The organism is Rhodococcus sp. ARC_M6 (genome assembly GCF_022810305.1).
Taxonomy (GTDB): domain Bacteria; phylum Actinomycetota; class Actinomycetes; order Mycobacteriales; family Mycobacteriaceae; genus Rhodococcus_F.
Genome location: NZ_JALGQH010000016.1, coordinates 57,099 through 114,400, shown reverse-complemented (window position 1 = coordinate 114,400; position 57,302 = coordinate 57,099). Strand labels below are relative to the sequence as shown.

51 protein-coding genes and 4 pseudogenes (2 of these 55 cut by a window edge) are annotated in these 57,302 nt (G+C 61.6%); 26 read left to right on the top strand and 29 right to left on the bottom strand.

The window, feature by feature from the left end:
* Positions 1-253: the 3' end of an Abi family protein gene (locus tag MTX36_RS17680; protein ID WP_243620995.1), read on the top strand. It extends 752 nt beyond the left edge of the window; 253 of the gene's 1,005 nt are visible here — the last part of the coding sequence; its start codon lies beyond the left edge, outside the window; its stop codon occupies positions 251-253.
* Between the two features lie 597 nt (positions 254-850).
* Here the strand turns inward: MTX36_RS17680 and MTX36_RS17675 are convergent.
* The 5 genes and pseudogenes from MTX36_RS17675 to MTX36_RS17655 all read right to left on the bottom strand — a co-directional run bounded on the left by MTX36_RS17675 (position 851) and on the right by MTX36_RS17655 (position 3,299).
* Positions 851-1,285 (bottom strand): hypothetical protein, encoded by a 435-nt coding sequence (locus MTX36_RS17675; protein ID WP_243620994.1) that lies wholly within the window; start codon positions 1,283-1,285, stop codon positions 851-853.
* Positions 1,286-1,329: 44 nt separating this feature from the next.
* Positions 1,330-1,809 (bottom strand): hypothetical protein, encoded by a 480-nt coding sequence (locus MTX36_RS17670; RefSeq protein WP_243620993.1) that lies wholly within the window; start codon positions 1,807-1,809, stop codon positions 1,330-1,332.
* 3 nt (positions 1,810-1,812) lie between these two features.
* Positions 1,813-1,860 (bottom strand): annotated as a pseudogene (locus tag MTX36_RS30570) (hypothetical protein); the annotation flags it as partial.
* A 308-nt stretch (positions 1,861-2,168) separates the two neighbouring features.
* Complete coding sequence (locus tag MTX36_RS17660; protein WP_243620991.1) at positions 2,169-2,708, bottom strand: hypothetical protein; 540 nt, start codon at positions 2,706-2,708, stop codon at positions 2,169-2,171.
* 51 nt (positions 2,709-2,759) lie between these two features.
* A complete protein-coding gene (locus MTX36_RS17655; protein WP_243620990.1) occupies positions 2,760-3,299 on the bottom strand; it encodes a hypothetical protein in 540 nt (179 codons plus the stop codon).
* A 666-nt stretch (positions 3,300-3,965) separates the two neighbouring features.
* On the opposite strand from MTX36_RS17655, the gene MTX36_RS17650 reads away from it, so the two are divergent.
* The 6 genes from MTX36_RS17650 to MTX36_RS17625 all read left to right on the top strand — a co-directional run bounded on the left by MTX36_RS17650 (position 3,966) and on the right by MTX36_RS17625 (position 9,886).
* Positions 3,966-4,358 (top strand): hypothetical protein, encoded by a 393-nt coding sequence (locus MTX36_RS17650; protein ID WP_243620989.1) that lies wholly within the window; start codon positions 3,966-3,968, stop codon positions 4,356-4,358.
* Between the two features lie 102 nt (positions 4,359-4,460).
* On the top strand, positions 4,461-5,576 hold the full coding sequence (locus MTX36_RS17645; RefSeq protein WP_243620988.1) for a PLP-dependent cysteine synthase family protein: 1,116 nt from the start codon (positions 4,461-4,463) through the stop codon (positions 5,574-5,576).
* Positions 5,573-6,862 (top strand): MFS transporter, encoded by a 1,290-nt coding sequence (locus MTX36_RS17640; protein WP_243620987.1) that lies wholly within the window; start codon positions 5,573-5,575, stop codon positions 6,860-6,862. The genes MTX36_RS17645 and MTX36_RS17640 overlap by 4 nt, the downstream gene beginning before the upstream one ends.
* Positions 6,863-7,065: 203 nt before the next feature.
* On the top strand, positions 7,066-7,758 hold the full coding sequence (locus tag MTX36_RS17635) for a TVP38/TMEM64 family protein (RefSeq protein WP_243621013.1): 693 nt from the start codon (positions 7,066-7,068) through the stop codon (positions 7,756-7,758).
* Positions 7,759-8,361: 603 nt separating this feature from the next.
* On the top strand, positions 8,362-8,997 hold the full coding sequence (locus MTX36_RS17630; RefSeq protein WP_279394740.1) for a DUF1326 domain-containing protein: 636 nt from the start codon (positions 8,362-8,364) through the stop codon (positions 8,995-8,997).
* 52 nt (positions 8,998-9,049) lie between these two features.
* Positions 9,050-9,886: a DUF2182 domain-containing protein gene (locus tag MTX36_RS17625; RefSeq protein ID WP_243620985.1), complete on the top strand. Its 837-nt coding sequence runs from the start codon at positions 9,050-9,052 to the stop codon at positions 9,884-9,886.
* A gap of 627 nt (positions 9,887-10,513) precedes the next feature.
* Here the strand turns inward: MTX36_RS17625 and MTX36_RS17620 are convergent.
* Both MTX36_RS17620 and MTX36_RS17615 read right to left on the bottom strand, forming a co-directional pair.
* A complete protein-coding gene (locus MTX36_RS17620) occupies positions 10,514-11,101 on the bottom strand; it encodes a helix-turn-helix domain-containing protein (protein WP_243620984.1) in 588 nt (195 codons plus the stop codon).
* Between the two features lie 739 nt (positions 11,102-11,840).
* The gene (locus tag MTX36_RS17615; protein ID WP_308198233.1) at positions 11,841-12,167 is read right to left on the bottom strand and encodes a metal-sensitive transcriptional regulator; all 327 of its coding nucleotides are present in this window, start codon (positions 12,165-12,167) and stop codon (positions 11,841-11,843) included.
* Positions 12,168-12,685: 518 nt separating this feature from the next.
* Between MTX36_RS17615 and MTX36_RS17610 the strand changes: the two genes are divergently transcribed.
* The 6 genes from MTX36_RS17610 to MTX36_RS17585 all read left to right on the top strand — a co-directional run bounded on the left by MTX36_RS17610 (position 12,686) and on the right by MTX36_RS17585 (position 19,524).
* Positions 12,686-13,528: a F510_1955 family glycosylhydrolase gene (locus tag MTX36_RS17610; protein WP_243620983.1), complete on the top strand. Its 843-nt coding sequence runs from the start codon at positions 12,686-12,688 to the stop codon at positions 13,526-13,528.
* 7 nt (positions 13,529-13,535) lie between these two features.
* A complete protein-coding gene (locus MTX36_RS17605) occupies positions 13,536-15,455 on the top strand; it encodes a copper resistance CopC/CopD family protein (RefSeq protein WP_243620982.1) in 1,920 nt (639 codons plus the stop codon).
* Between the two features lie 386 nt (positions 15,456-15,841).
* On the top strand, positions 15,842-16,489 hold the full coding sequence (locus tag MTX36_RS17600; RefSeq protein ID WP_243620981.1) for a DUF305 domain-containing protein: 648 nt from the start codon (positions 15,842-15,844) through the stop codon (positions 16,487-16,489).
* 147 nt (positions 16,490-16,636) lie between these two features.
* On the top strand, positions 16,637-17,866 hold the full coding sequence (locus MTX36_RS17595) for an Ig-like domain-containing protein (RefSeq protein WP_243620980.1): 1,230 nt from the start codon (positions 16,637-16,639) through the stop codon (positions 17,864-17,866).
* A gap of 357 nt (positions 17,867-18,223) precedes the next feature.
* Positions 18,224-18,583, top strand: coding sequence for a BlaI/MecI/CopY family transcriptional regulator (locus MTX36_RS17590; RefSeq protein ID WP_054781129.1), 360 nt, complete (start codon positions 18,224-18,226; stop codon positions 18,581-18,583).
* Positions 18,580-19,524, top strand: coding sequence for a M56 family metallopeptidase (locus MTX36_RS17585; RefSeq protein ID WP_243620979.1), 945 nt, complete (start codon positions 18,580-18,582; stop codon positions 19,522-19,524). The genes MTX36_RS17590 and MTX36_RS17585 overlap by 4 nt, the downstream gene beginning before the upstream one ends.
* A 258-nt stretch (positions 19,525-19,782) precedes the next feature.
* Here the strand turns inward: MTX36_RS17585 and MTX36_RS17580 are convergent, their stop codons facing one another.
* The 3 genes from MTX36_RS17580 to MTX36_RS17570 all read right to left on the bottom strand — a co-directional run bounded on the left by MTX36_RS17580 (position 19,783) and on the right by MTX36_RS17570 (position 23,262).
* Positions 19,783-21,042, bottom strand: a complete 1,260-nt coding sequence (locus tag MTX36_RS17580) for a prolipoprotein diacylglyceryl transferase family protein (RefSeq protein ID WP_243620978.1) — start codon at positions 21,040-21,042, stop codon at positions 19,783-19,785.
* Positions 21,043-21,349: 307 nt separating this feature from the next.
* Positions 21,350-22,498 (bottom strand): cell wall metabolism sensor histidine kinase WalK, encoded by a 1,149-nt coding sequence (locus tag MTX36_RS17575; protein ID WP_243620977.1) that lies wholly within the window; start codon positions 22,496-22,498, stop codon positions 21,350-21,352.
* Positions 22,495-23,262 carry a response regulator transcription factor gene (locus MTX36_RS17570; RefSeq protein WP_054781135.1) on the bottom strand — a complete coding sequence of 256 codons (768 nt, stop codon included), beginning with the start codon at positions 23,260-23,262 and terminating at the stop codon, positions 22,495-22,497. The genes MTX36_RS17575 and MTX36_RS17570 overlap by 4 nt, the downstream gene beginning before the upstream one ends.
* Before the next feature lie 132 nt (positions 23,263-23,394).
* Between MTX36_RS17570 and MTX36_RS17565 the strand changes: the two genes are divergently transcribed.
* The 6 genes from MTX36_RS17565 to MTX36_RS17540 all read left to right on the top strand — a co-directional run bounded on the left by MTX36_RS17565 (position 23,395) and on the right by MTX36_RS17540 (position 32,067).
* Positions 23,395-23,664: an SHOCT domain-containing protein gene (locus MTX36_RS17565; protein WP_243620976.1), complete on the top strand. Its 270-nt coding sequence runs from the start codon at positions 23,395-23,397 to the stop codon at positions 23,662-23,664.
* Between the two features lie 82 nt (positions 23,665-23,746).
* Complete coding sequence (locus tag MTX36_RS17560) at positions 23,747-25,330, top strand: multicopper oxidase family protein (protein ID WP_243620975.1); 1,584 nt, start codon at positions 23,747-23,749, stop codon at positions 25,328-25,330.
* Between the two features lie 539 nt (positions 25,331-25,869).
* Positions 25,870-26,211, top strand: coding sequence for a heavy-metal-associated domain-containing protein (locus MTX36_RS17555; RefSeq protein ID WP_243620974.1), 342 nt, complete (start codon positions 25,870-25,872; stop codon positions 26,209-26,211).
* A 50-nt stretch (positions 26,212-26,261) separates the two neighbouring features.
* Positions 26,262-28,565 (top strand): cation-translocating P-type ATPase, encoded by a 2,304-nt coding sequence (locus MTX36_RS17550; RefSeq protein WP_243620973.1) that lies wholly within the window; start codon positions 26,262-26,264, stop codon positions 28,563-28,565.
* Positions 28,566-28,833: 268 nt separating this feature from the next.
* Positions 28,834-31,305 (top strand): cation-translocating P-type ATPase, encoded by a 2,472-nt coding sequence (locus MTX36_RS17545; RefSeq protein ID WP_243620972.1) that lies wholly within the window; start codon positions 28,834-28,836, stop codon positions 31,303-31,305.
* A 36-nt stretch (positions 31,306-31,341) separates the two neighbouring features.
* Positions 31,342-32,067: a DUF305 domain-containing protein gene (locus tag MTX36_RS17540; RefSeq protein WP_243620971.1), complete on the top strand. Its 726-nt coding sequence runs from the start codon at positions 31,342-31,344 to the stop codon at positions 32,065-32,067.
* Positions 32,068-32,353: 286 nt separating this feature from the next.
* On the opposite strand, the gene MTX36_RS17535 is transcribed toward MTX36_RS17540, so the two are convergent.
* The 4 genes and pseudogenes from MTX36_RS17535 to MTX36_RS17520 all read right to left on the bottom strand — a co-directional run.
* The gene (locus MTX36_RS17535; protein ID WP_243621014.1) at positions 32,354-32,527 is read right to left on the bottom strand and encodes a hypothetical protein; all 174 of its coding nucleotides are present in this window, start codon (positions 32,525-32,527) and stop codon (positions 32,354-32,356) included.
* A gap of 355 nt (positions 32,528-32,882) precedes the next feature.
* Positions 32,883-33,860, bottom strand: coding sequence for a c-type cytochrome biogenesis protein CcsB (ccsB, locus tag MTX36_RS17530; RefSeq protein ID WP_243620970.1), 978 nt, complete (start codon positions 33,858-33,860; stop codon positions 32,883-32,885).
* Positions 33,847-34,563 (bottom strand): annotated as a pseudogene (locus MTX36_RS17525) (cytochrome c biogenesis protein ResB); the annotation flags it as partial. The pseudogene MTX36_RS17525 and the gene ccsB, both read right to left, overlap by 14 nt.
* Positions 34,553-35,158: pseudogene (locus MTX36_RS17520) on the bottom strand (TlpA disulfide reductase family protein); the annotation flags it as partial. The pseudogenes MTX36_RS17525 and MTX36_RS17520, both read right to left, overlap by 11 nt.
* A gap of 164 nt (positions 35,159-35,322) precedes the next feature.
* Here MTX36_RS17520 and MTX36_RS17515 point away from each other — a divergent pair.
* The gene (locus MTX36_RS17515) at positions 35,323-35,568 is read left to right on the top strand and encodes a hypothetical protein (RefSeq protein WP_243620969.1); all 246 of its coding nucleotides are present in this window, start codon (positions 35,323-35,325) and stop codon (positions 35,566-35,568) included.
* 138 nt (positions 35,569-35,706) lie between these two features.
* On the opposite strand, the gene MTX36_RS17510 is transcribed toward MTX36_RS17515, so the two are convergent.
* From MTX36_RS17510 to lnt, 3 genes are all read right to left on the bottom strand, one after another.
* The gene (locus tag MTX36_RS17510) at positions 35,707-36,348 is read right to left on the bottom strand and encodes a TlpA disulfide reductase family protein (protein ID WP_243620968.1); all 642 of its coding nucleotides are present in this window, start codon (positions 36,346-36,348) and stop codon (positions 35,707-35,709) included.
* Positions 36,349-36,474: 126 nt separating this feature from the next.
* Entirely contained in the window at positions 36,475-37,329 is an 855-nt protein-coding gene (locus MTX36_RS17505) for a M23 family metallopeptidase (RefSeq protein ID WP_243620967.1), read from the bottom strand.
* A 122-nt stretch (positions 37,330-37,451) separates the two neighbouring features.
* Positions 37,452-38,945 (bottom strand): apolipoprotein N-acyltransferase, encoded by a 1,494-nt coding sequence (lnt, locus tag MTX36_RS17500; protein ID WP_243620966.1) that lies wholly within the window; start codon positions 38,943-38,945, stop codon positions 37,452-37,454.
* A 627-nt stretch (positions 38,946-39,572) separates the two neighbouring features.
* Between lnt and MTX36_RS17495 the strand changes: the two genes are divergently transcribed.
* Positions 39,573-41,357, top strand: coding sequence for an N-acetylmuramoyl-L-alanine amidase (locus MTX36_RS17495; RefSeq protein WP_243620965.1), 1,785 nt, complete (start codon positions 39,573-39,575; stop codon positions 41,355-41,357).
* Positions 41,358-41,531: 174 nt separating this feature from the next.
* On the opposite strand, the gene MTX36_RS17490 is transcribed toward MTX36_RS17495, so the two are convergent.
* A complete protein-coding gene (locus MTX36_RS17490) occupies positions 41,532-42,008 on the bottom strand; it encodes a hypothetical protein (protein WP_243620964.1) in 477 nt (158 codons plus the stop codon).
* 509 nt (positions 42,009-42,517) lie between these two features.
* Here MTX36_RS17490 and MTX36_RS17485 point away from each other — a divergent pair.
* A complete protein-coding gene (locus tag MTX36_RS17485) occupies positions 42,518-43,516 on the top strand; it encodes a DMT family transporter (RefSeq protein ID WP_243620963.1) in 999 nt (332 codons plus the stop codon).
* Between the two features lie 186 nt (positions 43,517-43,702).
* Here MTX36_RS17485 and MTX36_RS17480 read toward each other — a convergent pair whose 3' ends face one another.
* The 4 genes from MTX36_RS17480 to MTX36_RS17465 form a co-directional block, all read right to left on the bottom strand.
* Positions 43,703-44,260, bottom strand: a complete 558-nt coding sequence (locus MTX36_RS17480) for a hypothetical protein (protein ID WP_243620962.1) — start codon at positions 44,258-44,260, stop codon at positions 43,703-43,705.
* A gap of 80 nt (positions 44,261-44,340) precedes the next feature.
* Complete coding sequence (gene ctaD, locus MTX36_RS17475; protein ID WP_243620961.1) at positions 44,341-46,059, bottom strand: cytochrome c oxidase subunit I; 1,719 nt, start codon at positions 46,057-46,059, stop codon at positions 44,341-44,343.
* Positions 46,060-46,509: 450 nt separating this feature from the next.
* The gene (locus tag MTX36_RS17470) at positions 46,510-46,920 is read right to left on the bottom strand and encodes a rhodanese-like domain-containing protein (protein WP_243620960.1); all 411 of its coding nucleotides are present in this window, start codon (positions 46,918-46,920) and stop codon (positions 46,510-46,512) included.
* Positions 46,921-47,370: 450 nt separating this feature from the next.
* Positions 47,371-48,978: an NlpC/P60 family protein gene (locus MTX36_RS17465; RefSeq protein ID WP_243620959.1), complete on the bottom strand. Its 1,608-nt coding sequence runs from the start codon at positions 48,976-48,978 to the stop codon at positions 47,371-47,373.
* A gap of 811 nt (positions 48,979-49,789) precedes the next feature.
* On the opposite strand from MTX36_RS17465, the pseudogene MTX36_RS17460 reads away from it, so the two are divergent.
* Both MTX36_RS17460 and MTX36_RS17455 read left to right on the top strand, forming a co-directional pair.
* Positions 49,790-50,158, top strand: a pseudogene (locus MTX36_RS17460) (heavy metal translocating P-type ATPase); the annotation flags it as partial.
* 80 nt (positions 50,159-50,238) lie between these two features.
* Positions 50,239-50,415 carry a hypothetical protein gene (locus tag MTX36_RS17455; RefSeq protein WP_243620958.1) on the top strand — a complete coding sequence of 59 codons (177 nt, stop codon included), beginning with the start codon at positions 50,239-50,241 and terminating at the stop codon, positions 50,413-50,415.
* 340 nt (positions 50,416-50,755) lie between these two features.
* On the opposite strand, the gene MTX36_RS17450 is transcribed toward MTX36_RS17455, so the two are convergent.
* The 3 genes from MTX36_RS17450 to MTX36_RS17440 all read right to left on the bottom strand — a co-directional run bounded on the left by MTX36_RS17450 (position 50,756) and on the right by MTX36_RS17440 (position 54,712).
* The gene (locus tag MTX36_RS17450; protein ID WP_243620957.1) at positions 50,756-51,952 is read right to left on the bottom strand and encodes an MFS transporter; all 1,197 of its coding nucleotides are present in this window, start codon (positions 51,950-51,952) and stop codon (positions 50,756-50,758) included.
* Positions 51,949-52,527, bottom strand: coding sequence for a Chromate resistance protein ChrB (locus MTX36_RS17445; RefSeq protein WP_308198232.1), 579 nt, complete (start codon positions 52,525-52,527; stop codon positions 51,949-51,951). Before MTX36_RS17445 ends, MTX36_RS17450 begins: the two co-directional genes overlap by 4 nt.
* A 199-nt stretch (positions 52,528-52,726) precedes the next feature.
* Positions 52,727-54,712, bottom strand: coding sequence for a heavy metal translocating P-type ATPase (locus tag MTX36_RS17440; RefSeq protein WP_243620955.1), 1,986 nt, complete (start codon positions 54,710-54,712; stop codon positions 52,727-52,729).
* 98 nt (positions 54,713-54,810) lie between these two features.
* Here MTX36_RS17440 and MTX36_RS17435 point away from each other — a divergent pair, with 98 nt between their 5' ends.
* Positions 54,811-55,167, top strand: a complete 357-nt coding sequence (locus tag MTX36_RS17435; RefSeq protein WP_243620954.1) for a helix-turn-helix transcriptional regulator — start codon at positions 54,811-54,813, stop codon at positions 55,165-55,167.
* A 72-nt stretch (positions 55,168-55,239) separates the two neighbouring features.
* On the opposite strand, the gene MTX36_RS17430 is transcribed toward MTX36_RS17435, so the two are convergent.
* Positions 55,240-55,935 (bottom strand): cell wall metabolism sensor histidine kinase WalK, encoded by a 696-nt coding sequence (locus MTX36_RS17430; RefSeq protein ID WP_243620953.1) that lies wholly within the window; start codon positions 55,933-55,935, stop codon positions 55,240-55,242.
* A 12-nt stretch (positions 55,936-55,947) separates the two neighbouring features.
* On the opposite strand from MTX36_RS17430, the gene MTX36_RS17425 reads away from it, so the two are divergent.
* On the top strand, positions 55,948-56,172 hold the full coding sequence (locus MTX36_RS17425) for a hypothetical protein (protein ID WP_243620952.1): 225 nt from the start codon (positions 55,948-55,950) through the stop codon (positions 56,170-56,172).
* A gap of 161 nt (positions 56,173-56,333) precedes the next feature.
* Here MTX36_RS17425 and MTX36_RS17420 read toward each other — a convergent pair whose 3' ends face one another.
* The 3 genes in view from MTX36_RS17420 to MTX36_RS17410 are tightly spaced (each overlapping or abutting the next) and all read right to left on the bottom strand, a layout consistent with a single transcriptional unit that may run on beyond the window.
* Entirely contained in the window at positions 56,334-56,675 is a 342-nt protein-coding gene (locus MTX36_RS17420; RefSeq protein WP_243620951.1) for a DUF3703 domain-containing protein, read from the bottom strand.
* Complete coding sequence (gene lspA / locus MTX36_RS17415) at positions 56,672-57,181, bottom strand: signal peptidase II (RefSeq protein ID WP_279394738.1); 510 nt, start codon at positions 57,179-57,181, stop codon at positions 56,672-56,674. Before lspA ends, MTX36_RS17420 begins: the two co-directional genes overlap by 4 nt.
* Positions 57,178-57,302, bottom strand: partial view of a cation-translocating P-type ATPase gene (locus MTX36_RS17410; RefSeq protein ID WP_243620949.1) — the final stretch only. It continues 1,825 nt past the right edge of the window; 125 of the gene's 1,950 nt are visible here — the last part of the coding sequence; its start codon lies beyond the right edge, outside the window — the gene reads right to left on this strand; it ends in the stop codon at positions 57,178-57,180. The genes lspA and MTX36_RS17410 overlap by 4 nt, the downstream gene beginning before the upstream one ends.

The window sequence follows — 57,302 nt, the reverse complement described above, 5'->3', positions numbered from 1 at the left end:
CTACCCGGCGATCCCGAACTCACCTACGGTCTCCTGGTTAGACGGTGCGGACGCTCTACCGGAGCGGTCGAGGAAGCGCCTCTACCCTGTGCTGGTGTCGCTGCAATCCGTGCTCGACTCCGTGTCCCCACGCAGCAGTTGGGCCCGGCGGCTCCACGAGCTGCTCACCACCCGCCCACCGATGAACCTGGCCGGGATGGGTGTCCCGCAGGGTTGGGCCGGCGACGACTTCTGGAGCCGACACATCAGCTAAGGCCGGGCATCACACATTGCCGCCCGGTTGCGGAAGTCCACTCGTTCGCAGTTGCCGGGTGCACATATTGCCCACCAAACGATCAACCAAAGTTACTGAAACACAACAATATTCAAAACACCCGAAAATCAGCTTCCGTGCGCCCTCCGCACACCTGCCGGCGGCAGTAAGCGTTTCGCGTTATGCCCGCGCCCGCATCAATGTCGCGGCACAGTTCTTGACCTGGCTCACCGAACATGATCTCGGCCTGTCCGGCACCCACCAAGCTGATGTCGATCGCTCGCTCGGCGACGGGACAACCACCCGGCAGTGGCTGCGGGACTTCCTACTCTGTGCGAACTCCCAACACCTCGCCGCCGACCTGCACGTACCCGGCCTCGGACGTGAAGGGTTGCCGCAACACCTCTCGGGATTCTCTGCACTAGTCAAGACGAGAGCGGCGTCTAGTGCACTTTGTTCCTTCGTGCTCGGGGAGTGCACGTGGCCCCGCCGTTAAGATTGCCCGGGACCAGGGGCAGCGTCCTTGGAGAACATCAAGTCCAGCTACTCCACCAAGCTGTCCCGGCTGTTGCTACGAACGCGCCTTTGCCGGTTCGGTCAGGGGACCGTCCAGGCGCCACCACCGGGCTGAATCATCCCGGGCTGAATCATCACTGCCGGGTAATCCGGCGGCCCGGTCGGCACCGTGACGGTAGCGACCACGATGCCGGACCCTGTTTGGGCTTCGACGCTCGGATAGCCGAGGTACGCGATGCTAGCCGCGCCGGTCGAGATGTTTCGCCAATGAATGACGACGTTGCAGTAGCCGCCACCGGTGAATCGGGTGATGCCCGGCGTCGCCAGATCGGTACTGGCGGTCACGTACATGACGCACACGGAGGGGAGTCCGGTCGCAGAGACCGAGGCCCCGACAAGGGGAACGCGGAAAACGGTGTCGGTCGGTGCCGCGACTGCAGGTTGTGCCCCGAAGAGCAGCGCGACCCCGATTCCGGCGACGATCGATGCTCGGCGTAAACCCTGATGTGGTCGCATCGCATACCTCTGTCTTTGGGATGGGATACCCGCATTTCGTGCAGTTACCAGACAGGGTTGTTGGTGGCTCGGACTACAACCCTCAGGTCCTCAGACCGAGGGGCAGTCCTGACACTTCTGTAGGCCGTCAGAGGCTCGAGAGTGTCCGGATCGAGCGCGACGTTCCAGATGTAGCGGCCGGACATCCGCAGATCAACCGCCGAAACCGCTGCCAACTCATCGATCACTCGAAGGAACTCTTCTTTTCCCTCCGGACACCATTCCTCGAACATGGGCGGCTTGCGGACGTTCGCCCGGTACATCTCCATGTCGACCTGCGAGTTATACAGGATCGCCTCCCCGTGATCGTCGGCCTCGAGGTCATGCAGAAGCTCCGCAAACAGAGGCAGATCCAGCCGACGCGCAACCCCCGCACGCAACATCGCGACCGGAATCTCTTGGTACGGGGGTAGATTCGCTGGCCGTTCGAAACCTCGAAACACACCATCGGAGTCCGCGGACTCTACGAAGCTGACGAAGTCCATGTTCGCGATAGACAAGTTCGACTCGATCGACTCGATCCCGGGCCCGGTCACCCGCACGCTCTGGCCGGGTGTGTCGTTCGTATTCCTCGCTGCCGGTGTCGACGACGAGAAGCGGATGTTCCGGATCGGTCATGGTCTGCTGGTCGGCCAAGAAAATGTAGCTTCGATCCGGTCCCACGATGTCGAGTAGCTCGCCGATTGTGAGGTTCTCGAACTGCTGGTCGCCGACGACCCAGTCTGAAATAAGCCGAACCACCGCTCATACAACTGTTCTGTGGATCGGCGGATGTTCAGTTAAGACGAGTTCGATCACAGCCCACAGGTCATCGGAGATCTCGTATGCGCGCCACACACACGTTCTACGGGACCGGGAAGGTGCCGAGACCCGGGTTGATCAGTATCTGGTACCCGTCAGCAGGAGGATATGCGCCGATGTCGGCGACTGCGGCGATCGTGCCACTGCCAGTGGCCACCGTCGCGGGGGCGTATCGGCACCAATCCTCCGGTGCGGCGGGTCGACTGTGGTCGGGCCGCACGACTGGGAGCGTGGTGGTGCCGGCGTCGCCGGTAGTCAGGTTTCGCCAGTTCACCGACACGGCGACACAGTAGGTCGAGTTCGTCGCTGAACGCTGCGCCGCGAAGGTCACTACGCCCGCTGCGCCCGTCGTTGCTGACGGCGTCACGGTCGACAGCGGCGGCGGGTAGTCGCAGGCCAATGCGGTCAGTAACAGGCACCCTGCGACGAACCGCACGGGGACCTGGAACGCCGTGATCGTCGATGTCTCGATCGGTGGTGGCCCCGCTATCGCGGTTGCAGACGAGCAGAGCGGGATCGCGAGGAGCACCACGGATGCCGCAGCCTGGGCGACGAAGGAACGACGAATTGCTGCACGACGCATGGCGTTAGCCTCTCGTGTTGGGTCAGGTTTCCTGCTGCCAAAAATGTGAGGTTAGGGGACCGGGAAGGTGCCGAGACCCGGGTTGACCAGGATCTGGTACAGATCGGGACGGAGGGCCTCGCCGATCGCGGCGATCGCGGCGATCGTGCCACTGCCGGTGACCGCTGTCGCGGGGGTGTATTTGCACCGGTCCTCCGGTGCAGGTCGGGTGTAGTCGGCCGCCTGTCGAAGGACAGTGGTGCCGACGGCGCCGGTGGTCAGGTTTCGCCAGTTCACCGACACATCGAGGCAGCTGAAAATGCCGACCCAGGTCGATGTCGGATGCTCCGCCGCAAAGGTCACCGCGCCCGGTTCGCCAGGCGTCGCCGTCGGCGTGACGGTCGTCAGCGGCGGCGGGCTGAAGCACATGAACAAGTTGCTCCGGCATCCTGCGACGTACCGCACCGGGACTTGAAATGCCGTGGTCGTCGCTGCCTGGATCGGTGGAGGACTCGCTGTGGCGGTGGCGGCCGAGCAGAGTGGGAGGGCGAGGATGGTCATGGATGCCGCTGCCCGCGCTACGAAGGAACGGCGAATTGCGGCACGACGCATGGCGTTAGCCTCTCGCGTTGGATCTATCCCGACCCTGATGCTGTGTCACGCTACTCGCTTGGTGGCGCGCGGACCTGGCAATTTTCGGCGGATCCGGATCCCCGGCACAACCGGGCGCCCGCATCCGGTGGTGGCGACGTTAACGGTTCTGCCGTCGCCACTACCCCATCAAACGATCACAGCCCCGACCTCCCGCAGGCCCCCTCGCCGCGACACGGCGAACGTAGTGCTGACGTCACCTCCGCCTTCAGGTTTCGTGAAGGGACAGAAGATCTTTTAGGTGTATTCAATCTCCCTAGCAGCTCGCCGCAGCGCCGTTCGGGAGTTCGGGAGTTCGGGAGTTCGATCGAACGTAAACCCGAGCGATCCACGCAAGCAAACACTCGCCTCGGATCGCCGAGCTACCGGAGCACTGGATGATTACCGATCAACCCATCCACAATGGGACGAATACTCCCGCTTCGCCAGTTGCTCGTCGCAGCGGTGGTGCCGCCCCGAACGCCCCGGTGACGCTCGGGTGACCGGGACCATGTGGTGCCTGCCGATGACCGTGTGACCGTATCCCCGCCGGATGGCCCCCGCAACCCCAGTTAACTGGACCGACGCCCAGGTCACGGCTGCTAAAGTCGGGAAACTGTGACGGCTCTTGCGATACGCCCCCCGCGCATGCGGACGGTCATTGCGGTCGCCGCTGTCCTGTATTTTCTCGCCTACACGATCGCCCAGTGCGGCACCTTCCTGGTGCACGGTCACGAGGGCGACGACGTTCACATCGCCTCGTCCACCACCTCACTGCCGACCGCGGAATCGGCTCCCGGTCACGCGCACATCGACAACGGATCGACACACGTGGCGCACGAGGCGCACACCGTCGTCGCCATGCCCCGATCCGACAATCCGCTCCGCCCGCTGACCGTCGCCGCGATCGTCGCGATGGCCCTGACTGTGGTGCTGGTGGTGATATCGGCGCCGCGCACTCCGCGGGCCCCGCCGGATCTACCCATTCCCATCCGGCACGGCCGGACCCTCTTGAACGAACTCTGTATCAACAGGTGCTGATCAGCAGCCCGCAGGCCATCGAGGACTTCTCCTCATGGCCCAGCTCGTGCTGCCCTCACTCACCTACTGCACCGTCGCAGTCATATACAGGGATTACTCATCATGAACACTGCTGTTCCCTCCACCCTCGTTCCACCATCCGCCGCCGCCCACCTGCTGACCACCGCTCACCGTTGCCCGCAACCGAGCACCATGGTCGGCAACACCCCCGTTCTGTGGATCGGTGAACCGTTCGCTGACCACGGCCGCGGCTTCTGGGCGAAACTCGAAGGCAGCAATCCCGGCGGGATGAAAGACCGCCCCGCGCTGCACATGGTCGAGAAAGCGAAGGCCCGCAGCGACCTCGCTCCCGGTGCGATGATCATCGAATCCACCAGTGGAACCCTCGGCCTGGGTCTGGCCTTGGCCGGGATCACCCATCACCATCCCGTCACCCTCGTCACCGACCCCGGCCTGGAACCGATCGTGCACCGGATGCTCGCCGCCTACGGCGCCCACGTCGAATTGGTCACCACACCGCACCCCACCGGCGGCTGGCAGCAGGCCCGGCGCGAGAAGGTCCGTGAACTCCTCGATGCACATCCGGGGTCGTGGTGCCCGGACCAATACACCAACCCGGACAACGTCGAGGCGTACGAGTCACTCGCTCATGAACTCATCGCCCAGCTCGGCCACGTCGACACACTGGTTTGCTCTGTGGGCACCGGCGGACACTCCGCCGGTGTCGCCCGAGTGCTTCGTCGGTTCTGCCCCGATCTGAAACTGGTCGGCGTCGATACCGTCGGGTCGACCATTTTCGGACAACCCGCCAGTACCCGGCTCATGCGCGGATTGGGTTCGAGCATCTATCCCGACAACATCGACTACCCTGCCTTCGACGAAGTGCACTGGGTGGCCCCGCAGGAAGCGGTGTGGTCCTGCCGCACCCTGGCATCCACCCACCACGCCAGCGGCGGCTGGAGCGTTGGTGCTGTCGCTCTGACCGCCGGCTGGATCGCCCGCACCAGCCCACCGGAGACCCGGGTCGCGGCCGTCTTCCCCGACGGCCCGCAGCGCTACTTCGACACCATCTACAACGACGATTACTGCGCCGAGCACGGTCTGCTGAACGCGAACCCGCCGACCGAGCCAGCGACCATCGACCACCCCACCGACCAGATCGTGAAGTCCTGGACCCGGTGCGCCACCGTGGTCGATCCCACAGAGAGCGTTTCATGAAGAACCTTCTGACCCAGTTCCGCAGCTTCGACCGGCCCGCCCAAGTGCTGATGGTCAACCAGTTCTCCATCAACGTGGGTTTCTACATGCTGATGCCTTATCTGGCCGGCTATCTGGCCGGCCCATTGGGCCTGGCGGCGTGGGCGGTCGGGCTGGTCCTGGGCATGCGGAACTTCTCCCAGCAGGGGATGTTCCTGCTCGGCGGCACCCTCGCCGACCGCCTCGGATACAAACCCCTGATCGTCGCCGGCTGCCTGCTGCGGGTCGCCGGTTTCGTGCTGCTCGCGGCCGTGGAATCGCTGCCGGCGATCCTGCTCGCCTCGGCCGCCACCGGGTTCGCCGGTGCGCTGTTCAACCCGGCGGTGCGGGCGTATCTGGCCGCCGACGCGGGGCCACGGCGGGTCGAGGCGTTCGCGGTGTTCAACGTGTTCTATCAGGCCGGGATTCTGCTGGGCCCGTTGATCGGTCTCGCTCTGACCACCCTCGATTTCCGGGTCACCTCACTGGCAGCGGCCGCGGTCTTCGCCGTGCTGACGATCGTGCAGATCTGGACGCTACCCGCGCACCGGGCCGACACGACCGCAGCCAAGACGTCGGTACTCGAGGATTGGCGGGTGGTGGTGGCCAACCGGCCCTTCGTGTTGTTCGCGCTGGCGATGATCGGGTCCTATGTGCTCTCGTTCCAGATCTATCTAGCGCTGCCGCTGCAGGCGGCGGTGGTGGTCGGTGACGACCGGTCCGACACCGCCCTGGTGACCTCATTGTTCGTGGTCTCCGGGGTGGTGGCGATCGCTGGGCAGTTCCGGATCACGTCCTGGTTGTCCCGCAGGTGGGGTTCGGGGCGAAGCCTGGTGGTCGGCATGGCGATCATGGCACTGGCGTTCCTCCCGCTGATCGCGCTGCCGAGCCCGGCCGCGCTGGGCGGGTGGGCCGCCGCCGGTGCCCTGGTGCTCACCGCTGCATTGTTGGCGGTCGGCACCGCCGCGGTGTTTCCGTTCGAAATGGACACGGTCGTGACCCTCTCGGGTGGCAGGCTCGTGGCCACCCATTACGGCTTCTACAACACCATCGTCGGGGTCGGCATCCTGCTCGGCAACCTGGGCACCGGCGCCGTCTTCGGGATCCTCAGCGACGCGCATCTGGGTGCACTGATCTGGGTGGTATTGACAATTGTCGGGTCGATATCTGTGACCGCCCTGTATCTGCTCGACCGGTCCGCCCGGCTCTCCCCACCCCCGGCCGAGACCACGGTGACCGAGACCGACGAGGTACCGGCCGCGAGCTAGTCCGCCGGGTCCACGACCTGGTCAGACCACAACCCCACCCAATTTACGCCGATTTTGATTGGGTGGGGTTCCGGCCAAATCCGTCCTCTGCGCTCGAACAGGAGTTATGCATGATCGAACTAGTTCCCGGCTCCGCCCGCCCGCCGAGGCGGACACCGCGTTCCTCCCCCAACGTTCCGCGTCGCGGGACCCGGTGGATACCAATGATCCTGCGCGATCCCCGATTCCTCGCCACCGTGGCGGTGCTGGCCGTGCTGGCAGTGGCCGCCGCCCTCGTACCCCTCCCATCGATCTCCCTAGTGCGGGACTGGGCGGAGTCGATGGGCCCGGCGTTCGTGTTGGTGTTCTTTCTGGTCCAGGCGGTGCTGACGATCGCCCCGGTGCCGCGGACGGTGTTCACCCTCAGTGCCGGACTGTTGTTCGGCCCCACTGGCGGATTCGCCGTCGCGATAACCGCCACGACGGTCAGCGCTGTGCTGGCGTTGCTGCTGGTGCGCACGCTCGGGCGCACCGCGGTGCAAGCGCGGATGACACACCCCGCGGTCAAGGCCATCAATGCCCGACTGGACAGACGGGGGTGGCTGGCGGTCGGATCATTGCGGCTCATCGCCCCGGCACCGTTCGCCCTGGTCAACTACTGCGCCGGGCTCTCGGCGGTGCGCCTGCTGCCTTACACCGCGGCGACGGTGGTGGGAATTCTGCCGGGCACGGTCGCAGTGGTGTTGCTCGGTGACGCGTTGACCGGGCAGACGAACCCGGCGCTGATGGTCGTGACGTCGGTCTGCGTGGCGGTCGGGGTGGCGGGATTGGTAGTCGACACCCGCCTGCCCGTGTCACCGGTCGTGTACTCCCAAAAGGCGATCGACACAGAGCAGCACGAGCGGCAAGTCCGTTAAGGCCAGGTGACGGCTATATATCCACCACTTTCAAGATCTCCATAGCTTCAACTTAGGTAGCTACTATTTCCTCGAAGATCGCCGGCCACTTGCGCGGCGGCACGGTGCGCAACACCGTAGGGCACTGCTGCCTCTGCGAGCATCCGTTCTCCAAATCCGTGAGCGCGCAACCGGCGCATCGCACGAACTGCCGACACATCCCGATCAGCCCACGTCAGACTCGGGTTCTATCGGTCGTTGCAACACCCGACAGTTCAGTGTTGCGATGGAATTCGAGATACGGAAGTAACGCGGTTCCTCACGTGGCGAGGCACTACATCGGGAACGGCGCGCCAATTTTGATCTCGTGAACAAGGGCGTGAGCCGTCAAGAAGCCTGCAGGATTGGGTGCCTACATTCGGGCGGGTCGGCTGAAGGGCTCACCGAACGAAATCCGCACCCGCTTCCCTGATCGTTGTTCGCGTTGCAGCGAAGTGGGAGCATGGGTAGATACCGGCTCGAGCTGGGGCTGCCGGTGCGCTGAACGGATGGATTGCGGGGGCACCCATTAGGGCTGCGCGTGATGACCTAGCGAAACGATTCAGCGACGAGGAGTGAGCGGAAATGGCCTGGCGAATCTCGGCGAACTACTACGAGGCCTGCAACTGCGACCTTGGGTGCCCGTGCAACATGAGCGGCTTTCCCACCCACGGACACTGTGACGGTGTGATCGGATTCGAGGTCACCGGAGGTGAACGCGACGGCGTCGATCTGGCGGAGGCAAAGGTGGCGAGCGCGGTGAAATGGCCCGGCGCCATCCACGAAGGCAATGGAACGATGGCCCTGTTCATCGACGCGAACCCTGAGCAGCGACAGGCCCTGGTGCCGATCCTCACCGCCGAGGATCCCGGTTTGCCCTGGGAGATCCTCGCCGCGACGGTCAGCGAGATCCATGGCCCGTTCTTCGAGACGATCGAGATCGACGACCGGGACACCGATTCCCGAGTCCAGGTCGGCGACAAATTGGTAGTTCAGATGCAGAGCTTCACAAACCCGGTGACCGGGGAGAAGCACGAACCGCACATGGTGCTCAAGGACGGGTTCATCTTCCAAGACGGTCAGATCGGCACTACCTCGATGCTGCGACTCGACGCCGACGGAGTGACATTCGAGCATCCGGGCAACAACGCGTACTACTCGCGCGTCGAGTGGTCCAGCGAGAACCGGATGGCGCCCGCCGGAGCGGCCGGCAAGTTCTGACTCGCAGCAGTGCACCGCGATACAGCGGTGGGGCGTGACGGAAGGAGTGCCGATGGGCCAGGCCCCGAGGATCGACACTCCCCGGATGGCCTACATCGCCCTCGAACGCCGGGCGATGCTCGCCACGGTGGTGATTCTGCTCGCCCTTGCCGGGGTTGCGTGGTGGCGCACCGTCGGTACTGCGGGCGGCATGGAGTCGATGGTTCAGGGTTTCGCGTGGGTCGGCACGGCCATGCCCTTCGATATGGGGGCCGCCGTCTTTCTCGCCATGTGGACGACGATGATGGTGGCGATGATGTTTCCGACGATCGCCCCGATCGTCTTGCTGCACCGCCTGGTCATGCGCCGGCAGGCCCGCGGACTCGCCCCGACGGTCACCTTTACTGCGGGATACCTGGCGGTGTGGTCGGCTGTCGGGGTCGTTCCGCTGGCGGCGCTGCTCGGCTTCCGCCAGGTCTCGCACGGCTCGACGTGGGTCGAGGTAGCGGCCGGTGGTGTGCTCGTCATCGCCGGCGGATACCAGTTCACCCGGTGGAAGCAGGCGTGCCTGCGGGCCTGCCGCACCCCGCTGACCTTCCTCACCACCCACGACTTCGGAACCGGTCTGCGGGGCACCTTCCACGCCGGTGCATCACACGGGCTCTACTGCCTGGGCTGCTGCTGGGCGCTGATGGCGGTCCTTCTCGTCGTCGGATTGATGAACCTGACCTGGATGGCGGCGATCACCGCCATCTTCCTGGCCGAGAAGAACTCCCGCCACGGTGTCGCACTCACCCGGGTGGTCGGGACCGCGGTCGTCCTGCTCGGGGTCGCCGTCCTCGTCCACCCGTCGCTGCTGCAGTCGCTGTCCCCCATGCCGGATGTGCACTCGCCGATGTCGGGCATGTGACCGAGGGACCAACACCAGCGCGATCTGTGCACCGGATGACTACGCCAGGTCGACCGCAGACCGCGGGTGCCCGTCAGGATCGCGGGACCATCCTCGATCTGCCGGACCAGTGTCCTCGGTGCGAACGCAGCATGCGCACGTCATCACCAAAGGGTGCACAGCCCCTGTCGCGGAGCGTCACTTTTTGCGGCCGGAACCTTTGCGCCCGACTTGAACCCGAGCCCACCAGCCTTGTCAGCCGGGGCAGCCTTGGGTGCCTCAGCAACATGAGCGGCGGTGGGTGGCGCCAGGCACTGCATTTCCAAGCTGGCGGAGACTTTGAAACATCAAGTGCAGCAGGCACTTCGGACTGGATTCGCGAGGCGCAAACCTCGTCGTGCGCAGGATCAGCGAACCCTTCGGTTCGTCGACCCGATGACCATGATCAGTGACCACCCTGGGTGCATGCACGCCGGCGACGCCTCACAGAAAATGCACACGCCCACCCCAATCGGAGATCCCCCGCCGAACCGCAACCGGTGAGAGTCTCATCAACAGGGGCGTCCGGATTCACACTGAGTACCACCCAGATGTCAGCACTACTGTCCCTAGGGGTCCGGACACCGGACTCCAAATCTGGTGTACACGTCAATTCCTGTCATCGGATGATCGGAAACGGCCACGGTCACGCTCCGCTATCTCGAACTCAGGCAGATAACGTGTGTAGGACTCCCCCGATGCCCTGACCGGGTACATGAGCATAGGCCGATCGTCTGTACCCGCCCGGACCGCATGAGGTACCTGCGCACTCGGCGGAACAACCACCACAACGTAGGATCTGCCATTCGCGGCCGGCACCGCGAACATGTCAAACAACGGGATGGGCTGCGCATACGCACTCACATCTTTGCGGTACTGCTCGATCGCAGCATCTATCCGGTCCGGGTCCAGCGGCTGCAAACGACCCTCTTCACTGACGGACGATGATTCGGCCGCATCGTTCACTCCGAGCACAATCAGCCCACCGCGGCTGTTAGCAAACGCCGCGACGTCTTTCGCTCGCTCTTGCATCTGAGTCCACCCGTTGGGCCTTCTATCCCGCCGATTCGCACCGAACGCACCGAACGCACCGAACGCACCGGCAACCTTGAACTCGAGCATCTCCGACTCCTCCGAAAGTCCTTCGACCCACGACCGAACCGATGCCTCGGTCAACGAGTGGGTTGGTAACGACATGAGAGTGCTCCAATCTTTTCTGCCAGCAGGCTGAAAAGCGCGGCTGGCAGCGTGCTGCGTTCAATCTCCCTGCCAGTTCCGGCAACGAACTCGACGCCCCTCGCTATCCCGTCTACCAGTTCACGGAACATCGATAATCGAGCTATGCCCTCTTCCGCACAGGAAGCGGTTCCGTGGCGAACATTTCCCGAGCACTGTCTGGCGAATTCACAGCCAGCCGATACCCTCACCTACTATACATCTTAGTAGGTGCGGTGCCGGTCACCCGAAATCGTGGCCATCTCGAGAAATTGCGGCAGTTGAGGAGCGCAGCTCTCCGCAACCGTTCCTCGGGCTCATCGTGCATCACCCCCAGCGACGTCGACACTGCCTGGACCGTACCCAGTTTGGTGGAAGTGTTTTGGTGGCAATGCATATGGCGGCAGACACGACCGGCGACACCGATCACGACGACGGAGGCAGCGAGGGCGCCGAATCCCACGGCGAGTCATGGAGAACCACGATTACCGGAGGGGCAGCAGCAGCTTGCCTGGATATGCGCACCCATGGGCGGCCGAGCACACACTTCGACCGCAGACATGGGCAGACTGCACGAAGAGTATCGCATACCCCTGACCCGCATTCAAAAACATGATTCGAGCTCAATCACGTTCTACACAAATGAGTTTCGAGAAGTCTGGGAGTCGAAATACCGGCCCAGCGACTAGTAGATCGTCATTGGAAATCAGATGAAGGGTCCTTACGAATTCACGAGTCGTCTGATCGCTTCGGTGGCCTCCCTGATCTTGGCGTCGGATTCGGCACCCCCTGTTGCAGCGGCATCGACGACACAATGACTGAGATGGTCTTCGAGTAATCCCATAGCCACCGCCTGCAGCGCTTTCGTCATCGCCGATATTTGGGTAAGGATGTCGATGCAGTATTTTTCCTCTTCAACCATTCGCTGCAGCCCTCGTGACTGGCCTTCGATGCGCTTGAGGCGTTTGAGGTACGAGTCTTTTGCACTGATGTATCCGTGGGTCGCATTGTCGCGACGGCCTGGATCAACTGGATTGGTTGTGCCCACGAGATTCTCCTGGTGCTCGTTGCCCGTAGTGGGCCAGATGCGAAATCATGTCGCCGATGTGGTGGGCGACGATTGATTGGCCCTGCTCTGGCTATGTTGGAGTGCGGCAACGGCACACAAGAAGGCACATTGAGCGACCGCCCGCGTGGATGGGTGCTTCGCCAACTGCAGGATCCTCTGGGTTAGTGACCACATAAGAAGAGCTCTCCATCTTTTCTGCCAGCCGGGCTAGGCAGTGCGGCTGCGCCCCGTGCTGTGTTCAATCTTCCTGCCAGCTCCGGTCGCGCCGGCGACGAACTCGACGCCCCGCCATCCCGTCGACCTGTTCGTGGAACATCGATAGCCGATTATACCCCCCTACGGTATTAGATGCGGGGTTCGGCGGCGAGCATTCCTCGAGCACTACCGGGGGCGAATTCGCGACCAGGCGACACCCTCATCTACTATGCACCTTAGTAGATGCGGTGCCGGTCGCCCGGAATCGTTGTCATCCCTCGAGTACAGGACGAATCATTCAGATGCCCAATAGTCGTCGTACGCGAACGTCCCCAATCGTGGGGATCGTCGGCACCGCTCTCATCGCCGTCTTTCTCGTGGCTTGTTCGGCGCAGGTAAGCGACGACAAGGCTGGGCAGTCCGTCGCCCCCTCCACGCCAGGCGTGGAGTTCACATCCGAACTTGATCATCTGCACGGGTTGCATATCAACGCCGACGGCACCGTCCTGGCGGGTACGCATCGAGGACTGTTCGCTATCGGAGATTCGGGTGACACAGTGCGAGTGGGTGATTCCGACGACGATTTGATGGGGTTGGCGGGCACGACTGGCAGTGACACGCTTTTCTCCTCAGGTCATCCGGGTCCGTCCAGCAGCGCAGCCAACCCCCTTGGTCTACGCACCAGCAGCGACGGTGGCCGAACCTGGACGGATAGCTCGCTCGCGGGACAAGTGGACTTCCATTCTCTGGCCACAGACGGCAAGACACTCGTCGGCTTCGACGGCGTCAGCGGAGTTAAAGTGTCGATGGATCAGGGCATGTCGTGGGAATCCGGCGCTGCGGTGGGTGCCGCCTCCCTCGCTCTCACCGATAGTGGGGCATGGGCTGTCACCTCGTCAGGTGTTCAGTACAGCAACGACAATGCACGAACCTTCACGGACGTCCCTGGAGCGCCATCTCTGGTGCTGATCGCGGGTGCATCGGATGCATTGTGGGGGGTCGATCAAGATGGATTCGCCTGGCGAAGCAGGGAAGGGAAAGACTGGGAGAAACGCGCTAATGTCGGTGCTGTTGAAGCGTTGACTGCGGCGAGTTACGACCGCGCGTACGCGGCGACTTCTCAGTCACTGTATGCCCTGAACTGACCTGAACATGTCGTTGTTCCTTCGATTGCTCCAGAGCATCACACTTGTGCTCGTCGCGGGAGTCCTTGCGGTTCTGGGAGCTGGCATCGCCAACGCTCACCCCACGCTGCTCTTTACCGAACCTGGCTCGGAGACTGCCGTTTCCGAGCCTCCGCAAACCATCACCCTGATCTTCAACGAGCAAGTCACCCCCGGGACCGATGCAATCAAAGTCCTGGACGACGCTGGCCGTGAGAGCCCGATGGATGCGGCAGAGTCATCCAAGGGAGGCCGCGCAATCACTTCCCGGCTCTCGGATGCTCCGCCGCCGGGCACCTACACCGTCCGGTGGCAAGTGATCGGCGCAGATGGTGACCTCGTCGAGGAAGACTTTCGGTTTGCCGTCGGCCTCGCTTTGACCGACAGCAGCGATGGCAACGACAGTTCCTCGACCTCGTGGACGGAAACCGTGCTCCGGTGGCTGCTGTTCGTCGGGCTCGCCCTCGCACTCGGAACAATTGTTGCGGAGAGATCGACCTCCGTGGCCTACGCCGAGAATCCTTCACTGAAGAGGCTACGCACCTGGCCTCCGGCCGGCGCCTGCATTGGACTGGTAGGCGTTGCAGGCCTTATGGTTTCGCTCGCCGCCTCGTCCAACGTTGCTGCGCTATGGCAAGAACGTGTGGGCATCATCTTGCTCGTCGAGACCGGTGGGCTCGTGTTGGCCTTGGCGCTGAAAACTGCAGGGCGGCCCAGACTTGCGAGCGCGGCCCTTCTGCTGGTCATTGCAGCCGAAGGGTTGCGCTCGCATGCAAACGTCGTCGCCCCGGGATGGGGTGCATTTCTCACCGCCGTTCATCTCGTGGCCGCGGCAATCTGGGTCGGTGCCTTACTCCACACGGTCCGCACTGTATTCGCCTGGCGGGGCGAGCATGCTGCAGTTCGGTGGGTCATGGCCGGATACACGCAACTTGCGTTGTGGACCTTCATCGTCGTCGTGACCACCGGTACGATCTCGGCATTGTTGCTGATCCCCATCACCGCTATGTTTTCCACCACGTACGGACAACTTCTGACGATCAAACTACTCTTCGTCATCGCAGCCTCGGGTGTGGCGATATCGGCGCGCCGGACGATGCGCAGAACTGACCCAGTCGGCAAGCTGCGCAATCGGATTCGTATCGAAAACATCCTCCTGATCTCGGTGCTCGCCATCAGTGCTGCACTGGTCTCGACCGCGCCTGCCAACTCACCCACCCAGCCGGGTCCAGCGGCAGCCATCGGTCCGGTTCTGCCGCTGGGAACACTGGCCGGACAGATCGGGGTGAGCGTCGCCGCCAGCGAAGGGCAGTTGGTGGTTCGACTGTCGACTCCGCGCCGCGTTGACTACTACGCTCAGGAACCGGACCAGAAATACACCTTGATCGGCGCAGTGGGGATGGGCGGGGTGAACACTGCGCTCTCCTTGCGCGGGTGTGGATCCGGATGCTTCGTGGCGGTAACCGATTGGCCGCTGGGCGAAAGCGTGCTCACGCTCGAGGCTGCGGCGGCAGGGTGGCGAGGCGGGACTGTCAGCATGTTGGTTCCGTGGCCCACTCAGAGCGGGGACAGCGATCTGGCTCGAGCTGTCGCTGTTACTCGCGCTCAGAAAGATCTCACCTTTTACGAATCGGTGACCAGTGATGCCGCAAGCGTCGGCGCCGAACCTCAGCAACTGAGTCTGTCCAGCGAATTCTTTCTCGCGCAGGAACCATATGCGGACGGTACTGCGCCCGCCGCGGTGCGCCTACCCGGCGAGGTGGGGCAGTTTCGCTTGGCGTTGGGTTATCCGGCTGCGGGCATGAACGTGCTGCTCAGTATCGATCACGCCGGACGAATCACCGACGAAACACTGAGCGATGCCAAACATCTCATCACCCGCAAGTTCGTCTATCTCGGGGACAACTGATGGGGAAGGACCAATGAACTCGAACGATCCAGCGCTTTGGCATCGTCATCGTGTAGGTGAAGCCGATAAGCAGTCGGACAGTCCACCACGACAGTGCCCGCCGAGTGCGAATGCCATGACCATCCCGACGTTCATGCGTGCATGGCCGCCCCGGCCCTACATCTCTGTCGGTCGTGCACATCAGCGAATGTCGGTGACGAACCGCAACTGGCTTGGAAATCACCCCATGCCGGCCGAGCACCGCCGTGGACTCAACTCACTCTTTACGCAGCTGCCGGTGCTACGAGTGTGACAAGCGGCCACACAGACAGTCACATACCTACCCAGATGTCCACATCCACACCCTCACCGAGCCCTTCCAAACAACGACGTTCCAGGAGAAGAAAATGTGGTCTACACGCACCGTTTCCGCACGTATCGCAGTCTCAGCAGGATCTGCCGTCGGTCTGATGCTGATCGCCGGCTGCGGCGGTGGCGGCCATGACATGAGCCAGATGTCGAACAACGATGGCGGGAGCATGTCCAGCTCCTCCGCCGCCTCTCAGCCCAACGACTCCAACAGTGCGGATGTGATGTTCGTACAGATGATGTATCCACATCACGCGCAGGCTGTCGAGATGGCGAAGATGGTCGACAGTCGCACCGCCAATCCACGAATACTCGAACTCGCAGCCTCGGTCCAATCCGCTCAGGGACCCGAAATGGATCAGATGACAGCGCTCCTCGAACAATGGGGTCAACCTTCACCCGATCCCACATCCGGAGGGAACTCCATGGATGGAATGAACCACGGCGGAGCCGATTCAGGAATGATGTCCCAGCAGCAGATGACTGAGCTGGAAGGGCTGCGCGACAACGACTTCGACGCCGCGTGGCTGAACATGATGATCGAACATCACACTGGTGCAATCGCGATGGCCCAGACTGAACTATCCGACGGCAACAGTGCTGACGCCAAGAAATTGGCTACCAGTATTGTAGCCGCACAGCAAGCTGAGATCGCCGCGATGCAAGCACTACTGCAGCAGAACTGATCCGAAAACGTCGAGAGTCGGGGCCACAACCACCGCGTCCCCGCCTCTCGTTTCTCGCCTCTGATCTCCCTTCAGAGCGTGGCTTCGCAACTGCGAATCACTGTCCCAGTCGTCACTGCCCGCCTGCCGGCGTGAAGGAAACCATTCATGCGCTCAACAAGACGTACAGCGCTACTCGTCCTTGTCCTCATAGTCACGACGCTGACGGGATGCGCCCGAACCGAAACACAGTCGACACCGACTGACGCGGTTGCTCCCTCACCGAGTTCGATTCCCGCCGTCTCCGCGCTCGTCATGACCCCCTCATCGGGCGTGGATACGGTCAACCCACTCGACCCGGTCTCAGTGGAATCCGTTGGAGGAAAGCTCGACTCGGTAACGTTCACCGAAGCGGGCGGGACAGTGATCGAGGGCATCTTCACTCCCGACCGGCAGGCGTGGAAACCCGGCGCTTCCTTGGACTACGGGAAGACCTACACCATGACAGCGACAGCCACCCAGAGCGACGGTTCGCGCATCGATCAGTCCAGTACCTTCTCCACCGTAAAGCCGCGGAACCTGACGAAACCATACTTTCTGACCACTGGAGGCAACCTCCTCACCGACGGCGGCACCTTCGGGGTAGGGATCGTCATTGTCGCGCATTTCGACGAGCCGATCGTCGATCGTGCAGCAGCAGAGAAGACATTGACCGTCCAGACGTCGGTGCCGACCGAAGGCTCCTGGTACTGGGTAGATGACCAGAACGTGCACTGGCGTCCTCGTGAGTACTATTCCCCCGGAACAGAAGTCACGGTCCAAGCCAAGGTGTTCGGCGTCCCGCTCGGAGGGGGCCTGTTCGGACAAGAAGATGCGACGACCGCATTCACCATCGGCGATTCCCACATCACCGTTGCCGACGATACGACCAAGCAAGTGACGGTCACGAACAACGGCAAAACAGTTCGTACGATGCCGACGTCCATGGGGATGGGTGGAAGCGAGATCGTCAACGGACAAACAATTTCCTTCTGGACCCAACCGGGTATTTACACTGTCCTCGATCAGGCCAATCCCGTCATCATGGATTCGTCGACCTACGGACTTCCCGTCAATTCGCGTCTGGGATACAAGGAAAAGATCAACTACGCCACACGAATCAGCACGGACGGGATTTACCTTCACGAACTCGAAGACACCGTCTGGGCACAAGGCAATACCAATGTTTCGCACGGGTGCTTGAATTTGAGTCGCGCCAACGCGCAGTGGTTCTACGACTTTTCGCTTCCTGGAGATGTCGTGGAGATTCGCAATACCGGCGGGGCCCCGCTCGAACTGTGGCAGAACGGCGATTGGAGCCTCTCGTGGGATCGATGGTCGGAGGGCAGCGCGCTCTGAAAGAGTTGCCGTCTGCAGTGTCGCTGCGAAAACGACGTGGAATCGACGAGGAAACGAGTCCTCTCCGGCAGACCATCAAGGCTTCCCTCCCACTCGTAGCGTCGTTGTTGTGTCTGCGAAGTGTCTGGAGAAAGAACAGATACTATTTCAAGAGGGCTATGGGTTCGCCGTCTCGGCACTTCCGGTGTCCAGGGTCGACGCCATACCGCATCCATCGGTCCCGAACACCACGATCACGATGCACGTTGAATCGCAGACCACAATGTTGTGTGGGTCCTGTGATCCGACCCTAGTAGCAGGTTTTGGCACATCGACGGTACGTGCGGTGACGAATGCGGTTGATGTAGGAGGAAGAAAATGCAAGGTCTGGGAGAGCTCGAGGCCCTGGTCATGGATGTGCTGTGGCGCTCCACCGAACCAGTCCGTGTCCGCGACGTCATCGACGGTCTCGACGACGACCGTGAACCTGCGTACACGACGGTTATGACCGTCATGGACAACCTTCATCGCAAGGGATGGGTGCATCGCAAACGGAACGGCCGGGCGTACTGGTACGAAGCCACGCGAAGTCGCGAGGAAGCGGCAGCCGATGGGCTGCGCGCACTTCTCGAATCCACCGGCGACCCCACCGGGGTCCTTCTGCATTTTGTCCGGGGCACATCGGACGTCGAATCCAAGATCCTCGCGCGTGGGTTGCGTGAACGAGGAAAGAAATGACAGCCGTCCTCACATGGGCGGTCGGCGGACTCCTCGTTGCCGCACTCGCGCCGCTGTTACTGGGATCGATGATGCGACGTGGCGTCGACCCGCATGTTGCCCTCGTGACGTGGAGCGCACTGGCACTCGGAACCATGGTGAGCATCGGTGTCCCTGTGGTGTTGAGTCTGATGCCCAGTCATGGGGGTGTCTCTTCACTGATCGAGTTCGCCCACAGCTGTTGGCTTGCCCTTCACGATGACGCTCCGGCGCGGGTGGAGACGGCAGTTGGTGTACTAGGTGGGGCTGCACTGGCGATCGGGGCTGTGCGAGGCACAGTGCACCTGTTCAGGTTCTCACGCACCCGCCATGACCTACACCAACAGCACCTCGGGTTACTGCGCATTCTCGGGGGAGCGACATCGTCATCGCTGCTGTGGCTCCCAGTCCCGACGCCCTTCGCCTACAGCGTCGCAGGGCGCCCTGCACTCATAGTGGCCAGTGATGGACTGAGGGAACAGCTCGACCCCGAGGCTCTTGCCGCAGTGCTCTCACACGAGCGAGCACATATCAGCGGTCGCCATCATCAGCTTGTCAGCGCAGCTGAAGCCCTCGCCTATGCGTTTCCGTGGCTTCCGATCATGCGGTCCTCGCCCCAACTGGTTCGCGCGTTGGTGGAAATCGAAGCCGACTCCCGAGCCGTTCGTCAGCATGGACGCGAATCCGTGCACCGCGCGCTCTGCAGTATGACGCCCCATGATGTACCCGTCTCGGCTCTCGGAATAGCGCAGGACTGTTTGGCACTTCGCCTTGACCGTCTGTCCTCCCCTCGCACTCACCACGCGGCGCCCGTTCGCTACCTGCGCACTCTGGCGGCCTGCGGAACCGCAATCGTCCTACCTGCTGCACCTCTTCTTGCGCTACTGGGTGCGATGGCGATGGCCACGTGCGCAGGTACATGAATTAGTACGAGGCCGGGACACTCGAGTAGACGTCCGTCGCAGTACCTACAGACGTGATCGCAGCACAGGGAATTGAAGTCGGTTCCCCCTCTTCCGAACTGAACCGACTTCGATCACCGAACCACCCGACGAAACTCACACGTCACTCGACTTCTCAGACTTCGTTCTACCGTGTCGCCCGGTATCAGCCGGACAGCTGGACCGGATCCACATCTGCGCTGTCTCGACATCGACGGAACCTATGACAAGTCGCTCAGTTCAGATGAACGCGCTCATCAGAATCGTCGCGACGACGATGGTGCCGCATGCCGCACTCGTCAGAAGTCGCCCGCGCCGAGTGTGGGGATCTGCGCGGTACGGAAACAACAATTGACGAACCCACGTATAGGTGGCTACGGCGACGACGAATATTGCTCCGTTGTACGGCATTTCGACGCCGGAGAGGACGAGACTCAATGTAGCCAGACCGATGATCAAACCTGCGAATGCCTCGATCAGCTGAACAGGGATTCGCCGGACGGCGAGCGTTCGGTCCGATGCCCACATTCCCCATCTCGACACAGTGGGTCGCCCCGAACAACAGCCGGTCAGAAAACACCCCGGCCGCCCTATCGCAATCCCCAGAAACAGTCCCGGCGTCGTCATATCCAGCAACAAACCGATGCCGAATCCCGATGCTGCTCCGCCGATCACCAAGACCGCGAGCGAGACCACCAGGAAACCTTGAATGCATGCGCCCGCACTGACAAATCTTCGAAGGCTCTGGCGATGAAGTGCCAGGTACCAGAGCTTTGCGCCCACGTAGCCGAGAAGGCAACCGAGGATTGAGACGAGAACGGCCACGGTGGCATTCTCGTTCGCACGTGTCAGTAGCAGTGACTGCATCACGATGGCGAACACTGCGCCCAAGCCCACCAACAGCGGCCATGTCCACAGTCGCACGCCCGGTCCGTGTACCAATGGTGCGGCGGTAGTCCAGACCGTCGCGGTCTGGGGATCGTCGACGTCGAACTGCCCGGCGGTATCGTCCGGAGTTTCAATGCGCTCTGCGCTGACAGCCCAACTGCCGGTGGCGATTCCGCGGATTTTCGCGGTCACCGAAAATCGGCTGCCAACCGGAACACCTTTGACGTGAGTGATCCTTTCGAATCGTTCTGGTTCACTGCCCGGACTGTTGCGGGTTCCACGGAAGAGGATCGACAGGTCAGAAGTCGAGTCGGGCGCTTCTCCCCAGTATGTGGCTGCGAGCCCCTGTGGTTCTATCTGCGTGAAAGCTTCCGCGCATCCTCCGCCAGGTGCAGCGGACTCCGTTGCAGTCGTCGATCCCGCTTCGCTCGACGGCGGAGCAGTGGGTTCGGCGACCGGCCGCTTGGTAGGCCCAGACTCTTCGGCAATGGCTGGCGCCGGCACCGCTTTACTCAAGTACGCCGCCGCGGCCGCTGCGGCCAGTTCTTCCGCTGCGCTACGGCCCTGACTACGCGCATCGTTGGGCGTCGTGCTGGCACCCAACGATGGCATTGAGGTGACATGCAGATTCGGCGACGTGGCACGCCGTGCTCGATTCTGTGTCGTAGACCGCTGTTTCGCGCGGGTTTTGGTTGATTTTTTGCTCACCGTCGCCCCATTCTCTCGGCTGGCGCGGATGCCCACCGAACTACTAAGGTCGATAGTAGCTGAACTACTAACCTAGATAGTATGTCAAGGGCGGGGCCAATGCTTCGGTCGGAATTTCGGCACTACGCAGGCGCTCTAGGCCAAGCCGGCAGACACGCGATTTCAAGGTTTGCAATGTAGCGGCAACGTCGATCCGGCCAATAACGTGTCGCTATTTCGGCCGATGAACTGGCAACGTGATGACGAATGTGGTGCCGTGCCCGAGTCCATCACTGCTGGCGGTGATCTGTCCCCCGTGGGCTTCGACGAGCGCTTTCGCGATGGATAGTCCGATTCCCGACCCGCCGTGTGCACGATCGCGTGCGGCGTCGACGCGATAGAAGCGTTCGAACAGATAGGGGAGGTGCTCGGCGGCGACTCCATCGCCGGTATCGGAGAGCATGAGGACGAGCCGGTCGCCCTTCTCATGTGCTCGCACGTGCACTGTGCTGTGTGGTGGACTGTGACGTAGTGCGTTGTCGAGTAGATTGCTCAGCACCTGTCCCATACGCTCCGGGTCGGCCCACACCGAGGGCAGGTTTTCCGGGATATCCGCGCTCAGTTTCACTGCTTTCGCGTCGTACCGGTCCTCGTGGGCGGCTATTGCCGACCTCACCAGCACCTCAGGTCTCGTCCAAGTCGGCTTGATCGCGGCTCGATGTGTCTCGGCGTCGGAAAGCGCCGAGACATCGTCGGAAAACCGTGCCAAACGTCGGGTCTGATCTCGGAGCATCGCGATGGTGTGATCATCGAGAGATTCCACTCCGTCCTCGAGTGCTTCCATGAATGCTTCGAGAACCGCTACCGGCGTACGAATTTCGTGCGCGAGATCTGCCAGCAACCGGCGGCGCATCGATTCCGCAGACTCGAGACGGGCTGCCATGTCGTTGAATGCCGTCGCTAGTGCGTCGAAGTCGTCACCGAGGTGAGCCGGTGGGACTCTGGCTGCGTAGTACCCCGACGAGACTTCTGTGGCGGCGGTCGATACCGCGGTCACCGATCGTTGCAGGCGACGGCTGAGGTACCAGGTCACAGCCAGCGCGCACAATGCGGCGGCGCCGATCGCCACGGACAACGAGATCGCGGTTGCCGAGCGATAGGCCTGCTCGGCGTGTATTTGTTCCTCGGACATCGGAGGTACGCCTGCTCGGCGCAGGTGTTCGCGGAACAATGCCGGACCGACGGTGACGGCAACGGCCCAGGAGGTCACCGCTCCGGCCACCAGGACCAGTGTCTGGGCCGTGAGTAGTCGCACGCCGATGCCGAGCCCCCGGCGGGTTGGCGGGGCTTGTTGGGGTGAAAGGTCCTTTCGGGTAATCATTTTCCGGAACCCATCCGGTACCCGATGCCGCGCACAGTGTTGACGTACCGGGGAGCGGCGGGATCATCGCCGAGTTTGCGGCGCAGGTGACCGATATGGACATCGACGAGGTGTTCGTTGCCAGTCCAGGTAGGGCCCCATACCGTGTCGATGAGTTGACGCCGGCTGAAGGCCATACCCGGCCGTGCTGCCAACGCCGCCAACACGTCGAACTCCGTCCGAGTGAGGAGGATCGGTTTGTCGTCGACAGCTACCTCTCGCCCTGCCACATCGATCTCGAGGGCTCCGAACGTCATCGGGGGAATCTCGTCGCCTCGGGTGAGCGGACTTTCCGTTGCACGGTGTGCGGCGGTGCTGCGGGGTCTGCGCATCATCGCGCGAATCCTCGCCACCAACTCGCGGGGGCTGAACGGCTTGGTCATGTAGTCGTCGGCACCGACCGAGAGTCCGACGATGGTGTCCACTTCCTCGCTGCGGGCAGTCAGCATCACCACGTATGCATCCGAGAAGGTACGCAGTTCCCGGCACACCTCGATACCGTCGATACCGGGCAGCCCGAGATCGAGGACCACCACATCGGGATCGACCTCACGGGCAAGTGCGAGAGCATCGAGACCGTTGTACGCCACACTGACCTCGAATGACTCTCGTTCCAGATAGCTCGAGATGATCGAGACCAGGGGGCGTTCGTCGTCTACGACCAATGCCCGAAAACCTGCCGACTCGTCGGTTGCCTGTGTTGACGTACTGTTCATGCCCACCATCGTGGACTCCCCGGCCGCCGTTGTGCGTGCAATACACGGCGCGCGGTCACCTCTTCAGCGAATCTTCACAGAACGCACACCGATCCCAGCGGGTTCGGCAAGCAGTATCGGGGGTGAGGAGAGTGAATGGACATGATGTGGTGGAGCAACGGATCCGGTTACGGAATGGGATGGGCCGGCTGGGTTCTGATGGCGCTGGCGATGATCGCATTGTGGGGTGTGATCATCGTGGGACTCCTTGCATTGTTTCGTCCCAGACGCAGCGACCGCAGCGAACTCCGCGGGACGACTGCGCTGCAGCTGTTGGATGAACGTTACGCCCGCGGCGAGATCGACGATGACGAGTATCACTCCCGCAGAAAAGCTTTGGATCGATCCAATCATCGACACGAGAGTCGTTGACTTCTGTGGCACGCCTGTCCTGAACTGACCGGCGCATCAACTCCACACCTGCCTCAACGACAAGACAAGGACAATCACACTCATGGCTATCGCTCCGTCCACCCGGTTCGGTGTCAGTCGACGTACGTTTCTCGCCGCTGCGGCGGCGGGGGTTGGCGGCCTCGCGTTGACCGCATGCACCACCGGCCGATCGTCCAACCCGAGCCCAGCGCCGTTCGACAAAAATGCCATAGCAGCGGCTGAGGCGGCGCGCCCGCATACCGGTCGTATCGTCGAATACACGCTCAACCCCCAGGGTGCCGATATCGATCTGGGCGGCATAAAGGTGCGCACTCTTGCCTACGGCGACAGTGTTCCCGGACAGTTGATTCGCGCGAATGTCGGGGACGAGCTCGCGATCACCGTCAACAACGGGCTCGATCATCAAACATCGGTGCATTGGCACGGCATAGCGCTGCGAAACGACATGGACGGCGCCCTGCCGGCAAGTCCGAACATCGAATCGGGACAGAGTTTCACCTACCGGTTCTCCGTACCGCATTCGGGAACCTATTGGGCTCACCCCCATGTCGGCCTCGACACCGACTACGGCCTCTACCTCCCCATCGTTGTCGACGACCCCAGCGAACCCGTCGACTACGACGCCGAATGGATCGTCGTTCTCGACGACTGGACCGATGGAATCGGCACGAGCCCACAACAGATCCTCTCCGACCTCCAGTCGGGAAGCGGCATGGGTTCGATGGGCGGATCCGGGATGGGCAACATGCCTGGCATGGGCGGAATGGATCACGGGTCGAACGAGACCATGACACCCTCCGCATCGGGTGTTCCGAACTCCCCGGAACCCAGCGCGCTGCTCGGCGGAGACGCCGGTGACGTCATCTACCCCTACTATCTGGTCAACGGGCGAATAGCGTCCGCACCGACGACCTTCTCGGCCGCAGCCGGGCAACGTGTGCGAATCCGAATCATCAACGCGGGTGCGGACACCGCCTTTCGAGTCGCACTTACCGATCACACGATGACCGTGACCCACACCGACGGCTTTCCGATCGTGCCGAGGGAAGTCGATGCGCTTCTACTCGGGATGAGTGAGCGCTACGACGTGATCGTCACCGTCAAGGACGGTGTATTCCCACTCGTCGCCGCTGCCGAGGGCAAGAACGCGCACGGTCGGGCGTTACTGCGTACCGGTTCGGGCGATGCACCCGATCCGGCGTTCCTGCCCCGAGAATTGGCAGGTCGCGTGGGCACGGTCGAGACCTTCGCTGCAGCGCAAAGCGTAGTTCTTCCGCAAAGCGGGGACGCGAATGTCAACCTCAAGGCCGATCTCGGTGGAGACATGATGAGCTACCAATGGACGATCAACGGTCGGAACTACGATCAAACCGAACCACTGACCGTCAAAGAAGGGGACCGCGCCCGGATCACCTTCACCAACATGACGATGATGTGGCATCCCATGCATCTGCACGGGCACACCTTCCAAGTGGTCAAAAGTGACGGCAGCGCCGGCCCCCGCAAGGACACCGTCATCGTTCGCCCCATGGAATCGGTTGCCGTCGATCTCGTTGCCGACAACCCAGGTGACTGGATGCTCCACTGTCACAACGGTTATCACCAGGACGCCGGTATGATGACACGCTTGGATTATGTTCTCTGACACTGAGACGTCCGAACAGATGATCGCATCAGCGCTGGCGCGAACCTGATGTGTTCGATACCCGGCACTGAGCGGGTATCGAACACATCAGTTACGAAACCTGTTTAGTACCAACATCATTGGAATCATCCAACGGAGCGATTCGATCGAGCTGCGCCCAACGTCGCGTCGACGTACGTCTACTCAAGACGAGCAATGTTCACCTCTCGATCGATGCCCCCAGTCTATCTCGCTGCAGTGGAACGGTTTTCATCGCCGAGGTGCGGTCAGATTCCAGCAACCCCCTTCCCCTTCGCTCCTCATTTCAGCACGGTCGTGGCATCGAAAGTCTTTGACTGACGCACCTCGGCGGCCGTTTCCGGCGCGCAGATGACGTATTGCAGCGGGCGCCTGCATTTGGCGATCCCTGCATGAACACAAACAGAAACCGGAAGAATGTCCGGCCGAAAGTCGGCCGACGCACAGTCTTGACTCACCCCATCCGAGTGGGCGTATAGTCGAATACACATACCCCCTAGGGGTAATAGATGGAGGGCATCATGAGCCAGACCAATTCACAGTCAAACCTGCTCGACGAAACGCAACGCGGCTGCGGGTGCAGCTCTACGCCGGAACCACACACCACTTCCGCATCAACAACTACGGAGAACGCCATGGCTGCAACGAACAACACCTTCGCCGTAACCGGCCTCACCTGCGGGCATTGCGTCGGCGCCGTCACGGACGAACTGCGCGAGCTCCCCGGAGTGAGTGGGGTCGATATCGATCTCGTCGCCGGCGGAGTCTCCACCGTGACCGTTACGGCGTCATCGCCGCTGACCAACGAACAAGTAGCTGCCGCGCTCGATGAAGCCGGCAACTACCGTCTCGCGAACATCTGACCACGCGTCAATTGGCCGCTGGCGTAGGCAGGTAAGGAGAGGTACATCTGATGAGCACCGTAGACAACACCACCGTCGCCGCCGATTCCGCACACAGTGTCGAATTGGCCATCGGCGGCATGACCTGCGCCTCCTGCGCTGCGCGAATCGAGAAGAAGCTCAACAAGATCGAAGGCGTTACCGCGACGGTCAACTACGCCACCGAAAAGGCGAAGGTCAACTTCACGGGTTCGGTCGCACCCGAGGACTTGATCGCCACAGTCGAAGCAACCGGGTACACCGCCACTCTGCCGGTATCCAAGGACTCTTCCGGTGAAATCGGCCCTACCGACGGGGTGACCAGTCAGACCCAGGACGAGGCTTCGCGCTTGCGGACCCGACTACTCGTCTCGCTCACATTGACCGTGCCGGTGGTCGCATTGTCGATGATCCCGTCGCTGCAGTTCACGAACTGGCAGTGGCTGGCCTTGACGCTCGCCTCCCCCGTGGTCGTCTGGGGTGCACTTCCCTTCCACCGTGCCGCGTTGACGAATGCTCGACACGGCGCAGCAACGATGGACACTCTGATCTCGGTGGGGGTGTCGGCGGCCTACCTGTGGTCGCTGTGGGCTTTGTTCTTCGGTCATGCCGGAATGGCCGGCATGAAGATGGAATTCAGCCTGTTCCCACAACAAGAGGGCGGAGCGGACCACATCTATCTGGAAGTGGCCGCAGCGGTAACCGTCTTCATTCTCGCGGGACGATATTTCGAAGCCCGGGCCAAGAAACAGTCAGGAGCGGCCCTACGCGCACTGATGGACATGGGAGCCAAAGACGTAGCGGTGCTGAGGGAAAACACCGAGATCCGGATTCCCACCGAACAACTGGTGGTCGGCGACGTCTTCATCGTCCGCCCCGGTGAGAAGATCGCTACCGACGGCATCGTCACCGAGGGTGCATCTGCGGTGGATGCCTCCATGCTGACCGGTGAATCTGTTCCCGTAGAAGTCGGCCCTGGCGACGCCGTTGTCGGTGCCACCGTCAACGCTGGTGGGCGCCTCCTCGTTCGGGCCACTCGCATCGGCGCCGACACTCAGCTCGCCCAGATGGCACGACTGGTCGAAGATGCACAAAACGGCAAGGCTCAGGTCCAACGTCTGGCCGACCGTATCTCCGGAATCTTCGTCCCTGTCGTCATCGTCCTCTCGCTGCTGACATTAGGTGCGTGGCTCTTGACCGGCCACTCGATGGTGGCAGCGTTCACCGCCGCCGTTGCCGTGCTGATCATCGCCTGCCCCTGCGCATTGGGATTGGCAACACCCACGGCGCTGATGGTCGGAACCGGCCGCGGCGCACAGATGGGGATTCTGATCAAGGGCCCCCAGATTCTCGAATCCACCCGTCAAGTCGACACCATCGTGCTCGACAAGACCGGAACCATCACCACAGGACGCATGAGTGTCGATTCAATAGTGACCGCAGATGACGAGAATCTCGAGGAGTTGCTCTCTGTCGCGGGAGCGGTGGAGGATGCCTCCGAGCACCCGATCGCACAGGCAATCGCTCTCGCAGCACAAGCTGCTGGTCAACCCTTGCCGCGGGTCGAAGGTTTCTCCAACCACGACGGTCGAGGCGTCTCCGGCGTCGTCGACGGCCGCGCCGTTGCTATAGGTCGGCGAACCTGGCTAGAACAAGATTGGTCTCTCGCAGTGCCTGAGAATCTGCAAGCATCAGCACACCACGCGGAAGCCGACGGAAAGTCCCCGGTGTGGGTCGCGTGGGACGGGGCGATCCGCGGAATCGTGGTAGTTGCCGACACAGTCAAAGACACCTCGAAAGAGGCAATCACTGCATTCAGGACTTTGGGACTGCGTCCCATCCTCCTGACCGGCGACAATGCTCGCGCGGCCGCCGCAGTAGCAAAGCAAGTGGGGATCGAACCCGCCGACGTCATCGCCGAAGTGTTGCCCGCAGAGAAGGTCAGCGCCGTCAAAGACCTACAAGCTCGTGGGTGCACTGTCGCCATGGTGGGTGACGGGGTCAACGACGCCGCCGCTCTTGCCCAAGCAGATCTAGGCCTGGCGATGGGCACCGGCAGCGACGTGGCCATCGAAGCCTCCGACCTCACACTTGTCCGAGGCGACCTGCGTTCAGCTGCGGACGCGATTCGACTCTCGCGATCGACGTTGAAAACCATCAAGGGGAATCTGTTCTGGGCCTTCGCCTACAACGTGGCCGCCTTGCCGCTCGCAGCACTGGGGTTGTTGAACCCGCTGATCGCGGGCGCTGCCATGGCGTTCAGCTCCGTATTCGTCGTCACGAACAGTTTGCGCCTTCGACGATTCAAGTCTCAGTCCGGCAATTCCGAACACTGATTCGATCCCGAGCTTTTTCATTCCCTGGTCCCATCTTCACGGACGATGGGTGTCGTAGACGACTTCTGGCGGCCTTCCTTCATCGAATCTTCACCAAACATCTAGCCAAGGCATATCTGGTACCGGCAGGCTCAGTATTGACACATACCCAATACATCACGCCTGTGAGATGCCGACGACGAGGCGGTCCGCCACAACCGGGGAATGTTCGCCGAGATATCTACGGTCGCTGCCGAAACAAGGGCGGCCACAACGAGAGGGCGCTGAGATGAATCGAACCACCGTTCTCGAAGTACAGGGATTGCAGTGGGCGACGTCGAAAGCCGCAGTCGAATCAACTCTCCTTCGCCGGAGCGGCATCGTCTCCGTCGAGGCCAACGTGCTCAACCAGACCGCCACAGTCACCTACGATCCGAGCGCAACCTCGATACCCGAACTGTCCCAATGGATCCGGGACTGCGGCTATCACTGCGCCGGCCGATCCGTGCCCTCACACAGCTGCGACCCCCTGTCCGAACCAACCGATAGTACTGCCACCGCTCCCTCCGAACACGCTGGCCACCAAGTTCATTCAGACCACGTCGACACATCAGCTGACACAGCCGTTGCAGAGACGGATGAATCTCCCCACCTCGAACACGGGGCGCATCAGCCACATGCTCAACACTCTGCACAAGACATGATGGGGCACGGCGGCGCACACGCCGGAATGTCGATGGACGCCATGGTGCGGGACATGCGAAATCGCTTTCTCGTCGCTCTCGTTCTGTCCATTCCGATCATGCTGTGGTCCCCGATGGGTCGCGACATGTTCGGCTTCACAGTTGCCGCCCCGTTCGGACTCCGCGACGACGTATTCACCCTGGTACTGAGCTTGCCGGTGGTGTTCTACTCGGCCTGGATCTTTTTCGACGGCGCCTATCGGGCGCTGAAAGCCCGCACCCTCGACATGATGGTCCTCGTCGCCGTCGCCGTCGGAGCGGGTTGGCTCTACAGTGTCGCCGTCACACTCACCGGCGGCGGCGAGGTCTTCTACGAGGCAGCATCGGTGCTGACGGCTTTCGTTCTACTCGGACATTGGTTCGAGATGCGAGCCCGCGGCGGAGCCAACGACGCGATTCGCACACTGCTCGAACTGACACCGCCGTTGGCAACCGTGTTGAGAGACGGCGATCCCGTCGAAGTTCCCACAGCGGACGTTGTCGTCGGAGACCTGTTACTGATCCGGCCCGGCGGCAAAGTCCCGGTCGACGGCACGGTCGAGAGCGGATCGTCGGAAGTCGACGAGTCCATGGTGACCGGGGAAAGCCTTCCCGTATCCAAAGAGCCGGGATCCGCGGTCATCGGTGCCTCCATCAACACAACGGGAACACTTCGCGTCCGCGCAACCAAAGTCGGCGCCGACACAGCCCTGTCCCAAATAGTGTCGCTGGTCCAGGAAGCTCAGAACTCGAAAGCCCCCGGACAACGGTTCGCAGACCGGGCCGCGTTCTGGCTCGTCCTGGTCGCGTTGATCGGCGGCACCGGCACCTTCCTCGTCTGGTGGGCGACGGGTGCAGGAGTGCAGACAGCGCTACTGTTCGCGATCACCGTCGTGGTCATCACATGCCCCGACGCCCTCGGCTTGGCCACGCCCACCGCCATCATGGTCGGCACCGGACTCGGAGCTCAACGAGGAGTCCTGTTCAAAAACGCCACCGCGCTGGAAACCTCAGCGCGCATCGACACGGTGGTCATGGACAAGACCGGCACCCTCACCAAAGGTGAACCTGAAGTCACCGACGTCGTCGTAGACGGCATCAGCACCGATGAACTCCTATCCCTTGTTACAGCGGTCGAACGCGAGTCCGAACACCCCCTCGCCGGAGCAATCGTCCGATACGCGACCGACCGCGGCGTTCCACAGGTGCCACTCAAAGATTTCCGCAATATGCCAGGTCATGGCGCCGCAGCCGAAGTAAACGGACTTCGAGTTGCGGTGGGCAACCGCAAAATGATGATCGCCGAAAACGTCGACTTCGGCACCTTGATGGACACACGCGACGATCTCGCAGCCAGCGGGCGAACAGCAGTGCTCGTAGCCGTCGATGGGCGGGGCGTCGGAGTGATCGCACTGGCCGACGCAGTCCGAGAGACCTCCGCTGCCGCAGTGTCGGCGCTGCACGACTTAGGCGTCGAAGTCGTCATGCTCAGTGGCGACAACGAAGCAACAGCACAGCGCATCGCCGGTCAGCTCGGTATCGATACCGTCATCGCAGAAGTACTCCCCGGCGATAAAGCGGCCAAGATCGTCGAACTGCAAGACGCCGGCAAAAAAGTTGCGATGGTCGGGGACGGCGTCAACGATGCTCCAGCGCTCGCACAAGCGGACCTCGGCATCGCCATCGGCGCAGGCACCGACGTCGCAATCGAAACAGCCGACCTCGTGTTGATGCGCTCGGACCCGCTCGACGTACCGATCGCGCTGCAAATCGGCCGAGGCACCCTCCGCAAGATGCGACAGAACCTCGGATGGGCCGTCGGGTACAACGTCATTGCCCTGCCGATCGCGGCCGGAGTCTTCGAACCGTCACTCGGACTTGTACTTCGCCCCGAGATCGCCGCCCTGTCGATGTCCGGGTCCAGCCTTATCGTCGCCGTCAATGCCTTGCTCCTGAAACGGCTGCGCCTTCCCGTTCCCTCTGATCAACACCCGACACCACTCCCCACCACAGAAACGGCCACGCCGGGCGCCGCCTGACCTGACCACCGATCACACAGCGAAAGATATCCAGACATGAAGAAAGTCCTCGCAATCGGCGCTGCAGCAGCTGCAGCCCTTTTTGTCCTCACCGCGTGTAACAGCTCCAACACCAATGAAACTACCTCTACCTCAACAACAATGAGTGTCGAGTCGAGCACATCGGCGAACGCGAGTGCCCACAATCAGGCAGATGTGACGTTTGCTGAGCAGATGATCCCGCATCACAGTCAGGCCGTCGAGATGAGCGACATGCTCCTGTCCAAAGACGGTATCGATCCCCGCGTCACGGCGTTGGCAGAACAGATCAAGGCGGCGCAGGGGCCAGAGATCGAACAACTTCAAAACTGGTTGTCCACATGGGGACAGACCTCGATGGACATGCCGACGACCTCCCCCAGTATGGGAATGATGCCACCGTCCTCCGGCATGTCCATGCCGATGCCCTCCTCCGGTATGGGAATGATGGCACCGTCCTCCGGCATGTCCATGCCGATGCCCTCCTCCAGTATGGGAATGATGCCCGGTATGGAGGGAATGATGTCTGCCGAGGATATGACAGCACTGCAGAACGCACAGGGAACTGATGCCGCGAAACTGTTCCTCAACCAGATGATCGATCATCACCGCGGCGCTGTCGCCATGGCGCAAACCGAAGTTGCTTCGGGGCAGTATCCGGAGGCTATTGCCATGGCCGAGACCATCATCAGCACGCAAAACCAGGAAATCACCACGATGGGAGACATTCTCGCCACGCTGTGATCGAGAACGACGGGATCATGGCTCGGATACCAATCTGATGTGAATGCACCCGGCTCGGTGTCACTGTTCAGGACATATTCCAGGCAGAGACACCGAGCCTTCTGCTATCCGAGCTGGTTGTAATCGGCAGGTTCGTAGATTTGCGGTGCCCGCTTAAGAATCTGGTGCCGCGCGTTACAGTGCGGGACGGAGGAATTGGTGGGACGCATTCCAGAATGGAAACAGGTCGGTAGTGCTGGCGTTGGGGTGCTCCAATCTCGCCAGCTTCGTAGAAATCGAGAACGGTTCACCCTGCTGTGCTGTCGATCCCGCACGCCTGCAAGCTCGGCTTCGCCGCAGCGGTGAAGTCGATGCCACGGGAGTAAGGGCCGAGCACGCCGGAGTCGACGAAGCTCTCGATCCCGCCGCCCCACTGGTTGTACTCGGATTGCAGATCGAAACTGCAGGTTTCACTGAACAACTCGATACAGGTAGTCGGTTGGCCGCCGATGGTGACAACCTATCCGCGAGCGGGTGCGAGGTGCTCTCCTGCGGGAACGCAGGTACCAGAGTGGCATGCGTCATCGTCTCTTCGATGGTGACCTGCACATCGCTGATCCCGATCTCGATGGTCGGGAGGTGATCCGATACGCGCACATCCCAATAGACCGTCATGTATCCAACCAGCCCCGACCGACCAAGCTCAGTCCCCAACTGGTGCGGCCACTGTGCCGGCCAGGTTTGGTCGATGACTCACTTCCTCGAAGCGCACCGCCCACACACACTGGTCCATCTATCTGGCCGAGAGCGCTACTGCAGATCCCACCTGATCCCTGTCAGTTGAGTCCCGCGTACGAATGGAGGCCGGAGACGACCATGTTGATGATGAAGAGGTTGAACAGCATGGCTACAAATCCCGCAATGTTTATCCAGGCGGCACGGGTATCGCGCCAACCAGAAGTGGCACGCGCGTGCAGATACGCCGCGTAGATCACCCAGGCGATGAAGGAGACCGTTTCCTTGGGATCCCACCCCCAGAACCTACCCCAGGCCGCTTCCGCCCAGATAGCTCCCAGAACCACCCCTGCCCCGAAGAGTGGGAACGCGAAGATTGTTGTCTTGTAAGCCAGTCGATCCAACACGTGAGCTTCGGGTAGACGACGCATCCATGTGCCGAGCTTCGAGTCGACGCTACTGTGAGCAAACCGGAGCCTGAGCAGAAACAGCATGCTCGATACGCCTGAGATCAGGAATACCCCACTACCGATCGAGACGATCGATACGTGGATCGGAAGCCAATACGATTGCAGGGCAGGAACGACGGGGGCGGCATTCGCGTACAGAACGGTTCCTGCCACGAACATGAGAATTAGGACTGGTATCAGAGCGAATACCCACAGGGTTCGCAGATCAGGTCTTCTTAACAGGATCAGTCCGGCGAGTACTGCCGCCGCGCATGTCAAGGTGACGAATTCATACATGTTGCCCCAGGGCACTCGTTGAGTCGCCACCCCGCGAAGGACAAGCGCACCGAGATGGAACACGAATGCGACTACCACCAGGCTCAACCCCATGTTGCCGAGCCGATCCGACATCGACCGAGGTGGGGATTCGACGATTCGCCCGGGGACTCTCGCATCGAACGCTGGTGGTACGGGGCCGGCACTCACCCCTACCGGCACCGTCAGTTTCAGCGACTCTGTGCGCACCGAGGCAAGCTGCGCACAGAAGAGGATAAGGGCAAGTAGATACACGACGAATGCCGTGCCGTAGCTGAGATCGCTGTATCGGGAAAGGGTTTCATTGATCGTCATGTCGCTCTTCTCTGCGGGCCGGTCCTTCGGTTTGCCAGATACGCCTGTGAACGGTGTCGAATTCTGCGCCCCATCCGGCGTGGTCCGTTCTCGCCAGTCCCCCGAGTTCAATCAGCGATACCTGACCGAGGTCCGATGTCTTCGACGTGATCCGTACCCAGATCCGGCGGCGCTTGATCACAAGCGAGGTGATCAGACCTGTAATCATGGTGATGGCGAAGACAAGTACCCAAACCTGAGCCGGGTCGTGAGAAACCTGAAGATTTGCGAATTCCTTTGCGCCGTCGAATGTCACTCGTGTGCCGTCCGGCAAGGTGGACGATTCCCCTGGCCGTAGATTGACTCGCGCTTGCTTGGTGAGGCGGCCCTGGTTGATCATCTCGGTATTCAGGCTGAAGATCGACTGTGGAATGCCGGTATCCAGACCTGTGTCCCCTTTGTAGATGTCGATGGCGACCGCCGGGTCGCGCATGTCCGGAAACGCTGACGTGAGAAGGGTGCCGTTGAATGCCGCAGTGGGAGCGAACAGTCCCTCGACGGCGATCTGGTTGTTGCGACGCTCCTCAGCCGATGAGTAGGTGCCCCCTGGTGGGTCGAATCGCAGCGCGCCACTGCTGAGGAAGGTCGTGGCGTCGTCCGGACGAAATTGCAGTGATTCCGTACGCGCCTGACCGTCGGGGAAAGTGACAGTGAACTGGGGTGAGATCGTCTGCGAGCAGAGCCTTCAGGAAGACGCCGGCGACTCGGTGTTGACGATCGAGAACCAGAGTCGACGGAATCACGCTGGTCGGATAATTCCCGCCCAGAGCGGCCAGGGTGCGCATCGGCGGGTCGTAGATGGAGGGGTAGGTCACCTGGTTGTCGACGACGAAGTCCTGGGCTTTGTCGCGTTGTGGATCTCGGACATTGATGCCCAGGAACTGGACGCCGAGGTCCCGAGTGGCTTCGTACGACGTTTCGAGGTCGTCGGCTTCTGCACGGCATGGCGCGCACCACTGCCCCCAGAGGTTGATCACGACCACTTGGCCTGCATAGTCGTCGAGCGAGACGTGTTCTCCTTCTTTCATCAGGTTCGGACCTGCGAGAGTGCCAATCGATCCGCGTGTTTCTGGTGGGTCATAGAAGATTTCGGTCTGTCCACCGGGAGATACGAAGTCGAAGCTACCGCCTTGCGCAACAGCATCTGTGCCAGTTGCACACGAGGTCGCGCCGAGTGCGACTATTGCAGCAGGCGCCAGTCCTCGCAGGATTCGATGGATGCGTCTCGCGCTCGGGTGAGGTGTTGCGAGTCCGGCCATCACAGATCGTCCCGATGCTGACACCGGTCGAGATCTGTTATCGGGCTGAACTTTCCGACCGGATGACTGAGTATGGGCACTGCGCAACCCTCCATGAACTACGTACTGTACTACTAAGTAGCATAGTATCTGGGTTGGTGAACCGACATGCAAGGAGGATGGGGATGGCGAAAGATTCTTCCCTGTACACATCGGGATATCGCCGCGAACGTCGCCGGCACGCGCTCGGATGGATTCTCGTTGGTATCGGCGCGGCGATGGCCTTGCTCCACGTCATCACACACCTGGGCCAACTTCATCTTCTTTCATCAGCGGGATGGCAGGACCTACTGCTCGGCTATCCGATGGCGTTCTTGATCGCCGGACTCGGATTCCTCTGCGTGCTGACACGCGCCCGGCCATCGCATTAGCTCCACTGCACTCTGACGGGCTTACGTCCTACCCGCGTTCAGGATCGCTGCGTTGCTTTCGCTGACGTCGGGAAAAGTGAGCGCCCGAGCAAGTCCTGCTGCACTCCCACAGCACGATTCTCCTTCTCCCACAGAGAGTTACCGCACCATACGCGCAACTGCGTCCCGAATTTGCTGCTTGTCGCGGAAGACTGGAGGATCGGTAATCCGCTCGACGCTGCCGTCACGCTGCACGATGAAACTCAGGGGTAGAACGGGAGGTGCGACGAGCGTTCGTTGAACCGCGTCCGCGTCACCGAACGAGGGGTAATGCACGCCGAGGTCGGCGAGCAGCGCCAAGGCGGACGACTGACTGTCCTGCACGTTGACACCGACGACTCTCACCGCACCAGGTTCCTCCGCGTATGCACTCAGAACAGGAATTTCCTCTCGGCAGGGTGCACACCACGAAGCCCACAGGTTGATCAATGCCGGTTCGCCGGCGAGTGCGCGTCCTATGTCGATTCTTTCCCGGGAACCGAGGCATGAAACGTACACGCCGGAAAGCTGTTCCGAGGGGGACCCTTGCGGATCAGGCAGGGGACACGGTTGCAATGCCGCTGCGACAGCAAGTGCCGCGAGCGAAGCATCGTCGGACGGTTCCGATTCGCCGACATGAGAGATAGGGGCGGAAGGCGGCTGCGCGACGTCGGCCGATTGACGTTCCCTGGGCCACATCGCCGCCACGAGCAGAGCGACGACCGCAAGAACGAATACTGTCGACCGCCATTGAGTTCGCATCTGATCATCTTTCGTTCATGTCGATGCCTGGCGGGATACCGAGTTTCTCGTCGCCGTGAATCAGAAAACGTTGTCTTGCAGAACTTCTCGGTATTGAGTAGCGCTTTCGGTGCGTCTCGCCGTAGTTCAGGAACTGGTGTAGTCGGTAACTTCCACGCCCCTCGATGCGAGCCACTGCTTGGGATCTACCTTTTGTCCCGAGGGGTCTGCAATCTCGAAGTGCAGATGTGGTCCGGTGGATTGACCGCGGTTTCCCACTGTCGCGATCTGTTCGCCGACTCGTACCTGCTGACCGACGCTGACGAGGGTTTCGTTGATATGGCCGTAGGTGCTGATCGAGCCGTCGTCATGTTGCAACCGAACCCACAACCCGAATCCGGAAGCGGGCCCGGAATCAATGACAGTCCCGTCGGCGACAGCGTAGATCGGTGTCCCTATCTCGTTCGCAATATCGAGCCCCGTGTGCGTGGTGCCCCATCGAGGGCCGAAATCTGAAGTGAGAGTACCGGCCACAGGCTTGACCGTGCGTGCGGCCGATCCTGTTGCTACGGATCCTGTCGAGACGGGAACCGACACGGCGGATTCGAGGGTATGGCGCTGCTCGGCCAGCCATGCGCCCTTGGCAAGCTGATCGACCAACTCGCCGGCACCTGCCATCGTCGGCGAGATAAGTGCTTGGGCCGGCGCTGCAAGCTCAACGGCGTCGGTCGCCGGATCAGGTGTTGTACGAACCTGATCGGACTCGTCGTGAACGGTGTGTGCATTCGCCAGGGCGGGGCCGGAGATCTGGCTTCCGGCGGCGATCAGCGCCCCTGCTGCGATTGCCATCGTGGCCGCAACTACCGCATTGTCTCCGCTGCGCGCAACGGTGCGATGCCTCCCGCGGACGGCAACCGGGCAATTTCCTGAAGCGACGGCCGTCGCGACGAGCTCACTGACATGCCGGGATGTGGCGCCGGCTTCCTTACGATGACGGGACAAAACTGCACTCCTTCGGGTTGTTGCACCACGCATATTTGCGATGTGGGCCACCCCTGCAGAGCAGCTCCTCCATCCGAATGTAACGAAATGATATACGAAACAACCCTCAATTACTATTCTCCTTAGTAGGTGGAACGACCAACCCGGAAAACCACGCGCACCAGCAGCGCCCCGAGAGCCAACGCAGAGATCACGATTTCGGCTGCAGGTCCGATCCGCGTCGCCACAGTGATGTCCGAGCGCAGTCCGACATCCCCTACCAGTACGTCGTCGGTGAAGATGCCGCTTTGCTGGAGCACTGCGCCGTCGGACTCGATGATCGCACTGACACCACTCGTCGCTGCCACAACCACGGGGCGCCCGTGTTCAACGGCCCGAACACGTGACATCGCAAGCTGTTGATACGTCATATCGGTACGTCCGAATGTGGCATTATTCGTTGGGACGGTGATGATTTGGGCCCCTCCTCGCACCGAGTCCCGCACCAGATCGTCGAACGCGACTTCGTAGCATGTAGCCACGGCTACGGGAATGCCGTTGAGAGTAACGACACCGTTTCCGTCGCCCGGCACAAACTTCCCGGCTTGAGCGGCGTACGACGACAGGGCGTTCATCACATTCGGTAGCGGGAGATATTCACCGAACGGGACGAGCTTGCGTTTGACGTGCTGCTCCCCCGGCCCTGAATCGGGTCCCCATACGATTGCGCTGTTCAAGGTCGTTCCGTCATCGCGCACAAGCACCGTGCCGACCAATATGGGCACTCCGACTGCCCGCGCAGCATCGGTGATGCTCGCTGCGGCATCACGATTGCGCAACGGGTCGATGTCCGAGGCATTTTCCGGCCAGATCACCAACTCCGGTCGAGGCAACCGTCCCGTATCGATGCCGGAGGCCAACTCCTTCGTCTTGGCCACGTGATTGTCCAACACCGCGCGGCGCTGCGAGTTGAAATCCAGACCAAGCCGTGGAACATTTCCTTGAACGACAGCAACCGTGCTCGTTGTCGCATTCTCGCGGGCGGGATCCGACCAGAGCACCAGCGCCGACAGGATCGGTACGGCGACAAGCGCAACGCACGCGGACATCCGCGTCCAATGTCTGCCGCTCAGCGCGGTTACCAGTCCCGCCAATCCACAACCAATGAGCGCGACGGCGAAACTCAGGCCGGGGGCGCCCGCGACGCCGGCGATGGGCAACAACACACCGTCTGCCTGTCCGAAAGCCAGACGCCCCCAGGGAAATCCACCAAAGGGAAGCCGTGATCGCACCCCTTCGAAGAGAACCCACGCCGACGTGATCCACACCACCGAAAAGGGCAGTCGGTGCAGAGCCGCGGCCATCGCACCGAAAAGTCCGATCGACAACGCTTCGATCGCCGCAAGGGCCAGCCACGGTAGTGCTCCGACGTAGACCCCCACCCAGGGCAGGAGTGGGACGAAGAACGCCAACCCCGCGAGATACCCGTACCCGAAGCCTGCTCGCACCGACCGGCCGCGCAGGACCAGCACGAACAGAGCCAACCCGGCAGGAGCCAGGTACCACGCTGAATGCGGAGGGAAACTGACGTACAGCGCCCCTCCCGCCAGCGCGGCCCCCACGATCCTTGCCGTCACCTGAACCCACTCCTGACGGGGTACCGCTATCGCAGGTCGGCGAGGGGCTACCTCCACGAGATCGACCATCGTGATTAATGCCTTTCAAGATGTACCGGAATCCACATCGCACACGACGTGTACTACTATGCAGCATAGTAGTACACGTGATTCGATTCTCCGGCTGCCTTGAAACGGCCGGTGTGCGACGGGAAAGCCGACACACTGGAACTTCTGTAAGTTCTTGCGCAGCAACGCTATATCGTCAGTTGAATATGGACGGGGCCGGTTGCGCATCGGCGGCGTCGAAGTACTGCCGAAGGAACCAATTTCAACTTTATACGCGCCGCCCCGCTCGACATCACGGAGAAAAGTGACACGCCGGGCTTCGATCGTCGTCTCACGCCCCTGGCGGATTCTCGATGGTTGTCGCGTATCCATTCGCAGATCGGTGTCGGCGGCCGTTCCACGACCGCGCGAAGACCCCCGAAACAAATTGAACCCGAAACTCTCAAGTAATAGTCGAGACTTGTGGCAGGATGAAGGTGCCGGTCCTCATCCGGCTCATCCCCACCGATGCCGGACCTCAAGGGCCGACATCGGTGCGCGAATCGCCGAAAACTCCCGTATCACAGGAAGTTCTGTCATATGCCGCAACAACGACGATCAAAATTCTCGCTGGTTCTCGGCTCCGTCGTAGCGCTAGCTGTCGCCAGCCCCCTCATCTCGCACGTTACGACGAGTACCTCCGTCGAAGTCCGCTCCACACAATCTGCGTTGGCCTCGGAATCGGCGACACAGATAGCGGACGTTGTCCTGGCGACCGTTCCTGATCTCTCGATTCCACTCGAAGAGTTGACAGGCGTCGACCTCTCAGCCTTGCTCAGGCTTGGATTGAATGTAGTTGCCGGATCCACCGGATCTGCTCTGCCTACCAATGACCTTCTTCCGCGGCCTACAGTCGAATCCGAGCCGTCGCCGATGCAGGAAATTCCCCCTGAGATGTCGGTCAAGGAAATCACTCGGGAAGATCCATTTCGGATGGTCGCGTTAACATCGAGTGGACTCACAGCGCCAGCGGCAGCCGTACGGGCACGACAGTCGGACGGAGGTTGGGGGCCATGGCTTTCGACCTCTTCAACCGACACGCTGGCGGGCCGGGGTTTGCAAGGTACGGACCCGGTGTTCGTCGGAACAACGAATGCCGTCCAACTCCTGGTCCCTTCGATACAGGATCAGTCGGTGCCGGATGAGCAGCCAAGTCCACTGCCTCCAGATGTCCCTGCCCCTGCTACTGCCTACGCTCCTGCTGCACTGGCGCAACCCTTGGTTCGCTCCCCTGGCCAGAACAGTGATGTCTCTGCCGTACTCATCGAACCAGGAAGCGGCCCGGCATCACCCCCGAAATCAGATGGCACCGATGCAAGTCCCGGATTCTCGGTAATCAGCCGCGCACAATGGGGAGCCGACGAATCCCTTCGCTGCGAGGAACCCGTCTATGACGAGTTCCTCGGTGGAGCCGTCGTTCACCATACCGCCGGAAGCAACGAGTATTCCAAGGAAGAATCCGCCGATATCGTGCGTGGTATCTATGCCTACCACGCACAAACTCTCGGATGGTGCGACATCGGTTACAACGCTCTTGTCGACAAATACGGTCAAATCTTCGAAGGCCGGGCCGGCGGTCTCGACAAACCCGTGCAGGGAGCGCACACCGGCGGATTCAATGAAAACACAGTAGGCGTGGCAATGATGGGCGATTACACGTCAGAGGAGCCGACATCTTCCGAAATCAACACCGTGGGAACCTTTTTGGGATGGAGGCTGAAGCTTGCCGCCCTGGATCCACTGGGACGCACGACCATGTACTCGGAAGGAACCGAATTCACGTCGTTCCCCGAGGGTGCCGCCGTCGATGTCCCGATAATTTCTGCGCACCGCGACCTCGGTAATACCGCCGATCCCGGAGAGAAGGGGTACGCACAGATGGATACCATCCGAAATATTGCGGCCTCGTACAGCGCCGGGTCCGACCCGGCGCCGCAGAACACCGCAGTCCCAGACAACACGCGCCTGAACCCCCTTCTCGGAAAGGAAGATCCGAAACCGGAAGAGTCCGCGACCTTAGCAAAATGGACCTTGTCAGGCGCACGGGACGGACCTCTGGGACACCCGGTCGCAAGCGATTTCCCTACCCCCGAAGGCATCATCCGATCCAACTATCAACATGGTGCCATCTATGAGATCGTCGGCAACGCATGGGTAATTCTCGGTCGAATCTACGAAGCATGGAAAGCGTTGGGAGCGGAGAACAGCACGCTCGGACTACCTATCAGCGATGAGTACCACACTGTTGACGGCGAACGCTCCGATTTCGAGGGCGGGTCTTTACTATTCGACACATATACCGGAACTGTCACCCGACTACCTTGAAATCGGCGTCAGCATCGCGATAGCCCGAGTCATCTTCCTGCCGAACAAGACTCGACCACCCCGCAGACACAAAAGCACTTGGCGCTCCCGAATGCCGGACACCGACGTTCGGGAGCGCGACATCAAAGTCCTCCGTACCCCACTGAGCATCGATCAGCATTGCGTGCGGTTCTCCTATCCCCGTTCTGAGGGCACAGTGCCGACCAAGTCTTTCGACACAGGAACGCCCACTGCGCATGACCGCTCACCTTTCAGTCGCTGCCGAAAAGCCGCCGCCATCAAGCACAGTGAAATCAGCCCTAACACCGGCTGTATCGGTGCCCACACATTCAGAGCGCCCGTCACACCAACAGTCATGATCACCAATTTGTTGCACACCGGACAGCCAACGGCCAACAGGGACAGCGCATTGCTGCCGATACCGATGCGCGAGGGTACGGCAGAACCGGATTGCGTTCGAACATACGTCGCGAGTATCAATCCACTCAACATCGCAGTCGCGATCCACACCGGATAGTTCCACCACAGCACCGGCGTCATCCGCTGGTAGAACGAGGTCGGAACAATCCCTGTGGGTACGCCCACGATGAGCGCTGCAGCAACCGCACCTGCCAATGCAGTGATCCAACGCCAGACCGACCAATTCATCATCGCCTACGACCCTCCCCGCAGTGAACTACTAATAGAGATAGTAGTTCACTGTGTGGCGTGTGTGGAATCGGCGATCCGTCCCGAGCGACTGCTGGAGCCCACCCGACAGGGGTATCACCGACGCTCACTGCGCTGCCTCGTACATCTCCACCATATTCCGTGCACCTCTTTTCCCTCTATCGGCCGCCACCGCCTCTGGACACACCGATTGCGAACGTCACCATCCCGTTGGGCGCACAATGGAGATGAGCTGAACAACGGTCGATCACGCTCTGGCACTGGCACCGCAAAGTTTTCGTCCGAGACTGCGGCCGCCCCACGTGAACAGGAAGGCTGCCCGTGGATCCCACCTCTCCGATTACTGGTGGCGCGCCATCGGCTCCGGTCGCCCATCCACTCGTGCAGGCCGGTTCGCCCACGACTGGACTGTTCTGCGCCGACCTGTTGTCTGCTGTCGTCTCCTCGCCATCCCATGGCGGGTCCGAGACGGGGTCAGGAAACACCCCCCGATGACCGGCTCATCCGTCGACAGTGGATTCGCGGCGGCATTCTCACATCGCCCAGCACGACTACGCATGTTGTGGATCACTGCTTCCCTCGGAGCCTGTTTCCTCGGCGTCCGGTGGGGGCTCCGAGACGCGCCGCTATTGTGGTTCGCCGCACTGAGAGCCTTGCTCGGTGGAGCCGCACTGGCTGCTGTTGCCATCGCCCAGCGCCGACCGCTGCCGCGGTCCGCAGCTACCTGGGGCGGGATCGGGGTCCTCGGGCTTATCAACGTCAGCTTGGCATTCTGGGCGATGTTCGCCGGAATCGCCGGGCTCGCAACCGGTACTGCTGCCGTACTCGCGAATGCGCAGCCGCTGCTGATTCTGCTACCCGCATGGTGGCTGTTCGGCGAGCGTGTGACCGCACGGACCGGCTTGGCATTGGTCGTTGGGTTCGGAGGGTTGTTGGTCGTGGCGGTCCCCGGCGGCGGCGGTCAGGGTGCGCTGTTGTCGCTGTTGTCCGCCGCCGCGGTCACTACGGGGACACTGATGGTGCGCCGATTGGACGGCGTCGACGTAGTGGTGGCGAGCGCAGCGCACCTTCTGTTGGGGGGTACGGTCCTGGCGAGCGTGGCCTTCGCGATGGAAGGCGTTCCGCATATCGACTGGACTCCACGGTTCGTAGCAGTTCTGATTTTTCTCGGGCTGATCGCGACCGCAGCGACAACCTTGGCCTGGTTCGTGGAGACTCGGCGGTGCCCTCTGTCCACGCTCACACCCTGGATGTTTCTTGTCCCCATCTTTGGCCTGCTCATCGGTATTGCCGCCCTGCACGAACGCCCCGACGCATGGATGGTGACTGGAATTGTCTTGGTCCTAATCAGTATGCGGGTGGCTCTAACGAAACATCCCACCACCGGGGCCGGCCCACCGGGCCACCTGTATGTCGCGGACTCAGCTGTAGACAAGCTGGAGGTCCACCACAAGCCTCCAAATCCGCAACCACCCCATGATGATCCATGACCACGATCAGCTCGCGCACTCCGGTTCTGGGACCGCTACCTCACGTCGACGATTGGAACTACGCCTTCCGGATGAATAGTGGCTGGCCGCATGAATTCCCAGGTGCAATAACGGACCTTACTCGCCCTTGTTCAAGAGAATGACTTTGCTCGTCGGCGGCCTTCCCGAACGTCAGGCGGCGACTCGTCATCGGTTCCGCGACTGGACCTGCACATCGCGGTTCACACTCCACAACGATGCAAGCACCCGGCAGTAGGAATCATGGACCATATCGTATGCATCCGGTGCCGACAGGTTGCCTCGACCGGTACCGATGATCGCACCAGCCACGAACAGGGCACGGTTTGCCAATGACGCTGTATCACTACCGATTTCGACAAGATCACTGCTCAGTCGCGCTGCGGCGTCCATCACCTGGTCAGGCAACACCCGCGCGAGTTGAACATCGACCCCAGCGTTTCCATTCCGCGGATGTTCGATCACTCCGACATAGTCGCAGGTAAGGCGCTCTTCCGCAGTGCCGATCGCCTTCCGTAGGGCCCGTGCGTGACAACGAAGTCTCCACGGCGATCGAATACGACGTGCGGTGACAACGGGGATTTCACGAAGCGTCGCGGCGGAGCGACCGAGGCCCGCACCAGCGAACATGAGCGGCACGAGTTCACGGATCAACCAATCGACCAGCGCGGCTGTCATCTCGTCTGTCGCCGGGACAGTGATCACCGAAACCGTATCCGATCTCATGTTCGCGTCCTACCTTCACTTTCATGCTCGCCGCACACGAAATACATTGCGCACATGTCATTTTCGAGCGCATGATCGGCTTACTGGGATCTGTCTCCCGTAAGTGGACTCGCAGGGGGATGGGACCTCCCCACGTGAGCTTCCGCGCGAAGACGCTCGACCATATGCGGGTAGTGCATCTCGAACGCCGGACGCTCCGAGCGAATGGGCGGCAGCTCGGTGAAGTTGTGACGCGGCGGCGGGCAACTGGTCGCCCACTCGAGAGAATTACCGTAGCCCCACGGGTCGTCGACGGTAACGACTTCGCCATATCGATAGCTCCTGAAGACGTTCCAGATGAACGGCAGTGTGGATGCGCCCAAGACGAACGCTCCGATCGTCGAAATGGAGTTCAGTACCGTAAATCCGTCCGAGGGAAGGTAGTCCGCATAGCGACGCGGCATACCTTCGGCGCCGAGCCAGTGCTGCACGAGAAACGTCATATGGAAACCGATGAACGTCGTCCAGAAATGCCATTTGCCCAGCCGTTCGTCCATCATCCGGCCTGTCATCTTGGGAAACCAGAAGTAGATCCCCGCGTACGTGGCAAATACGACGGTGCCGAAGACGACATAGTGGAAGTGGGCCACGACGAAGTAACTGTCGGTGACCTGAAAGTCCAGTGGCGGACTGGCCAAGAGCACTCCGGAGAGGCCGCCGAACAGGAAGGTGATCAAGAAACCGATGGAGAACAGCATCGGGGATTCGAAAGTCAGTTGACCTTTCCACATGGTCCCGATCCAGTTGAAGATCTTGACCCCTGTCGGCACTGCGATGAGGAAGGTCATGAAGGAGAAGAAGGGAAGCAGGACCGCGCCTGTTGCGTACATGTGGTGGGCCCAGACAGCGATCGACAGGGCCGCGATAGCGAGCGTCGCGTAGACCAGACCGGTGTAGCCGAAGATCGGTTTACGACTGAAGACCGGGAAGATTTCGGACACGATACCGAAGAAGGGTAGCGCGATGATGTACACCTCGGGGTGACCGAAGAACCAGAAGAGGTTCTGCCACAGCAAGACTCCCCCGTTGGCTGGATCGAACAGATGACCGCCCAGCCTGCGGTCGACGAGGAGGCCGGCCAACGCTGCGGTGAGGAGTGGGAACGCGAGGAGGATCAAGATGGAAGTGATGAAGATGTTCCATGTGAAGATCGGCATGCGAAACATCGTCATGCCCGGTGCGCGAAGGCAGATGACCGTCGTGATCATGTTGACACCGCCGAGAATGGTCCCCAGTCCCGATAACGCCAGTCCGACGATCCACATGTCCGCACCCACCCCCGGCGAGCTCACGGCGGAGCTCAGTGGCGTGTACGCAGTCCATCCGAAGTCGGCCGCACCTCCGGGGGTGACGAATCCGGCCGTCGTGATAATCGCTCCGAACAAATACAGCCAGTAGCTGAAGGCGTTCAACCGGGGAAATGCCACGTCGGGCGCGCCGATCTGCAGTGGGAGAACGAAATTGGCGAAGCCGAACACGACTGGGGTTGCGTAGAGCAGCAGCATAATCGTTCCGTGCATAGTGAACAGTTGGTTGTACTGCTCGTTCGACAGGAACTGCATCCCCGGTATTGCGAGCTCGCTGCGCATAATCAGCGCCATCAGCCCGCCGATCAGGAAGAAGGCAAACGAGGTGAACAGATACATGGCCCCGAGTGCCTTGGGGTCGGTCGTGGTGATCATTTTGGCAATAAACGACCCTTTCGCTCCTCTCTGGGGGTAAGGCCGCGCGGCAACCGGCGTGGGTGCGATGGCGATCATAGGTTGCCCGCTTCCTGTCGAGTCGTTCCTAATGGCACACCGCGAGCATAAGCTAACTACTATCGCACATAGTAGTTCAGGGTCGAAAGACTCACATTTTCATCAAAACCCCATGGCTGCAACCGTTCACAACACAGCACTCGGCACTTCACCACCACTCAAGCGGCAACCTGCCGGGTTGCAGGCCCGGCGAACAACGGACAAGAAAGCGCCCTATTCCCCTGCCATCCCGCCTGAATTTTCGAAGCTCGGCTACCCTGCATCCGAGTCTCATCGAGGAATTCCGCGCGCCTACAACACCGTGAGGCTCCCGATGAACAAGTCCCGTATTCAGTCCTCCGACAGCAGTGACACCAACGGGCGCACGAGTGCACCGCCGCCGTCTGAGGTCCTCCGAGCCCGGACCGACGCCCATCCAGGCAAGAGCCAGTCCGTACGTGCGGTCGAAGGCTACATGCCGGGCGGAAGAAGCACTCGGCCGTCCGCCTTCCATGCCTTCATTCCGCCACCGAGTTCGACTATTTTGGTGAATCCCAACGCGGAGAGTGTTCGAACTGCTATTTCACTCATCCGTCCTGTCATGCAGTAGACAGCAATCGGTGTCGCCCTATCACGTGGCAGTTCGGCAATGCGTTGATCGAGCCGATCAAACGGAATCCTTGCATTCGTCCCTGCGATCGATCCCTCATCCGGCGTATGGACGTCCAGGACGTAATAGTCCTGCGACGAAACCGCGACGGCGAACGCAGGAACATCGACTCTCACTGAGAGCGCACCCTGTTCAACAGCTCTATCCGCCGGGACTGCGGCCCCACAACCGGCTACCAACACAACGACAACCAGGATGAGAGAAATACCCATGATGCGACAGTTCCCGCTCCCCCCGCGCAGTTGCATGTGACGATCCGAACGAAGCACAAACAACGACGTCACCAATTTCATGAACGGCACCTGCCTCTCGATTCGGCGGACGCGGTGTCGTGGTCATCATGCAGCCTCACTGCGTCACATCCACGCCACCGAGAGGAACTACTACCAACCATAGTACATTGCGGCGTCCGGCACCGATACCACAGTAAAAGCTTGTGACCCTGCGACTTTCAGGAACATATCCGAATCAGAGCGAGCCGTCCTATACGTTGCACTCACGCGATATGACTTGTTCCACGGAGGACGTTGCCGAGCCCACCTCACGCCGTCGTGCCATAAGTATCAGTCGGTCAGCATCCGAGTCGATTCAGAACTAACGACACCTGAATGCAACGACTTTCGATGACTGCGAAACCTCCGGCGAAGACGCCGGGACAGCACCTAGAGGAGCCTGGTCACATTGGGAACCATGCCATCCCAACGCACTGGGGAAACCTTGACCATATCGCCTGATTGCGGTGCTTCGAGCATCTGATTGTTGCCGAGGTAGAGCGCTTCATGCTGACTTGCATTGGGACCGTAGAAGATCAGGTCGCCTCGCTTCATTTGAGATGCTGGAACCTGCCTTCCCGCGGTGTATTGATATCCGGAATAGTGAGGGAGAGAGATTCCCACACCCGCAAACGCGTACATCATGATTCCGGAACAGTCGAAACCGACGTTCTCGAAGTCGCCGAAGCTATCCGCGACTCCACCGTCACGTATTCCGAGGGTCGGTCCGTTTGCGTCCCCGCCTCCCCAGGAGTAGCGCACACCGAGTTGTGACATTGCGCGGTCGATAACGGTTTCGATGGCGGCATCGCCCGTGGCCTGGTTCTCACCACCACTTTCCTCACCGCCGGGCGGTGGTGTCGTTGGTGTCGTCGTTACCGTCGGCACCCTCACCGGAGAGGAGGGAGCAGTCGTCGTGACCGTCGGCACCCTCACCGGAGAGGAGGGAGTAGTCGTCGTGACCGTCGGCACCCTCACCGGGGCAGTCGAGGTGGTCGGCACCTTCATTTCGGAGGGAGGGTCATCGCTGATCTGCGTATGTGGTCGCTGCCTGCTGGCAATGTCCGCTGCCCGATCACGGGCCGCTTGATCTGCTGCGACCCTGGCCGCTGCCTCCGAAGCTGCTTGCTGTGCTGCTGCAACTGCCGCAACTGCAGCTGCCTCTTCTGCCCGACGCTGAGTATCCCATTGGGTATAGACCTGCCGCTGATTCTGTAGTCCCGCCACGCTGTTTCGAGCTGCGTCCAACTCGACTTGTACTGAATCGCGCTCCTTCATGACCGCTGTCTGTTGGACTGCTGCCGATTTCTGCGCATCCGTCACGCGCTGGATTGCGTCCACTGCGAACGTTTTGTTGTCTTCCGCTCGCGCTGCGGCGGCATCGGCAGCCGACTGGGCCGCCCGCGCGACAGATTCCTTGTTCGATTGCGCCGTTCGTGCGCGCTGAAGGTCGTCCATTACCGCGCTGTGTTTCTTCGTAATCATCCGTATCAGGTCAGCTTTGGCCAAGAGATCGTCAGCACTGTCGGTTCCGAGGAAGACCGTCAGCGAGCCGGCCGTGCTGCCCTGCCGGTAGCTTGCTGCGACGAAATCGTCGAACTGCCTCTGCGCCAACTCGATTGCCTGCCCTGCCACCCCCATATCCGTGCGTGCTGCCGTCACCGCAGCAGCGGCGACCGCAGCGACATCACGCGACGTCTGTAGGTCCACCAGAGCTTTGTTCACGTCCTCCCGCTTGATCGCTACCTGTGAAGCGATCTCGGCGAGTCGAGCATTGGCCGAGGCCACGTCATTGATCAGCTCACCGATACGACCCAGGTTTTGATCCACCTGCGAGCCGGCCTGCTGCAACTGGGAATCGCTCGGATTCGGTGGTGGCGCCGGAACTGCCATGGCGATGCCGGGAAAGGATGCAACTATCGATCCGGCAAGAGCCAAACCGAGGACAGCCCGATTAATTCGGGCACGCACGCGTACCGGTTGAATTCGTTGCTTCACAACACCCCCTGCGACGTGGTGGCTCAGCCGACCCGATACACCCATGTACTAAGGACCATAGTAGATAAGTATCACCAACTGCCTCATATGACAAAATGCGTCACATCTTTCTCTTGAGCACCAAGTTCGATCGACTGCGCGAAAGAAACCCATCGTTCCTGCAGGGCATTGGCATCGAGCCGCGGCGTGGCGGACTCGAGAACTGGCGTCGTTCACGCCTTGTTGAATCGTCGCCAAGTAAGATCGACCCACCTCCGGCTGCACGGGTGAACAAAATGTGCAAAAAGTGCAACTATGGTCGCATCACGCGATTACTGTTGCGCCCTATGAAGGTTCGCTACAGGGCGACGGTAACCGCCGCGGTGTGCAGCTTGTCCCCGGTCTGGCACTCTCCGAACAGTCGTCAGTTGCCGGGTTTGGAGAGTGCCGCGGGGATGTCGAATTCCGGGCCGCGCTGATCGCTGCCGATGGGGGTCGGTCGGGTCCGCAAAAGCGAGACTTTGTGCGTGGAATGCAGTGACGTGAATGTAGGCATCCACATGGAGCTGCATGCCGGAGACGGGTCGGCCGCCCTTGCCGATTGCCATAACGAGCTTGCCTTACTGTCCGAGTGCGAGTTTCCCTTGCGCCAGTGAGTCTGTAACCGTCGATCTCTGCCGACGGCATGGCCTGCTCTTCAACCGGGACCGTGATTACACGCGAAAGTACCTGCGTCTCGGGGATTTCCCCGCGAGGTGTGCGGAATTGGGCGTATGCGCGGTATCTCCCGGGCAGTAATTCCGATATCTGAGCGCTCCAGGTGCCGTCAGCCATGGCGGTTGCACGTGCGCGAATCTTGTTGAGCGTCTCGAATCAAGTACAGCTGCAGAGCCTCGGGCTCGCCGCCCAGTTCGCCGGGGCGCCGAACTGGGCGTGGCGGGCGCTGTATCCGGCCTGCTACGTCACCGTCGGGCGGAAACGAGCGCTGGCGGGACTGCAGACGCTGCGGGAGAAAACCCTCGACGTCGACCTTTTGATGATCGTCGACGCTATCGGCGCCGCGGCGATCGGCCAGGTCCTCGACGGCGGACTGCTGATCGTCATCTTCGCCGCCTCCGGCGCGTTGGAAGCATTTCTGACCCAGCGCACCGCCGATTCGATCCGAAGCCCGCTCGACCTCACACCCGAACGTGCCACGCGCCATCGACGATCTACTATTGACGATAGTAGTTCGTTGATCGAGGGTCACCCGGACCGTTCGATCCAACCAAGGGAGACCCCATGAGTTTGACACCGTTCCTCGTCGTAGTTCTCGGGGTTCCGGTAGGAATGGCCGCGATAATTGGACTGATGTCGATAAGTCACGAGAAGGGCAATCGCAAGAGCAGTGCGGAGCGAAAGATGCAACGACTCCGTTCGGAGGTCAACCGACTCAATTCCAAGAATGTAGCGCGCTAACCCAAACCCGACATCAGAGCAACCTCGGAACAACACCTGCCGTCCTGACCAAAACTGAACACCAGAGTCCCAGCTGCCCGAATTGATGTCCATCGAGCCGAATTTTGCTCGACGGCGACCTTTTCAGCCCGCTCCGGCTCACTTCACTGCCTCGCAGACATCGGGCCCCTGCGCGAACAAAACGCGGTGTTCGGACCGCCCGCACTGTCTTCGATCAACCAGCCCGCGCCATGGTCACGCGCCGGCGCACACGAACCCGGCATCGATCCGCAACGCCCACTTATCGAGATTCGTTGAAAGCGGCACTGTGCCTGATCGTTTCGTGTCTATCTTTCGTCGGCTACCGATGCTTCTGCGTAACGATGGGTATGGGGGTGCGCCCCGGCGCGGTGGCGGCGCCGACGAGGAAGACGAGCGCCGCGAGGGCGCCGAATCCTGCCGTGAGCGTGGCCGCTGCCGCCACCCCGGCCACGAGTAGCGGGCCGCCGGCGTCGCCGAGTTCACGCCCGAGTTCGGTGGCTCCCATCGTCTGCCCCATCCGTTCCTCGGGAGTCGAGGACGCCAACGACGCGAATGCCAGGGGCGTGATGATTCCGGTGCCGATTCCGATCGAGACACCGGCAGCGAGGACACCCGCCAATCCGGGGATCATCGCGCACGCAAGACCGACAGCGGTCAGCGTCAACCCTGCGGCGACGCCCACGGCTGCCGAGATCCGGCCCGCGTCGAGGGCTCGTCCGGCCCGCGGCTGCGTAATCGCAGCGCACAGTGCGAGCACCGAGACCGCAGCTCCGGTCGCTACCGGTCCGAGGCCGGCGGCGGCGCCGGAGACCGGGAGGAATCCGACGCCGACCGACAATGCGGCCGTCGCCGCGGCGAGTGCCGCCGTCGGGCGCAGGAATCGGTGATCGCTCAACCGTCGTGCGAGGTCGACAACTGTTTGCCGCGACCGGGGAAGCGGCGGTAGTGCGGGTACTGCCGTGTGTACCCAGATCGCGACAATCAAAGCGAGGACGGTCATCACGGCGAACAACAAGCCGAGGCCGCCAACCCACATCACCGCACCGCCGAGCAGGGGGCCGAGGGTGTAGCCGAGACTTTTGTAGAATCCGTAGGTTCCGAATGCGCTGCCGCGCCGTGCTTTCGGTGTCAACCGGGCGACCAGCGAACTGGCAGCGGGCGAGAATGCCGATGCTGCGGCGCCTTGGCCGAGGCGAGCGAGCCATAACCAGTTCGTATCGGCGACGAGGACGAACAGCACTGATGCTGCGGCGAATCCGATCAACCCGCCGAGCAGGACAGGCTTGGCCCCGACCTTGTCGGCGAGTGTCCCGAACACCGGTTTGAGGAGTACTTCGGCGCCGTCGTAGAGGGCAAGTAGAAGGCCGAGGTAGAGCAGCGAACTCGCCATGCCGTCGAGGTCGAAGGCGAGGTTCGCCGCGACCGCGTGAGCACCGAAGGCGGTGGTGAACCCGGCTGCGTACAGCGGCCACATCCGCCAACGCTCGACCGCAGGATCCGCCTTTGCGGTGCTCATGTCCGATCGCTTTCGTCACTAGGCGCTGGGTCGTGCAATGCGGCGATCACACGTGCGGAGTAGTCCTCGAACCGCTGTGTGCAATGCTGCAATGCTGCGGTTGCCTGTTCGGAGTTGCTGGCGCCGAACACATCCCGAGCCTTCAGGTCGCGATGCCATCGCCGCAACCTGTCCAGACTCTGATCCTCCTCTTCGAGTTCTGCCAGCGTGAACTTCCGGATCCGGATTTCCTTGTCGAGTTCTGCTTCGTACTTCGTGCAATCGGAGAGAAACTCCGCCCAATCGTCCTCACGTGCTGTCGTGAACATCGCCTCGAATCGCGCACCGTCCGCTGCCGTGGCGCCGACGGCATCGAGGAAGATGATCTCCCCGCCGGCGCGTTCGACCAATGCGGTGGCCTTGTCGATGCCGACCGCGAATACCGGGACGTTCGGGACTGCCCACACGCCTTGGCCGATCGACAACGCGCCGACCTTGCGCAGTTCGCGCCACACCGCGACTCGGTGGCGCGATGGTTCGGCGGGGATCTTGATCAAGACTATCCGCCAGTTGGTGGGTGATTCTTCTGTTTCCACCACGTGAATGTATCAGTCGTTACATTTTCGAAGAATGCGCGCGTTACTTGTCCGAGCGTTCCGTTAGCCCCGACAGCATCTGCGCCGGTCAGGCGGCGTGTCACCAAGCCGTTTCAGGAGTACCGCTTCGTTTCGCATCTAATCCTGCAGAAGCCACCTCAATCGCCGTGCAACAGTTCAATTCTCGTTCGGGGAACTGTCACAGCCTGGTGACTACGTTCGTCTTCTGATGCACTCCACTCGACCACGCAGCATCCCGGAGCAGACGAAGCCCGTTGAGGGCGACGATGATGGTGGAGCCCTCGTGGCCAGCCACCGCCAACGGCAGTGGGAGTGTGCCGATCAGATCCCACAGCACCAAAGCGGAAATGAACGTCGCGGCGATCACCAGGTTGGCGACGACCACTCGTCGGGCACGTCGCGACAGCGCCACGACCGCGGGGATGGCACTCAGTTCGTCGCGCAGAACAACCGCGTCCGCGGTGTCGAGGGCAAGGTCGGATCCGGCGCGGCCCATCGCGAGGCTGGTTCCGGCGGCAGCCATCGCCGGTGCGTCGTTGACCCCGTCGCCGACGAGCAGCACATGGTGCCCGCCTTGTTCGAGTTCGCGGACGGCATCGACTTTGTCCTGTGGAAGCAGGCCCGCCCGTACATCGGTGATCGCGATGGTGGCCGCGAGTTGTGTTGCGGCGCGCTCGTTGTCGCCCGTGAGCATGGTCGGCGCTCGCCCCGTCAGCGCGGTGAGTGCGGTGACCGCGGTGTGTGCGTCCGTGCGGAGTCGGTCGTCGAGACCGAACACGGCAACAGCGATGTCGTCGACTGTGACCACGACCGCTGTTCGGCCGATGCTCTCGAGTTCGGAGACTGCGGTCGTTACCTCGATTGAGAGAGGGTTCTGTGTGTGATCGGTGCGCGGCGGACTGCTCACTGCCACACGGTGATCGCCTACGAGTGCCGAAACGCCTGCACCCGCAACAGAATGGAAGTCGACCGCATGGCGGAGTGCGATTTCACGTTGTCGAGCCGCCGCGGCGATAGCGCGGCCGAGGGGATGCTGGCTCGGGAGTTCCGCACTCGCCGCGAAGGACAGGATGTCGTTCTCGTCGAGATGCGACGCGGGCAGGACCCGGATCTCGGTCAGGACCGGAGTGCCTTCGGTCAGGGTGCCGGTTTTGTCGAACGCGACCACGGTGGCGGCGCCGAGTTGTTCCATGACGACGGCCGACTTGACGAGGACGCCGTGCCGGCCGGCGTTGGCTATCGCGGACAGTATCGGCGGCATCGTGGCGAGTACGACGGCGCAGGGTGAGGCCACGATCATGAAGGTCATCGCGCGCAGCAACGTCGGCTGTAATGCGGCACCGACGGTCAGGGGAATGAAGAACAATGCCAAGGTCGCGACTACTACGCCGACGGAGTATCGCTGCTCGATCTTTTCGATGAAGAGTTGAGTTTTCGCCTTCGTGGCGGAGGCTTCTTCGACCATGGTGACGATTCGGGCGATGACCGTCTCGGACGGGTTGCGCGCGACTCGCACCCGCACAGCGCCGCTCCCGTTGTGGGTGCCGGCGAACACCTCGTCGCCGGCCGTCTTGGCGACGGGGAGTGGTTCTCCGGTGATGGAGGCTTGGTCGACGTCGCTGGCGCCGTCGAGGACGGTTCCGTCTGCGCCGATGCGTTCACCGGGTCGAACGATGATCTCGTCGCCGACCGACAACAGGGAGGTCTCGATGCGTTCTTCATCGCCGCCGGCGGTGACACGGGTCGCCTGGGTGGGAGCGAGATCGAGTAAGCCCTTGACCGAGTCCTCGGTCCTGCGAGTCGCGAGCGCTTCGAGTGCGCCGGAGGTGGCGAAGATGACGATCAGCAGGGCGCCGTCGAGGACCTGCCCGATCGCCGCTGCACCGATCGCCGCGACGATCATCAGCAGATCGACATCGAGGGTCTTTTCGCGCAGCGCCTGGATGCCCGCCCATGCGGGTTCCCAGCCGCCGGTGACGTAACAGGCCAGGTACAGCGCCCAATACATCCACGCCGGGGCGCCGGCGATTTGGGCGACCAGGCCGGCAGCGAACAATGCGGTGGCGGCGACTGCCCATCTGACTTCCGGCAGGGAGAACGCCGGTGTGCGGCGCGGTCGTTGCGCCCTGCGGATTAGAGGGGCGTCAGCCGTTGTCGTAGGCATCGAATCTGCTTTCGGGTGTGTCGAGACTTCTTGGCCGCCGCCATACTACGCATATATGTAGATGTCTTCATATATGGCGTGTGTTTAGGATATGAGGTATGGGCCACGGAGTGCAAGGTAGAGACACCCGCGCAGCGGCGCTCGACACCGAGAGCGCGGCCGTCGTCGCAGAGGCCTTGCAGGCGTTGGCCAACCCCAGCAGATTGCTGATTCTCTCGCGACTACGCTCGGGCCCGGTCGCCGTCAACGACCTCGCCGACGATGTGGGCATGACGCAATCGTCTGTCTCCCACCAACTTCGGCTTCTACGTGCGCTAGGACTCGTCACGGGGACCCGCACCGGCCGGAGCATCGTCTACAGCCTCTACGACAACCATGTCGCACAACTCCTCGACGAAGCCGTCTACCACATCGAGCACCTCAGACTCGGCGTACGCGACACTTCGACAGGCTGACATTCCCCCACTTGAACCAACACCACGCCCGAGTGCCATCTCCCCGCATGGCCCGCACAGTAAGAGAAGACCTCACCCGAGGAGTCGGACGCTGCTCCCGCACATAATTCGTACGTGACCGAGTTCAGAGCTGTCGGCGCCGCGGTGGGCGAGTGTGATGGCGTCGACGAGTGCGAGCCCCAGGCCGTTGCCGTCACCCCCGCGGGCGGCGTCGCTGCGACGGAATCGTTCGGCGTGTGGAAGGAAATCGCGCGGTATCCCCGGTCCGTCATCGTGGACGGTGAGCATTACGCCGGGCGCGGTGTCTGCGCCGAGTGCCTGGGCGGTGAGGATGATCGCGCCGTTGCCGTGACGGACGGCATTGTCGCCCAGATTGCCCAGGGCCCGGCTGAGCAACGCGGGGTCCAGGTGTGCGACAAGATGGTCGGGGGCGACGATGTGCACCGACCGTGAACTGCCCGTGAGCAACTGGCTTCTCGCCCGCCGGGCCGCCACCTCCAATAGCGGGCGGACGTCGGTGGCCTGTGCGTGCGGTGCACTGGTTCCTTGGGCGCCGAGGACGAGGAGGTCCTCGGCGAGCTGAACGAGACGGCTGGTGTCTTCCGAGATGCGGCGCAGCGTCGTCTCGAGCTCAGATTTGGTGCGCGGGCGCCTCAAGGCGAGCTCCATCTCGGTGGAGAGCACTGTCAGGGGTGTACGTAGCTCGTGGCTGGCATCGTCGATGAACTGCTGCTGGCGCAGCGCTGCTTGTTCCTGCGCGTCGAGCATGGTGTTGAACGTGTGCCCGAGGCAGCTGATCTCGTCGTCTGGACCAGCCGGGACATCCAGGCGGACAGAGGTCGCGCCCGCGGCGATTTCCTCTGCGCGACGTTCACGATCACTGCCGACACCGGTGTCGGCACCCCGGCAACAGTGCAGGTCACCGTCACCGTCACCGATGCTCCGGTGGTTGACCCGCCCGCGACCGGATCCCTCGGCTCACTGAACTCGATCGTCGGTAGCTAACTTCCCCGACTGTGTGCAGTTAATTGGGCATACTGCCTCAACGACGTTGTCCTCCACCCCATTACGCGGGGTCGGAGGACAACGTCGTTTCGGGGACTTCTCTCACCGATCAATCCGCAGCTTCGCCGCTCAGCTGTCGCTCGGAATTCGGTACTGCTGAACTAGTCGCGAAGCATTTCGGCCAGATCGTCTGGCACTGGCATGGGCTTCATCAGCCCTGCCTCGACACGACCGGTGTTGCCTTCTGGGTAGCGCCCAGACAGAGATCCGGGTGCGGCGACGATGATCCGCACGATCTGTCCGAGCGCCTCTCGACGGTCGTGTTGGCCTAATGCGAGGGCAAGCATGGCGATGTGGTTGCGGGTGTGCGGCCACGGGTAGGGCTGGGAAATGATGTGGGCGCGTTCGAGGTGCGCCCATCGTTGCGCGTCGTCGCCGGTGGTGTCGGCGGCAGTCATCTCCGAGACATAGGCGGCTCGGAGGTGGTCGGGCATCGATGTCATGACGAACTCTCATTCGGGGGTTCTTGCGTTGACTCCCGCAATAGTGCAGCCAGGAGCAGCACGACACCGCAGGTGAGGTAAGTGTCGGCGAGGTTGAACGTCGGCCACCACCCAGTGTGGAAGTAGTCCGTCACTTTCCCGTCGACGGCGCGGTCGATCACATTCGCGGCTGCGCCAGCAAATATCAGGGACAGCCCGATCATCGCTGCTAGTGAGCTGGAAGGGGCGGTGCGCCAGGCGTACACACCGATACCCGCGGTGATGACAGCGGTGACGGTGAGGACAATCCACATCGGCAGTTGGTCACCCATGCTGAACGCGACCCCGCTGTTATAGGCCAGCTTGAGTTGCAGCAGCCCGAAGTCAACGGTGCGGCCATCCGAAAGTTCCCGACGCGCAACTGGTTCGACAAACAATGCGACGGCAGCGAGGGCGACGACGGCGGACACGAAGACGCTCCTCAGACGCGGTGTCCGAGTCGAGTATTCGGTCGCGGTGCCGCTCATGCGCGGGCCCCGACCGGCGCCGACAGCTCTGAGGCGGGTGTAGTCAGGGCGGGGACGCGGCCGGCGCGGACGCCGTTGGCGATGACGACGATCTCGGCGAGCTCGTGGACCAGGACCACCG

What these genes read in the sequence shown, in the direction of transcription:
- MTX36_RS17675 (WP_243620994.1), bottom strand. Translation starts at nt 1,285, where the DNA reads ATGCGACCACATCAGGGTTTACGCCGAGCATCGATCGTCGCCGGAATC.
- MTX36_RS17670 (WP_243620993.1), bottom strand. Translation starts at nt 1,809, where the DNA reads ATGGACTTCGTCAGCTTCGTAGAGTCCGCGGACTCCGATGGTGTGTTT.
- MTX36_RS17660 (WP_243620991.1), bottom strand. Translation starts at nt 2,708, where the DNA reads ATGCGTCGTGCAGCAATTCGTCGTTCCTTCGTCGCCCAGGCTGCGGCA.
- MTX36_RS17655 (WP_243620990.1), bottom strand. Translation starts at nt 3,299, where the DNA reads ATGCGTCGTGCCGCAATTCGCCGTTCCTTCGTAGCGCGGGCAGCGGCA.
- MTX36_RS17650 (WP_243620989.1), top strand. Translation starts at nt 3,966, where the DNA reads ATGCGGACGGTCATTGCGGTCGCCGCTGTCCTGTATTTTCTCGCCTAC.
- MTX36_RS17645 (WP_243620988.1), top strand. Translation starts at nt 4,461, where the DNA reads ATGAACACTGCTGTTCCCTCCACCCTCGTTCCACCATCCGCCGCCGCC.
- MTX36_RS17640 (WP_243620987.1), top strand. Translation starts at nt 5,573, where the DNA reads ATGAAGAACCTTCTGACCCAGTTCCGCAGCTTCGACCGGCCCGCCCAA.
- MTX36_RS17635 (WP_243621013.1), top strand. Translation starts at nt 7,066, where the DNA reads ATGATCCTGCGCGATCCCCGATTCCTCGCCACCGTGGCGGTGCTGGCC.
- MTX36_RS17630 (WP_279394740.1), top strand. Translation starts at nt 8,362, where the DNA reads ATGGCCTGGCGAATCTCGGCGAACTACTACGAGGCCTGCAACTGCGAC.
- MTX36_RS17625 (WP_243620985.1), top strand. Translation starts at nt 9,050, where the DNA reads ATGGGCCAGGCCCCGAGGATCGACACTCCCCGGATGGCCTACATCGCC.
- MTX36_RS17620 (WP_243620984.1), bottom strand. Translation starts at nt 11,101, where the DNA reads ATGTCGTTACCAACCCACTCGTTGACCGAGGCATCGGTTCGGTCGTGG.
- MTX36_RS17610 (WP_243620983.1), top strand. Translation starts at nt 12,686, where the DNA reads ATGCCCAATAGTCGTCGTACGCGAACGTCCCCAATCGTGGGGATCGTC.
- MTX36_RS17605 (WP_243620982.1), top strand. Translation starts at nt 13,536, where the DNA reads ATGTCGTTGTTCCTTCGATTGCTCCAGAGCATCACACTTGTGCTCGTC.
- MTX36_RS17600 (WP_243620981.1), top strand. Translation starts at nt 15,842, where the DNA reads ATGTGGTCTACACGCACCGTTTCCGCACGTATCGCAGTCTCAGCAGGA.
- MTX36_RS17595 (WP_243620980.1), top strand. Translation starts at nt 16,637, where the DNA reads ATGCGCTCAACAAGACGTACAGCGCTACTCGTCCTTGTCCTCATAGTC.
- MTX36_RS17590 (WP_054781129.1), top strand. Translation starts at nt 18,224, where the DNA reads ATGCAAGGTCTGGGAGAGCTCGAGGCCCTGGTCATGGATGTGCTGTGG.
- MTX36_RS17585 (WP_243620979.1), top strand. Translation starts at nt 18,580, where the DNA reads ATGACAGCCGTCCTCACATGGGCGGTCGGCGGACTCCTCGTTGCCGCA.
- MTX36_RS17580 (WP_243620978.1), bottom strand. Translation starts at nt 21,042, where the DNA reads ATGCCATCGTTGGGTGCCAGCACGACGCCCAACGATGCGCGTAGTCAG.
- MTX36_RS17575 (WP_243620977.1), bottom strand. Translation starts at nt 22,498, where the DNA reads ATGATTACCCGAAAGGACCTTTCACCCCAACAAGCCCCGCCAACCCGC.
- MTX36_RS17570 (WP_054781135.1), bottom strand. Translation starts at nt 23,262, where the DNA reads ATGGTGGGCATGAACAGTACGTCAACACAGGCAACCGACGAGTCGGCA.
- MTX36_RS17565 (WP_243620976.1), top strand. Translation starts at nt 23,395, where the DNA reads ATGATGTGGTGGAGCAACGGATCCGGTTACGGAATGGGATGGGCCGGC.
- MTX36_RS17560 (WP_243620975.1), top strand. Translation starts at nt 23,747, where the DNA reads ATGGCTATCGCTCCGTCCACCCGGTTCGGTGTCAGTCGACGTACGTTT.
- MTX36_RS17555 (WP_243620974.1), top strand. Translation starts at nt 25,870, where the DNA reads ATGAGCCAGACCAATTCACAGTCAAACCTGCTCGACGAAACGCAACGC.
- MTX36_RS17550 (WP_243620973.1), top strand. Translation starts at nt 26,262, where the DNA reads ATGAGCACCGTAGACAACACCACCGTCGCCGCCGATTCCGCACACAGT.
- MTX36_RS17545 (WP_243620972.1), top strand. Translation starts at nt 28,834, where the DNA reads ATGAATCGAACCACCGTTCTCGAAGTACAGGGATTGCAGTGGGCGACG.
- MTX36_RS17540 (WP_243620971.1), top strand. Translation starts at nt 31,342, where the DNA reads ATGAAGAAAGTCCTCGCAATCGGCGCTGCAGCAGCTGCAGCCCTTTTT.
- ccsB (WP_243620970.1), bottom strand. Translation starts at nt 33,860, where the DNA reads ATGACGATCAATGAAACCCTTTCCCGATACAGCGATCTCAGCTACGGC.
- MTX36_RS17515 (WP_243620969.1), top strand. Translation starts at nt 35,323, where the DNA reads ATGGCGAAAGATTCTTCCCTGTACACATCGGGATATCGCCGCGAACGT.
- MTX36_RS17510 (WP_243620968.1), bottom strand. Translation starts at nt 36,348, where the DNA reads ATGCGAACTCAATGGCGGTCGACAGTATTCGTTCTTGCGGTCGTCGCT.
- MTX36_RS17495 (WP_243620965.1), top strand. Translation starts at nt 39,573, where the DNA reads ATGCCGCAACAACGACGATCAAAATTCTCGCTGGTTCTCGGCTCCGTC.
- MTX36_RS17490 (WP_243620964.1), bottom strand. Translation starts at nt 42,008, where the DNA reads ATGATGAATTGGTCGGTCTGGCGTTGGATCACTGCATTGGCAGGTGCG.
- MTX36_RS17485 (WP_243620963.1), top strand. Translation starts at nt 42,518, where the DNA reads ATGACCGGCTCATCCGTCGACAGTGGATTCGCGGCGGCATTCTCACAT.
- MTX36_RS17480 (WP_243620962.1), bottom strand. Translation starts at nt 44,260, where the DNA reads ATGAGATCGGATACGGTTTCGGTGATCACTGTCCCGGCGACAGACGAG.
- ctaD (WP_243620961.1), bottom strand. Translation starts at nt 46,059, where the DNA reads ATGATCGCCATCGCACCCACGCCGGTTGCCGCGCGGCCTTACCCCCAG.
- MTX36_RS17470 (WP_243620960.1), bottom strand. Translation starts at nt 46,920, where the DNA reads ATGGGTATTTCTCTCATCCTGGTTGTCGTTGTGTTGGTAGCCGGTTGT.
- MTX36_RS17455 (WP_243620958.1), top strand. Translation starts at nt 50,239, where the DNA reads ATGAGTTTGACACCGTTCCTCGTCGTAGTTCTCGGGGTTCCGGTAGGA.
- MTX36_RS17450 (WP_243620957.1), bottom strand. Translation starts at nt 51,952, where the DNA reads ATGAGCACCGCAAAGGCGGATCCTGCGGTCGAGCGTTGGCGGATGTGG.
- MTX36_RS17440 (WP_243620955.1), bottom strand. Translation starts at nt 54,712, where the DNA reads ATGCCTACGACAACGGCTGACGCCCCTCTAATCCGCAGGGCGCAACGA.
- MTX36_RS17435 (WP_243620954.1), top strand. Translation starts at nt 54,811, where the DNA reads ATGGGCCACGGAGTGCAAGGTAGAGACACCCGCGCAGCGGCGCTCGAC.
- MTX36_RS17430 (WP_243620953.1), bottom strand. Translation starts at nt 55,935, where the DNA reads ATGCTCGACGCGCAGGAACAAGCAGCGCTGCGCCAGCAGCAGTTCATC.
- MTX36_RS17420 (WP_243620951.1), bottom strand. Translation starts at nt 56,675, where the DNA reads ATGACATCGATGCCCGACCACCTCCGAGCCGCCTATGTCTCGGAGATG.
- lspA (WP_279394738.1), bottom strand. Translation starts at nt 57,181, where the DNA reads ATGAGCGGCACCGCGACCGAATACTCGACTCGGACACCGCGTCTGAGG.